Origin of the sequence: Promicromonospora sp. NPDC057138, from assembly GCF_042670845.1 — a bacterium.
Classification (GTDB): Bacteria; Actinomycetota; Actinomycetes; order Actinomycetales; family Cellulomonadaceae; genus Promicromonospora.
Genome location: NZ_JBHUUX010000003.1, coordinates 167,325 through 212,422, shown reverse-complemented (window position 1 = coordinate 212,422; position 45,098 = coordinate 167,325). Strand labels below are relative to the sequence as shown.

General features: G+C 72.0%; 41 protein-coding genes and 1 other RNA gene (1 of these 42 only partly in view). 35 read left to right on the top strand and 7 right to left on the bottom strand.

The annotated features are described in order from the left end of the window. Positions 1–140: 140 nt before the first annotated feature. Both ACFT2C_RS04025 and ACFT2C_RS04020 read right to left on the bottom strand, forming a co-directional pair. Entirely contained in the window at positions 141–1,388 is a 1,248-nt protein-coding gene (locus tag ACFT2C_RS04025) for an aminotransferase class I/II-fold pyridoxal phosphate-dependent enzyme (RefSeq protein ID WP_377205714.1), read from the bottom strand. A gap of 188 nt (positions 1,389–1,576) precedes the next feature. Beyond that, positions 1,577–2,635, bottom strand: coding sequence for a LacI family DNA-binding transcriptional regulator (locus ACFT2C_RS04020; protein WP_377205713.1), 1,059 nt, complete (start codon positions 2,633–2,635; stop codon positions 1,577–1,579). 219 nt (positions 2,636–2,854) lie between these two features. Between ACFT2C_RS04020 and ACFT2C_RS04015 the strand changes: the two genes are divergently transcribed. The 8 genes from ACFT2C_RS04015 to ACFT2C_RS03980 all read left to right on the top strand — a co-directional run bounded on the left by ACFT2C_RS04015 (position 2,855) and on the right by ACFT2C_RS03980 (position 11,186). Continuing rightward, positions 2,855–4,393 (top strand): alpha-N-arabinofuranosidase, encoded by a 1,539-nt coding sequence (locus ACFT2C_RS04015; RefSeq protein ID WP_377205712.1) that lies wholly within the window; start codon positions 2,855–2,857, stop codon positions 4,391–4,393. Then, the gene (locus ACFT2C_RS04010) at positions 4,386–6,692 is read left to right on the top strand and encodes an alpha-L-arabinofuranosidase C-terminal domain-containing protein (protein WP_377205711.1); all 2,307 of its coding nucleotides are present in this window, start codon (positions 4,386–4,388) and stop codon (positions 6,690–6,692) included. Before ACFT2C_RS04015 ends, ACFT2C_RS04010 begins: the two co-directional genes overlap by 8 nt. A 213-nt stretch (positions 6,693–6,905) precedes the next feature. Beyond that, entirely contained in the window at positions 6,906–8,363 is a 1,458-nt protein-coding gene (locus ACFT2C_RS04005) for a CpaF family protein (protein ID WP_377205720.1), read from the top strand. After that, positions 8,363–9,220 carry a type II secretion system F family protein gene (locus ACFT2C_RS04000; RefSeq protein WP_377205710.1) on the top strand — a complete coding sequence of 286 codons (858 nt, stop codon included), beginning with the start codon at positions 8,363–8,365 and terminating at the stop codon, positions 9,218–9,220. Before ACFT2C_RS04005 ends, ACFT2C_RS04000 begins: the two co-directional genes overlap by 1 nt. Next, positions 9,217–10,134, top strand: a complete 918-nt coding sequence (locus ACFT2C_RS03995) for a type II secretion system F family protein (RefSeq protein WP_377205709.1) — start codon at positions 9,217–9,219, stop codon at positions 10,132–10,134. Before ACFT2C_RS04000 ends, ACFT2C_RS03995 begins: the two co-directional genes overlap by 4 nt. A gap of 40 nt (positions 10,135–10,174) precedes the next feature. Then, positions 10,175–10,345, top strand: a complete 171-nt coding sequence (locus ACFT2C_RS03990; protein ID WP_377205708.1) for a hypothetical protein — start codon at positions 10,175–10,177, stop codon at positions 10,343–10,345. Further along, on the top strand, positions 10,342–10,722 hold the full coding sequence (locus tag ACFT2C_RS03985) for a TadE/TadG family type IV pilus assembly protein (RefSeq protein ID WP_377205707.1): 381 nt from the start codon (positions 10,342–10,344) through the stop codon (positions 10,720–10,722). Before ACFT2C_RS03990 ends, ACFT2C_RS03985 begins: the two co-directional genes overlap by 4 nt. After that, positions 10,719–11,186, top strand: a complete 468-nt coding sequence (locus ACFT2C_RS03980; protein WP_377205706.1) for a TadE family protein — start codon at positions 10,719–10,721, stop codon at positions 11,184–11,186. Before ACFT2C_RS03985 ends, ACFT2C_RS03980 begins: the two co-directional genes overlap by 4 nt. A gap of 83 nt (positions 11,187–11,269) precedes the next feature. On the opposite strand, the gene ACFT2C_RS03975 is transcribed toward ACFT2C_RS03980, so the two are convergent. Continuing rightward, positions 11,270–12,583, bottom strand: a complete 1,314-nt coding sequence (locus tag ACFT2C_RS03975) for an endo-1,4-beta-xylanase (RefSeq protein WP_377205705.1) — start codon at positions 12,581–12,583, stop codon at positions 11,270–11,272. 217 nt (positions 12,584–12,800) lie between these two features. Here ACFT2C_RS03975 and ACFT2C_RS03970 point away from each other — a divergent pair, with 217 nt between their 5' ends. The 9 genes from ACFT2C_RS03970 (at position 12,801) to ACFT2C_RS03930 (ending at position 20,283) form a co-directional block, all read left to right on the top strand. Beyond that, positions 12,801–13,295: a hypothetical protein gene (locus tag ACFT2C_RS03970; protein ID WP_377205704.1), complete on the top strand. Its 495-nt coding sequence runs from the start codon at positions 12,801–12,803 to the stop codon at positions 13,293–13,295. Positions 13,296–13,314: 19 nt separating this feature from the next. Then, entirely contained in the window at positions 13,315–13,728 is a 414-nt protein-coding gene (locus ACFT2C_RS03965; protein WP_377205703.1) for an ankyrin repeat domain-containing protein, read from the top strand. A 69-nt stretch (positions 13,729–13,797) separates the two neighbouring features. Further along, positions 13,798–14,907: a peptide chain release factor 2 gene (gene prfB, locus ACFT2C_RS03960; protein WP_377205702.1), complete on the top strand. Its 1,110-nt coding sequence runs from the start codon at positions 13,798–13,800 to the stop codon at positions 14,905–14,907. Between the two features lie 148 nt (positions 14,908–15,055). After that, on the top strand, positions 15,056–15,832 hold the full coding sequence (gene ftsE / locus ACFT2C_RS03955) for a cell division ATP-binding protein FtsE (protein ID WP_377205701.1): 777 nt from the start codon (positions 15,056–15,058) through the stop codon (positions 15,830–15,832). Between the two features lie 2 nt (positions 15,833–15,834). After that, positions 15,835–16,746: a permease-like cell division protein FtsX gene (ftsX, locus tag ACFT2C_RS03950; protein ID WP_377205700.1), complete on the top strand. Its 912-nt coding sequence runs from the start codon at positions 15,835–15,837 to the stop codon at positions 16,744–16,746. Then, on the top strand, positions 16,746–18,092 hold the full coding sequence (locus ACFT2C_RS03945; RefSeq protein ID WP_377205699.1) for a peptidoglycan DD-metalloendopeptidase family protein: 1,347 nt from the start codon (positions 16,746–16,748) through the stop codon (positions 18,090–18,092). The genes ftsX and ACFT2C_RS03945 overlap by 1 nt, the downstream gene beginning before the upstream one ends. A 90-nt stretch (positions 18,093–18,182) precedes the next feature. Continuing rightward, complete coding sequence (gene smpB, locus ACFT2C_RS03940) at positions 18,183–18,659, top strand: SsrA-binding protein SmpB (protein WP_129787004.1); 477 nt, start codon at positions 18,183–18,185, stop codon at positions 18,657–18,659. A 99-nt stretch (positions 18,660–18,758) separates the two neighbouring features. Further along, positions 18,759–19,128: a transfer-messenger RNA gene (ssrA, locus tag ACFT2C_RS03935) on the top strand. 267 nt (positions 19,129–19,395) lie between these two features. Then, positions 19,396–20,283 carry a phosphotransferase gene (locus ACFT2C_RS03930; RefSeq protein ID WP_377205698.1) on the top strand — a complete coding sequence of 296 codons (888 nt, stop codon included), beginning with the start codon at positions 19,396–19,398 and terminating at the stop codon, positions 20,281–20,283. A gap of 15 nt (positions 20,284–20,298) precedes the next feature. On the opposite strand, the gene ACFT2C_RS03925 is transcribed toward ACFT2C_RS03930, so the two are convergent. Next, positions 20,299–20,964, bottom strand: a complete 666-nt coding sequence (locus ACFT2C_RS03925; protein WP_377205697.1) for a hypothetical protein — start codon at positions 20,962–20,964, stop codon at positions 20,299–20,301. 307 nt (positions 20,965–21,271) lie between these two features. Between ACFT2C_RS03925 and ACFT2C_RS03920 the strand changes: the two genes are divergently transcribed. The 7 genes from ACFT2C_RS03920 to ACFT2C_RS03890 all read left to right on the top strand — a co-directional run bounded on the left by ACFT2C_RS03920 (position 21,272) and on the right by ACFT2C_RS03890 (position 30,954). Further along, on the top strand, positions 21,272–22,750 hold the full coding sequence (locus ACFT2C_RS03920) for an HNH endonuclease (RefSeq protein ID WP_377205719.1): 1,479 nt from the start codon (positions 21,272–21,274) through the stop codon (positions 22,748–22,750). 100 nt (positions 22,751–22,850) lie between these two features. Continuing rightward, positions 22,851–23,591, top strand: coding sequence for a phosphotransferase (locus tag ACFT2C_RS03915; protein WP_377205696.1), 741 nt, complete (start codon positions 22,851–22,853; stop codon positions 23,589–23,591). Between the two features lie 93 nt (positions 23,592–23,684). Continuing rightward, the gene (locus ACFT2C_RS03910) at positions 23,685–25,565 is read left to right on the top strand and encodes a propionyl-CoA synthetase (protein ID WP_377205695.1); all 1,881 of its coding nucleotides are present in this window, start codon (positions 23,685–23,687) and stop codon (positions 25,563–25,565) included. Between the two features lie 90 nt (positions 25,566–25,655). Continuing rightward, positions 25,656–27,269 (top strand): alpha/beta hydrolase, encoded by a 1,614-nt coding sequence (locus ACFT2C_RS03905; RefSeq protein ID WP_377205694.1) that lies wholly within the window; start codon positions 25,656–25,658, stop codon positions 27,267–27,269. 104 nt (positions 27,270–27,373) lie between these two features. Then, complete coding sequence (locus ACFT2C_RS03900) at positions 27,374–29,200, top strand: beta-N-acetylhexosaminidase (RefSeq protein WP_377205693.1); 1,827 nt, start codon at positions 27,374–27,376, stop codon at positions 29,198–29,200. Between the two features lie 91 nt (positions 29,201–29,291). Further along, positions 29,292–30,506, top strand: coding sequence for an alanine racemase (locus tag ACFT2C_RS03895; protein WP_377205692.1), 1,215 nt, complete (start codon positions 29,292–29,294; stop codon positions 30,504–30,506). A gap of 43 nt (positions 30,507–30,549) precedes the next feature. Then, the gene (locus tag ACFT2C_RS03890; RefSeq protein ID WP_377205691.1) at positions 30,550–30,954 is read left to right on the top strand and encodes a RidA family protein; all 405 of its coding nucleotides are present in this window, start codon (positions 30,550–30,552) and stop codon (positions 30,952–30,954) included. Positions 30,955–30,957: 3 nt separating this feature from the next. On the opposite strand, the gene ACFT2C_RS03885 is transcribed toward ACFT2C_RS03890, so the two are convergent. Continuing rightward, entirely contained in the window at positions 30,958–31,914 is a 957-nt protein-coding gene (locus tag ACFT2C_RS03885; protein ID WP_377205690.1) for a DUF4349 domain-containing protein, read from the bottom strand. A 308-nt stretch (positions 31,915–32,222) separates the two neighbouring features. Here ACFT2C_RS03885 and ACFT2C_RS03880 point away from each other — a divergent pair, with 308 nt between their 5' ends. The 6 genes from ACFT2C_RS03880 to nagB all read left to right on the top strand — a co-directional run bounded on the left by ACFT2C_RS03880 (position 32,223) and on the right by nagB (position 38,583). After that, positions 32,223–33,377, top strand: coding sequence for an ROK family protein (locus tag ACFT2C_RS03880; protein WP_377205689.1), 1,155 nt, complete (start codon positions 32,223–32,225; stop codon positions 33,375–33,377). 117 nt (positions 33,378–33,494) lie between these two features. Beyond that, positions 33,495–34,787 carry an extracellular solute-binding protein gene (locus ACFT2C_RS03875; protein ID WP_377205688.1) on the top strand — a complete coding sequence of 431 codons (1,293 nt, stop codon included), beginning with the start codon at positions 33,495–33,497 and terminating at the stop codon, positions 34,785–34,787. 140 nt (positions 34,788–34,927) lie between these two features. Continuing rightward, entirely contained in the window at positions 34,928–35,875 is a 948-nt protein-coding gene (locus ACFT2C_RS03870) for a carbohydrate ABC transporter permease (RefSeq protein ID WP_377205687.1), read from the top strand. Beyond that, on the top strand, positions 35,872–36,726 hold the full coding sequence (locus ACFT2C_RS03865; protein ID WP_377205686.1) for a carbohydrate ABC transporter permease: 855 nt from the start codon (positions 35,872–35,874) through the stop codon (positions 36,724–36,726). The genes ACFT2C_RS03870 and ACFT2C_RS03865 overlap by 4 nt, the downstream gene beginning before the upstream one ends. 62 nt (positions 36,727–36,788) lie before the next feature. Continuing rightward, positions 36,789–37,781, top strand: a complete 993-nt coding sequence (locus tag ACFT2C_RS03860; RefSeq protein WP_377205685.1) for an ROK family protein — start codon at positions 36,789–36,791, stop codon at positions 37,779–37,781. Positions 37,782–37,803: 22 nt separating this feature from the next. Beyond that, positions 37,804–38,583, top strand: a complete 780-nt coding sequence (nagB, locus tag ACFT2C_RS03855; RefSeq protein ID WP_377205684.1) for a glucosamine-6-phosphate deaminase — start codon at positions 37,804–37,806, stop codon at positions 38,581–38,583. A gap of 11 nt (positions 38,584–38,594) precedes the next feature. Here nagB and ACFT2C_RS03850 read toward each other — a convergent pair whose 3' ends face one another. Further along, on the bottom strand, positions 38,595–40,013 hold the full coding sequence (locus tag ACFT2C_RS03850; protein WP_377205683.1) for an AAA family ATPase: 1,419 nt from the start codon (positions 40,011–40,013) through the stop codon (positions 38,595–38,597). Positions 40,014–40,183: 170 nt separating this feature from the next. On the opposite strand from ACFT2C_RS03850, the gene ACFT2C_RS03845 reads away from it, so the two are divergent. From ACFT2C_RS03845 to ACFT2C_RS03825, 5 genes are all read left to right on the top strand, one after another. Further along, on the top strand, positions 40,184–40,486 hold the full coding sequence (locus ACFT2C_RS03845; protein ID WP_377205682.1) for a DUF3039 domain-containing protein: 303 nt from the start codon (positions 40,184–40,186) through the stop codon (positions 40,484–40,486). Continuing rightward, positions 40,483–42,288: a DEAD/DEAH box helicase gene (locus ACFT2C_RS03840; protein ID WP_377205681.1), complete on the top strand. Its 1,806-nt coding sequence runs from the start codon at positions 40,483–40,485 to the stop codon at positions 42,286–42,288. The genes ACFT2C_RS03845 and ACFT2C_RS03840 overlap by 4 nt, the downstream gene beginning before the upstream one ends. Positions 42,289–42,383: 95 nt before the next feature. Continuing rightward, complete coding sequence (locus ACFT2C_RS03835; RefSeq protein WP_377205680.1) at positions 42,384–43,832, top strand: nicotinate phosphoribosyltransferase; 1,449 nt, start codon at positions 42,384–42,386, stop codon at positions 43,830–43,832. 183 nt (positions 43,833–44,015) lie between these two features. Next, on the top strand, positions 44,016–44,324 hold the full coding sequence (gene clpS / locus ACFT2C_RS03830; RefSeq protein WP_129787088.1) for an ATP-dependent Clp protease adapter ClpS: 309 nt from the start codon (positions 44,016–44,018) through the stop codon (positions 44,322–44,324). Beyond that, positions 44,321–45,079, top strand: a complete 759-nt coding sequence (locus tag ACFT2C_RS03825; protein WP_377205679.1) for a DUF2017 family protein — start codon at positions 44,321–44,323, stop codon at positions 45,077–45,079. The genes clpS and ACFT2C_RS03825 overlap by 4 nt, the downstream gene beginning before the upstream one ends. Positions 45,080–45,083: 4 nt before the next feature. Here ACFT2C_RS03825 and ACFT2C_RS03820 read toward each other — a convergent pair whose 3' ends face one another. After that, positions 45,084–45,098, bottom strand: partial view of an MBL fold metallo-hydrolase gene (locus ACFT2C_RS03820; protein ID WP_377205678.1) — the 3' portion only. 813 nt of this gene lie beyond the right edge of the window; only the last 15 of its 828 coding nucleotides appear in the window; its start codon lies beyond the right edge, outside the window — the gene reads right to left on this strand; the stop codon is at positions 45,084–45,086.

The following is a 45,098-nucleotide window of genomic DNA, read 5'->3' as shown; positions in this document are numbered from 1 at the left end:
AGCACTTCCCGCCGCTTGGACAACGGCCAGGGATACCCAGACGGCATCACAACCCCCGATCACTCGAACGTTGCACTGACCGTATGAATCCGCCGCCCAGATCGACGCCTATCTTTCGGCTCGCCCGCCACCATCGACGGCTAACTTGCGGTTCGGTGCAGCCGGGCCAGGCGGGTCGCCGCCTCCCGCAGGACGGACTCCTGTTTGACGAAGGTGAACCGCACGTGCGAGGCGAGCGCCTTCGCCGTCGGGGAACCGGGGCGGCAGAACGCCGCCGCCGGGATCGCCACCACGCCGGCCAGCTCGGGCAGGCGCCGGCACAGCTCGACGCCGTCCCGCAGGCCGAGCGCGCCCAGCAGCCCGGAGCCGTCGGCCATCACGAAGTACGTCCCGGCCGGGCGCGTGACGGTGAAGCCTGCGGCCTCCAGCCCGGCGCACAGGAGGTCGCGGCGGTCGGCGAGGGATGCGGCCAGGGCGCGCGGGGTGTCGTCGTCGGCCAGGGCCTGCGCGATGGCGGGCTGGAACGGGGAACCCGAGGTGTACGTGAGGAACTGCTTGACCGTGCGCACGGCCGTGACCAGCTCAGCCGGCCCGTGCACCCAGCCGACCTTCCAGCCGGTGAGCGAGAACGTCTTGCCGGAGGAGGAGATCGTGAGCGTCCGCTCGGCCATGCTCGGCAGCGTCGCCATCGGGATGTGCTCGGCGCCGAACGTGAGGTGCTCGTAGACCTCGTCGGTCACGACTATCGCGTCCCGCTCCCGCGCGACGGCGGCGACGGCGGCCAGCTCGTCCCGCGTCAGCACCGTCCCGGTCGGGTTGTGCGGCGAGTTCAGGACGATCATCCGCAGGCGCGGCGAGGCGGCGGCCCGGAGCGCCTCGACGTCGAGCCGGAAGCCGTCCGGCCCCGGCAGCAGGGGAGCGGTGACGTGCGTGGCGCCCGCCATGCCGATCGCGGCGGCGTGCGAGTCGTAGAACGGCTCCAGCGTGAGCACCTCGTCGCCCGGGCGGGTCAGCGCGAGGATGGAGGCGGTCAGCGCCTCCGTGGCGCCGGTGGTCACCAGCACCTCGGCGTCGGGGTCGACGTCGAGCCCGTAGTGCCGCTTCTGGTGGTCCGCGATCGCGCGGCGCAGCTCGGGGACGCCGTCACCGGGCGCGTACTGGTTGCGGCCCTCCTCGATCGCGCGGATCGCGGCCCGCTTGACGTACTCGGGCCCGTCGACGTCGGGGAAGCCCTGGCCGAGGTTGATCGCGCCGGTGCGGACGGCCAGCGCCGACATCTCGGCGAAGATCGTGACGGCGACGCTGCCGTCGTCGGCCAGCAGACCGGCGGCGCTCGCGGTGTCCTGCCAGCGGTCGCGGCCGCGGCCAGGTGAATGGAGGGAGCTCATGGGGATGACGATAGCCATCGGCGGTCCACCCCGAGTTTACCTCCGGCATCCCGGACAACCCTCTTTACCTGCGCCTTTGTGGACAAGCCTGTGGATGTTGGGGAAAACTCCCGCCGCCGGGGAAAGTTATCCACAGGGCCCTCTGCCAAGGTGAACATTTGACTCTTCCCTCGTTGATTCCGAAACCGTCACCGCGTCGACTCCCGGATCACGAGCCGGGCGGGGATCGTCACCTCAGCAGTAGGTTCGGCCGAGGTCCGGGGCTGCCCGCTCGACTGCTCGGCCATCCGGTTCTCCAGGAACCGGAGAACGGTGCCGGCGATCTGCTCGTTTCCGGGGTCGATCGTGGTGAGCCGCGGCGTGATGAACTCGGTCTCGTCGATGTTGTCGAACCCGACGACCTGCACGTCCGCCGGCACGCGAATGCCAAGGTCCGCGAGGGCACGCAGCGCACCGATCGCGACGACGTCGGTGACGGCGACGATGCCGTCGAACGTGACTCCGGCGTCGACGAGGCTCCGGACCGCGGCGTATCCCGTCGCCATGTCCATGGGCAGTACCGCTGCGACGAGCCGCACGTCCAACGGCACGCCCAGGCGGGCGTGAGCCTTGTAGTAGCCGAGCGTGCGCAGGGTCGGCATGTCCTGCTCCGTGGTGCCATCTCTCCCGCCCAGCATGACGATGCGCCGCGATCCGCGTTCGAGCAGGTGTGCCGTGGCCGTGGCCGCGCCTTCGACGTTGTCCATCATCACGTGGTCGAACGTGCGGGGCAGCGGGCGCTCGCCCACGAGCACGACCGGCGTCTGAAAGTTGAGCTGCTCCAGGTCTGAGGGGTTGAGCCCGACGACGCTGATGATCACGCCGTCGTACATGCGCAGGCGGGCGAACGAGGCCGCCGCCAGCTCGTCGGCCCGCTTCACCCCCGAGCGCTGGACGACGAGCTGCCTGCCCGTGGGCTCCAGGGCGTTGGCGAGACGGGTGGCGAGCTGCCCGAAGTACGGACGGTCGAGCTCGGGCACCAGGAGGCCGATGGCGTCCGTGCGGCCTGCTCGCAGGTTGCGCGCGGTCGGATTCACCTGATACCCGAGCTCGGCGACCACGTCCAGCACGCGCTGGCGCGTCTGCGGTCCGACCCGGGGGAGCCCGTTGATCACCTTCGAGACGGTCGTGGTCGACACCTGTGCCGCGCGTGCCACGTCGCCGATCGTCACTGCACGCGACGCGGTCGAACTCTTCCGGGTGCTCATCTGTCCCTTCTTGCTTGACACTCGAACGGACGTGGGGAATCGTTAACCCGCCGTCGAGGCTCAGAGAACGGCTCGGTTCTGGCGAGACGCTGGAGCCGTGAGGAAACGATACATCCGCTGAGGCGAGTCATGGAGACACCGTTGTCCGTGACGTCGCGCCCGCGCGGCCGGCCACGTCCACCCGAGTCCACGCATCAACCCTGTTGGAAGGACCTTTCTATGCCCACCGAATCCGCTCGCGTCGTGATCGACCTCGACCTGCCGGGGTCAACCATCAGCCGGCACATCTACGGTCACTTCGCCGAGCATCTCGGGCGCTGCATCTACGGGGGTTTCTGGGTCGGGGAGGACTCACCGATCCCGAACGTGGGCGGCATCCGGTCCGACGTCGTCGAGGCCCTGCGGGCCCTCCAGATCCCGAACCTGCGCTGGCCCGGCGGCTGCTTCGCTGACGACTACCACTGGCGCGACGGCATCGGCCCGCGCGAGCAGCGCCCGCGGATGGTGAACTCCCACTGGGGCGACGTCGTCGAGGACAACTCCTTCGGGACCCACGAGTTCATGGCGCTGTGCGAGCTGCTCGGCGCTGACCCCTACATCAGCGGCAACGTGGGCTCGGGCTCCGTCCAGGAGATGAGCGAGTGGATCGAGTACCTCACCCGTGCGGACGACTCGCCGATGGCGGCGTTGCGCCGTCAGAACGGGCGGGACGAGCCCTGGAAGGTGCCGTTCTTCGGCATCGGCAACGAGGCGTGGGGCTGCGGCGGGAACCTGCGCGTCGAGCAGTTCGCGTCCCTGGCGCGCCAGTACTCGACGTACGTGCGCAACCACGCCGGCAACGAGGTGTACCGCATCGCCGCGGGCGCCTCCGACCGCGACTACAACTGGACCGAGGTCCTCATGAAGTCCTTCGGCCCCCTGGACGGCGCCGACGGGCCGGTCGGGCCGTTCCAGGGGATCTCGCTGCACCAGTACACGTTGACCGGCCCCTGGGACGACAAGGGCGACGCGACCAGCTTCACGGAGGACGAGTGGTACCTCGCCCTGTCCCGCGCGTCGCACATGGACGAGCTGCTCACCCGCCACGGGCAGGTCATGGACCGCTATGACCCCAACAAGCGCGTGGGCCTCGTGGTCGACGAGTGGGGCACGTGGTGGAACGTCGAGCCCGGTACCAACCCGGGATTCCTGTACCAGCAGAACACCTTGCGCGACGCCCTGGTCGCGAGCATTCACTTCGACGCGTTCCACCGGCACGCCGACCGCGTCGTCATGGCCAACATCGCTCAGACGGTGAACGTCCTGCAGGCGATGATCCTGACCGACCCGGACAGCGGTGCGCTGGTGCTCACCCCGACCTACCACGTCTTCGCGATGAACACGCCGCACCATGACGCCAGGTCCCTCGTCGCGCACGTGGTCGCACCGGACGCGGCGCGGACGGTCGAGGGGAACGAGATGCCGCTGCTGTCGGCGTCGGCGTCCACCAAGGGGACGACGGCGCACGTCTCGCTGTCCCACCTCGACGTCGCGCAGGCGCGCACGGTGGTGCTCGACCTGCGGGGCCGCGACGTCGTGGGCTTCTCGGCGCAGGTCCTGACTTCGGCAGAGCTGAACAGCCACAACACGCCCGAGCACCCCGAAGCGGTGGCGCCGCGGAAGCTGGACGCCGTCCGCACGCACCCGCGCGGCCTTGAGATCGACCTGCCCGCCCACTCCTACGTGACGGTGGCGCTGGAGCTGGGCGGCGATGACTGACCAGGTCATCGACGTCCACGTCGGGGGACCGACGTCGCGACGGGTCAGCCCCGACCTGTGGGGGCTGTTCCTGGAGGACATCAACTACTCGCTCGACGGCGGTCTGAACGCGGACCTGGTGCGCAACGGGGACTTCGAGGCCACGCCGGCCGACCATCCCGGTTGGGGGCCGCTGACCGGGTGGACCGTCGAGCCCGGGGGCGGTGCTGTTCAGGTCCGCAGCGCCGAGCCGGTCTCGTCGGCCAACGCCACGTACGTGCGCCTGGTACCAGGCGGGTCGGCCGGCGACGTCGTCCGCCTGGTCAACGGCGGGTACGACGAGGCGGGCATGCTGGTCCGCGCGGTGCCGCACCGGCTACGGCTCGCCGTCCGCGCCGGGGCCGGCGCGCGCCTGACCGCGGAGCTGCGCCACGCGGACGGTTCCGGACTCGGTGCCGGCCCGGTGGACCTGCCGCTCGACCCGGCGCCCGGGTGGACGTGGATCGAGGCGGACCTGCCGCCAGGCTCGGCCGCGCATGCGGTCCTGGTGCTGGCGGCTGCGGGCGGCGTCGTCGACGTCGACCTGGTGGAGCTGCGGCCCGTCGATCCCGCGACCGGCGAGCCTGAGCTGTTCCGCCGGGACCTGGTCGAGGCGCTGCGCGCCCTGCGGCCCGCCTTCGTGCGGTTCCCCGGGGGTTGCGTCGCCCATGGGTACGGCCTGGACAACATGTACCACTGGAAGGCCACTACGGGTCCCCGGGCGGAACGCCGGCCGATGACGAACGTGTGGGGCTACCACCAGTCGATGGCGATCGGGTACCACGAGTACTTCCTGCTGTGCGAGGAGCTCGGCGCCACGCCGCTGCCCGTCGTCGCGGCCGGGGTGTGTTGCCAGAACGTCCCGGGCGGCCCTCAGGCGATCCCGGCTGAGCGGATGCCGCAGTACGTGCAGGACGTCCTGGACCTGGTCGAGTACGCCAACGGCGACGTCACCACGCGCTGGGGAGCCGTGCGCGCCGCCAACGGGCACCCGGAGCCGTTCGGCCTGCGCTACCTGGGCATCGGCAACGAGGACGTCATCAGCGACGACTTCGTCGAGCGGTTCACCGCGCTGTGGGCCGCGGTGCGCGCCGAGTACCCCGGCCTGGCCGTCGTCGGCACGGCGGGCCCGAACCCCTTCGGCCAGGACTTCGAGGCGGGGTGGGAGCTGGCGCGCGACCTGCGGGTCCCGCTCGTGGATGAGCACGCCTACCGCTCGCCGCGGTGGTTCCTGCAGAACCTGGACCGGTACGAGCACTACGACCGGTCCGGCCCGGGCGTCTACCTGGGGGAGTGGGCGGCGCGGACGTCGACCGCGCGGTCCGCCGTCGCCGAGGCCGCCTTCATGGTGGCGGTCGAGCGCAGCTCGGACGTCGTCCGGCTGGCCTCCTACGCCCCGCTGCTCGCCCGGGTCGGTTCGACGCAGTGGACTCCGGACCTGCTGTATTTCACCTCCGACGAGGTGCGGCCGACGTTCAGCTACCACGTGCAGCGCATGCTGGCCGAGAACCGCGGCGAGACCGTGCTCGACGTGCGGGTGGATCCCGTCGCTCTGCGGTCGCAGCCTGCCCCGGCGCTCCGGCAGGTGCGGTTCCGGAGCCCGGGTTCGACCACCGAGTTCCGGGACGTGACGCTCGACGGTGTACCCCAGCCCGGGGTCGTCGTCGGACCTGAGGGCGACGCGCTGCTCGATGCTCCGGCCGGAACGCGCCACCTGGAGCTGACCGCGCAGCGGCTCGACGGCGAGGAGGGCTTCGCCGTGGAGTTCGGCGACCCGACCACAGGGACGCTCCACACCGTCCACGTCGGCGGCTGGCGCAACCGTCTGCTGGTGCTGTCGCGCACCGACGACGGCATCGACAGCGACGTGGACGGTCCGTTCTCCTTCGACGGAGTCACGACGGCGGTCCCGCTCACCGTGCGGGTCGAGGTCGACGGGGCGCGGATCCGGACCTGGGTGGACGGGCGACTTGTGCACGACCACGAGGACGACCAGCGGCCCTGGCCCGACTTCGTAGCCGGCGCCACCGGGGCCGGCTCGGCGCGGCACGTCACGGTGGTGAACGCCTCGGACGAGCACCGCCAGGTCCGTGTGCATATCGAGGGCATGATCGGGCCGATGACCGCGGCCGCCACGCTGCTCGCCGGTAGCGACCCCGAAGCGGGAGCTCCCTTCGAGTCCGCCCCCGGCGCTCCGGAGCCGGGGACCGTCCATGGGGACGGTCACCTTCCGCTCACCCTGCCCCCGTGGTCGGTGGCGACCGCCCGCGTCACGCCGTGACCTGCCCCTGGCAGGGCAAGGAGTTATCCACAGGCATTCCCGCCGCGGCGCGCGGTTCCGGACGGATGCTCCTAAAGTCGGGCTCGGCGGCGATGCGTGGCGGATCGCCATCGGGGGAGTTGCCAGTGCGAGGTCAGGGGGAGGGCTATGCCCGCTGCGGTGGAACGGACGAGCCTGGGCCAGGTGGCTGCGGTCCACGCGGGGGACGCGAGCATGGCCGTCCAGGGACGCGACGTGGCACGAGCCGACGGAATCGCCCTGCTGGAGAGTGAGGTACGTGAGCTCGTCCGGCGTCGTGGCGTGGACCCGATGGCCGAGCCGGAACGGTTCGCCGAGCTGGTGCGCGAAGCGGCGGCGGACTATGCGGACCGTGCTGCGCGCGGTCTTCTCCCCGGGGTGCCCGACATGGAGCGCGTGGTCCGGGAGGTTTCCGATGCGGTTGGCGGTTTTGGGTCACTGCAGCCCTACCTCGACGACCCGGAGATCGAGGAGGTCTGGCTCAACGCCCCGACCCACGTCTACGTCGCGCGGCGCGGCGTGCCCGAGCTGACCAGCACCGTCCTGACCGCCGAGCAGGTGCGTGACCTGGTGGAACGCATGCTCAAGACCTCGGGGAGGCGCCTCGACCTGTCGAGTCCTTTCGTCGACGCCCGCTTGCCGGGCGGCGAGCGCCTGCACGTCGTCATCCCTGACATCACGCGAGTTCACTTCGCGGTGAACATCCGCAAGCACGTCGTGCGGGCCCACTCGCTGGCGGACATGGTGCGGCTCGGGTCGCTGACCGCCCAGGCAGCCACGTTCCTGGACGCCGCGGTGCGGGCGGGGCTCAACGTGCTCGTGTCGGGGCAGACCCAGGCGGGCAAGACGACGATGCTGAATGCGCTGGCGGGTTCGATCCCGGGTTCGGAGCGGGTCATCTCGGCCGAGGAGGTCTGGGAGCTGCGCCTCCCGGTCCGCGACCACGTGGCGCTGCAGACCCGCCCGGCGAGTCTCGAGGGCACGGGGGAGGTGCCCCTGCGGCGCCTGGTCAAGGAGGCGCTGCGGATGCGCCCGGACCGGATCGTGATCGGCGAGGTCCGCGAGGCGGAGGCGTTCGACCTGCTCGTCGCCCTGAACAGCGGTATCCCCGGGATGTGCACGCTGCACGCCAACACGGCACGCGAGGCGGTGGCCAAGATGACGACGCTCCCGCTCCTCGCGGGCGAGAACGTGTCCGACCGGTTCGTGGTGCCCACCGTCGCCTCCGCAATCGACCTCGTGGTGCACCTCGGCCTGAGCCGGACGGCGGACGGCGTCGTCCGGCGGCAGGTCCGCGAGATCGTCGCCGTGACCGGCCGCGTCGAGGAGGGCCGCATCGAGACGGCGGGGATCTTCGACCGGGACGCCGACGGCGACCTGCGCCGCGGCGACGGGATGCCGCCCGGCGAGGACCGGTTCGAGCGCGCCGGGTTCGACGTGCGGGCGCTGCTCGCCGACCCCCGTGTGCTGCCGGTGGGCGCGCGTCCGGGGCAGCGCGCGAGTGACGGGTCGTGGTCAGGCGGCGGGCCCTGGGCTGCGGCTGGTCCGTGGGCCGAGGGCGAGCCGACGGCGGACGCCGGGTGGACGGCGCGCGACGGGCGTGCGGCGGAGGCCGGCCCATCGGCAGGCGCTGGACCCTGGGCGGTGCGCTGATGGGCGTGGTCGTCGGCCTCCTCCTGGGCGTCGGCGCGTTCTGCGTCTGGTGGTCGTTCTGGACCCCGACGCCGCGGCCGACGGGGCGGGTGACCTGGCAGATGCGGACCCGCGACCTGCTCACCCAGGCCGGCGCCCCCTCCGTCACGCCGGGGATGCTGGTGGGCGCCTGCGCCGCGCTCGGCGTCGTCATCCTGCTGCTGGGGCTCGTCCTGACCCGCTCGCCCGTCATCGCCGCGTGCTTCGCGGTGCTCACCGCACCCGGGCCGGTGCTGCTGGTTCGCGCGCGAGCCCGCCGTCGTCGTCGGGCGCTGCGCGAGGTGTGGCCCGAGGTGGTGGACCACCTCGCCTCCGGCGTGCGCGCCGGGCTGTCCCTGCCCGAGGCGGTGGCGCAGCTCGCCCAGCGCGGCCCGGTCGAGCTGCGCGAGCAGTTCGGCCGCTTCGCCCACGACTACCGGGCCGGCGGACGGTTCGGCGACGCCCTCGACGCCCTCAAGGAGCGCCTCGCCGACCCCGTCGCCGACCGGATCATCGAAGCCCTGCGGCTCACCCGGGAGGTCGGCGGGCAGGACCTGGGCCGGCTCCTGCGGACCCTCAGCGGATTCCTGCGGGAGGACGCCGCGACCCGCGGCGAGCTCGAGGCGCGGCAGAGCTGGACCGTCAACGGCGCCCGCGTGGCGGTCGCCGGGCCGTGGGTGGTCCTCGCGCTGCTCTCGACCCGGCCCGAGACCGCCAGCGCCTACGACTCGCCCGCCGGCGTCACCGTCCTGGTCACCGGCGGCCTGGTCGCCCTGGTCGCCTACCGGGCGATGCTGCGGATCGGGCGCCTGCCCGCCGAGCGCCGGGTGCTGCGGTGACGGGCTGGGCGGCGGGAGCCCTCGCGGGGCTCGGCGTCGCGCTCGGCATCCTGATCGTGCTGGCCCGGCTGCTGGCCCGCGCCGTCACCCTCGACGAACGGCTCGCCCCCTACCTGCGCCCGCGCGACGCCACCTCGACGCTCCTGCGCGAGGTCAGCCCCGCCTCGGCGGCGGTCCGCCTGCTCGGCCTGTACGACGTCGCCGCGCGCCTCGAACGGTTCGGCTCGCCCCGCGAGGAGATCCGGCGCCGGCTCGACCGCGCCGGGTCCGCCGAGTCGGTCGACCACTTCCGCGCCCGCCAGATCGTGTGGACCGTGGCGGGGCTCGCCGCCGGCCTCGGCCTCGCCCTCCTGCTCGCGGCGACGCGGGGCGCGGCGGCCGTCCCGCTGGTCGCGCTCGTCGTCGTCACGGGCGGCTGCGGGTACGTGGCCTGCGACCAGGCCCTCACCCTGCGCGTCCGACGTCGCGAGGAGCGGCTGCTGGCCGAGCTGCCCACCATCGCCGAGCTGCTGGCCCTCGCCGTCGCCGCGGGCGAGAGCCCGCCCGCGGCCCTCGAACGCGTCGCCTCGACGGCGCGCGGCGAGCTCGCCGCCGAGATCCGGCGCATGGTCGCCGAGGTGCGGGCCGGCGCGCCCGTGACCACTGCCCTCACGGCGCTCGCGGACCGGTCCGGCCTGCCGCCACTGTCCCGGTTCGCCGAGGGCGTGGTCGTCGCCCTGGAGCGCGGCACGCCCCTCGCGGACGTGCTGCGCGCCCAGGCCCACGACGTCCGCGAGGCCGGGCGCCGCGCGCTCCTGGAGGCGGGCGGCCGCAAGGAGATCCTGATGATGGTCCCGGTCGTGTTCCTCGTGCTCCCGGTGACGGTCATCTTCGCTGTGTTCCCCAGCCTGGCCACTCTGCGGATCGGGCTCTGACCTGACCCCACCAGCCGGGTCACCCATGAAAGGAAGCGCCATGCGCGACGACCGCGAGCTCGACCCGGAACGGGAACGGGGCGACGTGCCCGGGTGGGTCCTGGTGACCCTGATGACGGCTGGACTGGTGGTGGCGCTCTGGGCGGTCGCCGGACCCCTGCTCGAGAACGCGTTCCGGCAGGCGATCAGCAGCGTCACGGGCCAGGGGTGAGCCCTGGCCGGCCGGAGCACGGCTCCGCCGCGGTCGAGTTCCTCCTGGTGTCCGTGCTGGTCCTCGCACTCTTCCTCGGCGTGGTCCAGGTGGCGCTCGCGGTGCACGTCCGATCCCTCGCGACCGACGCCGCGGCGGATGGCGCCCGGGTCGCGGCCCGCGCCGACCGCGCCCCGGCGGACGGCGTCGCCCGCACCCGTGCCCTCCTGGCCGAAGCCCTGACCGGCGACTACGCCCGCGACGTCACGGCCGGCCGCACCCTGCTCGACGGCGCCGCGGTGACCGAGGTGACCGTGCGTACGCCGCTGCCCGTGGTCGGGCTGCTCGGGCCCGGCGGGATGCTGACCGTCCGGGGGCACGCCCTGGAGGAGCAGTGAGCGGGCCGGGCGGGGGCTCACGCGCGGACGGTCCCGCCGGCGAGCAGGGCTCCGCGATGGTCGAGTTCCTCGGCGTCGCACTGATCCTGCTGATCCCGCTCGTCTACCTCGTGGTGACGCTCGGCCGCGTGCAGGCCGGGACGTTCGCCGCCGAGGGCGCGGCCCGGGACGCCGTCCGCGCCATGGTCACCGCGGAGTCGTCGGGGGCGGGGGCCGCGCGCGCCGAGGCCGCCGTCAGGATCGCCGTCGAGGACCAGGGCTTCGCGCGCGACGCCGGGGCGCTCACCCTGGAGTGCTCGGCCTCCCCGTGCCTGACGCCGGGCGGCGCCGTCGGCGCCGTCGTGCGGATCGAGGTGCCATTGCCCCTGCTGCCCGACGCCGTGCGCGGCTGGGTGCCGCTGTCCGTCCCGGTCGAGGCCGCCCGCACCGGGACGGTCGACCGGTACACCCGGGCGCGTCCGTGAGGTGCGCCGGGAGCGGCACCACGGCGGCGGCCGAGAAGGGCTCGGACCGCCGCCGTGATGCCTGATCGTGGTAGCTCAGCCGGTCAGGTGACCGAGCAGGTCGCCGTGGGCAGGTTGGTGTTGCCGTTCTTGTAGACCGTGATGCCGAAGTTGTTGCCGGCGCCGTTCGGCGTCGCCGTCAGCGTGCCGGAGGTGCCGGAGACCGTTGCGTTCCACGAGTTCTGCAGGCTCTGCGAGCCCTGCAGCTGGATCGAGACCCGCCAGGTCGAGCTCCCGGAGACGGCGAGCGAGACGTTGAACCGGTCGCCCCATTCCTCCGCCTTGGTGACGGAGACCGTGCAGCTGCCGGGCTGCGGGTTGGTGGAGCCGGCGTTCAGCGCGTCGAGCGTGGCGGTGTAGGCGGCCTTCTTGTTGCCGTTGCCGTCGAACAGGAGCGGCGTACCGCTGGCGCGCCACGAGTCGGTGTCGCGGACGCCCCAGGTGGTCAGCCCGGTGCAGCGGGAGACGGCGAGGCACGCCTGGACGACCCTGCGGTAGTTGTCCGCCTGTGCGGTGCCGGAGCCTTCGATGTCGAGCTCGGTGATCTGGACGTCGACGCCCAGGGCCGCGAAGCTCGACAGCGTGGTCTGGTAGTTGCCGGGCACGGGGCTCTGCGAGTTGAAGTGCGACTGGAAGCCCACGCAGTCGATCGGCACGCCACGCGCCTTGAAGTCGCGGACCAGGTTGTACACGGCATGCGTCTTCGCGTGCGTCCAGTCGTCGGTGTTGTAGTCGTTGTAGCAGAGCTTGGCGTTCGGGTCGGCTGCCCGGGCGGCGCGGAACGCCGCCTCGATCCAGTCATTGCCGGTGCGCTGGAGGTTCGAGTCGCGGCGGGCGCCGGAGGAGCCGTCCTGGAACGCCTCGTTCACCACGTCCCAGGCGTAGATCTGGCCGCGATAGTGGGTCATGACCTGGGTGACGTGGTTGAGCATCGCGGACCGCAGGGCGGAGCCGCTCATGTTCTGCATCCAGCCCGGCTGCTGCGAGTGCCACGCCAGGGTGTGGCCACGGACCCGTTTGCCGTTGCCGCGCGCCCAGTTCACGATCTGGTCGCCTGCTCCGTAGCTGAACTGGTTCTGGTTCGGCTCGGTCGCGTCGATCTTCATCTCGTTCTCGGCCGTGATCATGCCGAACTCGCGGTTCGCGATGGTCGTGTAGGCCGAGTCGCTCAGCTTGAACCCCGCGATCGCTGTGCCGAAGTACCTGCCCGACTCCGCGGCGGCGGCCTGCAGCGTGCTGCCGGCGGCCTGTGCGGAGGTGGCCGCCACGCCGCCGGCCAGTACCACGGCGGTCAGCGTGGCGAGCGAGATGGCTCGCAGCCCGCGCCGGGGGCGCGGTGGGTTGAGCGTTCGGGTCATCGTTGATCCCTTCCTGCTGGACGTGCCGTCGTTGGCCCGTCGGACGTGGAAAAGGATTTCGACCTGACAAGCCGGTGTCAAGCGAATCCGCTAAACGTTTTCGAAGACTTTGGCGTCTTAAACGTTTAGGTCGCTCAGAATCGGCAACGAGGCGCGTCGGGCCGGGGTTTCACGCCCCTGGCGCGCCGGGTCTGCGCCGCCCGGACACAATGAGCGGATGAGCCTTGCCGACCCCGCCGGACGCGACTCCGGCCTGCGCGACTCCGGCCAGCGCGACTCCGGCCCGGAGTCCGGCCGGATCATGCTGCTGACCTCCGCGTTCGTCGCGTTCGCGCTGATGCTCGTCGGGGTGGTCGCCTCGGCGAGCGCCGTCCACCTGGATCGCAAGACCCTCTACGACGTCGCTGACCTCGCGGCGGCTCATGCGGCGAGCGCCATGGCACCGGACGCTTTCTACGCGGGCGCCGGCGCGCCCGCCGACGGCGCCCCGCTCACGCTGTCCGACGCGGACGTACGGGCCGCCGTCGAGCACTACGTCGCCGAGCACCCGCCCGGGCTGCCCGTGGCGGTGACCGGTGCGTCGTCGCCGGACGGACGCTCGGCCCGGGTGACGCTCGCCGCGGTGTCCCGGCCGCCGCTGCTGCGCTGGTTCACCGACGCGTTCGGCGGCGGGATCACGGTGTCGGCGTCGTCCACCGCGCGGGCGTGGTGAGCCGGGTTAGGTTGTGGCCATGAGCGAGCCCGACAAGAACAAGCAGGACCTGGACGACCAGGAACAGCAGGGCATGCGCCTCGAGCCGCAGCAGCTCTTCGACCTCGCCCGGCAGGGGGTCGACGTGCTGCTCGACCTCGTGGACGCGGGCCTGCCGGTGGACCTGGCCGACGAGGCGGGCAACACCCTGCTGATGCTGGCCGCGTACCACGGGCACGCGGACCTGACGGCGGGCCTCGCCGAGCGTGGCGCGGACGTGAACCGGCTGAACGCCAACAACCAGGCGCCCCTGGCCGGTGCGATCTTCAAGGACGAGGCCGACGTGATCCGAGTGCTCGTCGAGCACGGCGCGGACCTCGACGCCGGCACCCCGAGCGCCCGCGCGACGGCGCAGATGTTCGGCCGCGAGCTGCCGGAGCCCGGGGCTCGCTGAGCCGCCGGGGGAGCGGTCGCCGGATTTTCCGGCGTCGGGGACCGGCTTGCGCGGGTAACCTTGAGCATCGTGGCAACCAACGACTTCCCCGCAGAGATCAAGGCGCTCCGCGCCACCCTCGAGTCCATCGAGGCCGTGAGCGACCCCACCGCCCTGCAGGCGAAGATCGCCGAGCTGTCCGAGCAGGCGTCGGCTCCCAACCTGTGGGACGACCCGGAGGAAGGGCAGCGGGTCTCGTCCGCGCTGTCGGCGGCGCAGTCCGAGCTCGACCGGGTGGAGAAGCTGGCCGCCCGCATCGACGACACCGAGACGCTCGTCGAGCTGGGCATCGAGATGGACGACGCCGACTCGCTCGTCGAGGCTGAGGCCGAGGTCGTCAAGATCCGCAAGGACCTCGCGGCGCTCGAGGTGCGGACGCTTCTGAACGGCGAGTACGACTCCCGCGAGGCGGTAGTGACGATCCGCGCGGGCGCGGGCGGCGTGGACGCCGCCGACTTCGCCGAGATGCTGATGCGCATGTACCTGCGCTGGGCCGAGCGCCACGGCTATCCCACCAAGGTGGGCGACACCTCCTACGCGGAGGAGGCGGGCCTCAAGTCCGCGACGTTCGAGGTCAACGTGCCGTATGCGTTCGGGAACCTGTCCGTCGAGGCGGGCACGCACCGCCTGGTGCGCATCTCGCCGTTCGACAACCAGGGCCGCCGGCAGACGTCGTTCGCCGCGGTCGAGGTGATCCCGCTCATCGAGCAGACGGACCACATCGAGATCCCGGAGTCGGAGCTCAAGATCGACGTCTACCGCTCGTCGGGCCCCGGCGGACAGTCCGTGAACACCACGGACTCCGCGGTGCGCATGACGCACATCCCCACCGGCGTCGTCGTCGCGATGCAGAACGAGAAGTCGCAGATCCAGAACCGTGCGGCGGCCTACCGCGTGCTCCAGTCGCGGCTGCTGCTGCTCCGCAAGGCGGAGGAGGCGGCCAAGAAGAAGGAGATGGCCGGCGACATCAAGGCGAGCTGGGGCGACCAGATGCGCTCCTACGTGCTGCAGCCGTACCAGATGGTCAAGGACCTGCGCACGGAGCACGAGTCGGGCAACCCGCAGGCCGTGTTCGACGGCGCGATCGACGACTTCATCGAGGCCGGCATCCGGTGGCGCCGGGGCGGCTCGTCGAGCTGACGGTCGCGCGGGGCGCCGCCGGCCCTGAGCGAATTGATGCCTGTTGTCTCGTTTGACCGATATGGTGTCCCGCTGTTGCCGGACCGGGTGAGTCTCCTCGGCGTGTCTGCGCGACACGCCACCCGTGCACCGACCTAGTCTCGGGCTCGTGATCAGGTTCGAGAACGTGTCGAAGGTCTATGCGCGCGGCGCACGGCCTGCCCTCGACCAGGTCTCCGTGGACGTCGAGCGTGGCGAGTTCGTCTTCCTCGTGGGGGCCTCCGGCTCGGGGAAGTCGACGTTTCTGTCGCTGGTGCTGCGCGAGCAGCGGCCTACGCGCGGTCGCGTCTACGTGGCGGGCCGGGACGTCGCGAACCTCTCGGGGTGGCGGGTGCCCACGCTGCGCCGGCAGCTCGGCGTGGTGTTCCAGGACTTCCGTCTGCTGCAGAACAAGACGGTGCACGAGAACGTCGCGTTCGCGCTGCAGGTGATCGGCAAGCCGCGGCACGTCATCCGGGACACCGTGCCCGAGGTGCTGGACATGGTGGGCCTGGCGGGCAAGGGCAAGCGGATGCCGACCGAGCTGTCCGGCGGCGAGCAGCAGCGCGCCGCCATCGCGCGCGCCATCGTGAACCGGCCGCAGATCCTCCTGGCCGACGAGCCGACGGGCAACCTCGACCCCACCACCTCGCTCGGCATCATGCGCCTGCTGGACCGCATCAACCGCACCGGCACCACGGTCGTCATGGCCACGCACGACGACGAGATAGTCAACGAGATGCGGCGCCGCGTGGTCGAGCTGTCGGACGGTGTCGTCGTCCGCGACGAGGCGCGCGGCGGCTACGGCGAGCGCGAGTCGATCCTGCCCGACGTCGGCGCGTCGCCCGTGCTCGACGCCCCCGGCAGCGGTACCCGCGCCCCGGTCCAGACGGTGCGGGGGTCCTGACCGTGCGCTTCCAGTTCGTGCTGGGCGAGGTCTTCTCCGGCCTGCGCCGGAACACCACCATGGTCGTGGCCGTCGTGCTCGTGACGTTCGTGTCGCTGACGTTCGTGGGCGCGGCCGCGCTGCTGCAGGCCCAGATCGGCAAGCTCAAGGACGACTGGTACGACCTGGTCGAGGTGTCGGTGTTCCTCTGCCCGGAGGGCTCCGTGTCGCCGACGTGCGCCGGCGGCGAGGCCACCGAGCAGCAGGTCGACGCCGTGCGGCAGGTCATCGACACCGAGCTGTCCGACGAGGTCAGCAAGGTCTACTTCGAGTCGAAGCAGCAGGCGTTCGAGGCGTTCAGCGAGCGCTACCCGGACGGCTACCAGGGCACGCAGCTCACCGCCGACGACATGCAGGCGTCCCTGCGCCTCAAGCTGACCGACGCCGAGCAGTTCGCCGTCGTCAGCGACGTGCTGTCCGGGCGCGACGGCGTCGAGATCGTCGAGGACCAGCGGGCCGTCTTCGAGCCGCTGTTCCGCACGCTCAACGTCGCCACCCTGCTCGCGGCGGGGCTGGCCGGCGTCATGCTCCTGGCGGCGGTGCTGCTGATCACGACCACCATCCGGCTGAGTGCGGTCTCGCGGCGCAAGGAGACCGAGATCATGCGCCTGGTGGGCGCGTCCAACCTGTTCATCCAGCTCCCGTTCCTGCTGGAGGGCGCACTGGCGGCCGTGCTGGGCTCGTTGCTCGCCGGAGGTGGGCTCTGGCTCGCCGTCCGGTTCATGGTCAGCGACTGGCTCGAACGGTCGGTCGACTGGGTGGCCTACGTGTCGGAGGTCGACGTGCTGCGCGTCGCGCCCCTGCTCGTGATCATGGCCGTCGCGCTGGCGGCCCTCTCCTCCTTCTTCACCCTGAACCGGTACACGAGGATCTGATGACTGCCACCAGAAGCCGAAACCGCCGCGGCCCGCTCGCCGCGGTGCTCGCGATGGTCCTGCTGCTGGGCGGCGCGACCGCGGTCCACGCCGACGACCTCGACGACCGCCGGGCGGCGGCCGAGCGTCAGCAGGCGGCCAAGGAGGACGAGCGCGAGAGCCTCGAGGCCGAGCTGGAGCACACCGACACCCAGCTCGCGGACGCCGTGCTCGAGCTGAACCAGGTCGAGGGCCGCCTGCCGGTCGCGGAGGCCGAGCTCGCCGTCGCCGAGGCCGAGCTGGAGCGGGCCGAGCGCGAGGCGGCGATCCTCGCCCAGCGCCTGGCCGACGCCCAGCTCGAGGAGGCGAAGGTCAGCCAGCAGCTCGAGGACGGTTCCGGCAAGGTCGACGGCGCCCGCGACGACATCGCGCAGATGGCCCGCGAGGAGTTCCGCGGCTCGAGCGACGCCTCGACGATCGGCCTGGTGACCGGCGCACAGAGCACCGAGGAGTTCATCGACGGGTACTCGGTGTCGTCGTCGGCCGCGCGGATCCGGGCGCGCACGCTCGCCGAGCTGCAGGACGCCGAGGCGACCGCCCGCAACCTGCAGGCGCGGCTGTCCGCGATCCGCGAGGTCGTCACGGAGCTCAAGCGCCTGGCCGACGAGAACGTGCAGTCCAAGGAGCAGGCCAAGCAGGCCGCGGTGGAGCGCAAGGCCGAGATCCAGCGGCTGATCGCGCAGCAGGAGCGGCTCAAGAACCGCATCGAGCGGCGCAAGGACATCGCGCGGCAGAACATGCGGGACAACGAGGAGGAGCTCAGCTCCATCGAGTCCGACCTCAAGGGGATCATCCGCAAGCAGAAGGAGCGGGACGAGCGCCTGGCGCAGGAGCAGGCGGAGCGGGAGGCGGCCGCCGGTGGCTCCTCGGGTGGGGGCTCTTCCGGCGGCAGCAGCGCCGGGAGCCTGTCGTTCCTCAGCTACCCGACGGCGAGCCCCGTCGTCACCTCCTCGTACGGCATGCGGTTCCACCCGGTGCTGCAGTACTACCGGCTGCACGCCGGCACCGACTTCCGGGCGTATTGCGGGACGCCGATCCTGGCTGCCGCCGACGGCACCGTGCTGTACGCGCGGTACCTGGAGGGCCTGGGCAACCAGGTGCTGATCAACCACGGCTACTCGGCGGACGGCAGCAGCGTGATGACGAGCTCGAACCACCTCACGTCGTTCGCCGTCTCGCCGGGGCAGCGGGTCTCGCGGGGCCAGGTGATCGGCTACTCGGGCACCACCGGCACGTCCACGGCCTGCCATCTGCACTTCGAGCTGTACATCAACGGCTCGACGGTGGACCCGATGACCTGGCTGTAAAAGCCTGGTCCACCCAGGCCCGGCGCGTAAACTGGGGCGTCGCGCTGCCCGCACGGGGCACGCCGCACCAGCAGTCCCCGGAGGGAGACCATGGCCAAGAAGGACGATCCGCGCAAGATCGTGGCGAACAACAAGAAGGCCCGTCATGACTACGTGATCGAGGACGTCTTCGAGGCCGGGCTCGTGCTCTCGGGCACCGAGGTCAAGGCACTGCGGATGGGGCGGGCGTCGCTGACGGACGGCTACGCCAACATCGACCGCGGCGAGGCATGGCTCGAGAACGTGCACATCCCCGCGTACTTCCAGGGCACGTGGAACAACCACGCGCCCCGGCGGCGGCGCAAGCTGCTGCTGCACCGCGAGGAGATCGCTCGGCTGGAGTCGAAGTCGCGCGAGAAGGGGCACACCCTCATCCCGCTGTCGCTGTACTTCCTGGACGGCCGGGCCAAGGTCGAGATTGCGCTCGCGCGCGGCAAGAAGGAGTACGACAAGCGTCAGACCCTGCGCGAGCAGCAGGACATGCGCGAGGCGCAGCGGGCGATGCGGGCCAAGGAGATGCTCGGCTGACTGTTGCCGAAATAACGTTCCCGTCCAGGGGGTTCATCACCTAGACTGGAGAGGTTCCGCACGGGCGTAGCTCGGGCGGGGCACGTTGAAAACAACATAGGGGCTGATCGGTTTCGACGGTGGTCGTGCTTCGAGGAGAAGCGGGCCGAGGATGCAGGCTTATCTCGTAAACGATGCCTGTAAACCAATAGTTGCCGATAACTCGCGCAACGAGTTCGAACTCGCCGCCTGAGCGACTTCCAACTCCGTCGGCCTGGGAACCTGCTTCCGTCCCAGTAGCCGGCGTCATCTAGGAAGCCACTGCTCGTAGCTCTCGTCATCGGGGCTACGGGAACACTCAGATGACTGGGCCTGTCCGTGAACGTGTCTGCGCGAGCACGGGGGCCGAGAAAATCCATAGCAGACTGCGCCCGGAGAAGTCCTCGAAAACCGATACCGGACCCGGGTTCGATTCCCGGCAGCTCCACTCCGCTCGAAGCGAGGTGTGCCCTGACGGGCCACCTCGCTTCGTCGTGTTTTGTGGGGGCGGAGCCCCCACACCCCACCCTGCGATGGGCGAGGTGTGCCCGGCTGACGCCGGGCCGCCTCGCCCTCGTCATGTCTTGTGGGGGCGGAGCCCCCACACCCCGCCCCGGGGGCACGCCCCCGGACCCCTGTCGTGGCTGGGTCTGTGGTCAACGGCGGGCCTTCGTGGTGTCCGGGCACCGGTCCCCCGCAGCCGGTAATGTCCGGTCTGATGAGAGATGTCGTCGAGATCCTGGCCGAGGCCGGCATGCCCACCGCGGTGGCCGTGGCGCTGAACGGCGGGTTCTCCAACGAGACCTACCGGGTGACCGCGGGCCCGGTCGACGCTGTCCTGCGCCTCAACGGCCGGCAGAACGACGTCCTGGGCCTGAGCCGCGCGGGCGAGGCCGCCGCGATCCGAGCCGCGGCCGTCCGAGGCGTCGCCCCGCAGGTGCTCGCGTCGGGCGACGACTACCTGCTCACCGCGCTGGTTCCCGGCGCACTGGTCACTGCCGAGCAGTCCCACGAGCCGCGGTACATCCGCGAGCTGGCCCGGGTCCTCACCGAGGTGCACGCGCTCGACGGCGTCGATCGGCGGTGCGACCCGTTCTGGCTCGTGCGCACCTACCTGGACGGCGCGCGCCGCCTGGGTGTGTCGATGCCCGACCGCCTGGACGGCGTGCTGCGGAAGGTCGACGCGATCGAGGCCCGCGCCGCTGTGCGCGGCGACCGCATTGCCTACTGCCACAACGACTTCTATCGCTTCAACGTCATCGCCGACGACGGGCGGCTGACCGTCCTGGACTGGGAGCTCTCCGGCGTCGGGAACGTGTACTTCGACCTGGCGACCCCTGCATTCCACGAGGCGTACACCCCCGCGGAGGATCGCGTGCTCATCGAGGCCTACTTCGGGGAGTTCGACGACCAGCACGCGGCCGCGCTGCAGGACTTCAAGTACCTCAACATGGTCCGTGAGGTCGCGTGGGGGCTCCTGCACGCCGGTCTCGACGCCGCCCGCCCGGACGCCACGCATGTCAACCACTCGTTCGACTACGCGCAGTCGGCCACCTGGTTCCTCGGGCGGATCCTTGCAGGCCACGTCACGGCGCGTGACGACTAGGTCCGATCGGCGGGCCTACTCGACGTCGCGCAGTGCGGACTGCACAGCGACCGTGTCGGCGCCGTACGTGTCGTCGGCGTAGCGCTGGATGCTGCCGTCGTCGTAGACGACAGTCACCCAGACGTAGCCGTTCTCGATCCAGCCGGTGAGGCCGTCGAGGTCGTCGAACACGTCGTTCTGTAGCGCCTGAGCCTCGGGCTCCGGCGTGTCCGGTGCGACCGATCCGGCGTTGTCCGGATCGAGCCGGGGGTCCTCGGGGGGTGCGGGCCGCTCGGTCGGGGCCGCGGCAGCCTTGGTGAGGTGGAAGGTCTCGCCGTCCCAGGTGCCCTCCACTGCGTACTCGCCCCAGGTCGTGCCCTGCGCGGAATCGGCCTCGACGGCGTCCCAGTCCCACCCGGCGATCTCCGGGCCGCCGCACTGGGGCGGGAACGATTCGGCCACCCCGCCCAGGCAGAGCACGGGCGGGCCGTCGCCCTCCTGGAGGACGGTCGCGACGGCGGACACCTGTCCCGACGCCGACGGGGTGGGCGGCGCGGTGGCCGCCGGGTCGGCCGCCGCCGGTGCGTCGTCGGGCTCGTTCCCGTCCGACGCCGGGCCTGCCAGGCCGGCGCATGCGCTCAGGAGCAAGATGCCGGCCAGCTCGGCACCGAGGAGCCGGCGTTGTGCGCGTCGCGGGTTCATGCCCGGCATGTGTCGTCACGACGACGGCGCTTGCGCGGCTGCCGGACCGCCGTTCCGGGGGACTCGATGACTGCCCCGCCCGAAGCGCCAGTGGCAGCGAGGCGCGCTCGTCGCGCGCGGGTTCTGCTCCTGGCAGATGAGGCCGTTCTGGCGGGCGATGCGAACGTGCGTGCGATAGATTGGTGTCATGACGCGAACCGGTGAGATGCCACCCCGAACGGCCGACGGGCCCGACCCGTCCGTGCCGTTCGATGGCGTGGCTACCGACGCGGCCGGTGTTCGGGCGCTGCGTGAGCTGCTGGCGACCATGATCCTGCCAGGCGGGTCTGACACGGCGTCGTCCGTGTCGAGGCAGGTGCAGGCCGAGTGGGTGGATCTGCTGGGTGAGCTGGAGGCGGTGAAGAACACCGTGACCGCGGTGCAGGGCCGGCTTGTCGTGGCGTTGGAGGAGGCCACGAAGGCGGACGAGGCCCGGCAGAGTATTCGGGCTGAGCGGCGGGGTCGTGGTGTGCCGAGTCAGATCGGTTCCGCGATGCAGGCCAGCCCGCATGCGGGCGGGGTGTTCCTGGGCACGGCCCGAGTGTGGGTCACCGGGATGCCGCACACGTTCGATGCCCTGCGTGCGGGGGTGTTGTCGGCGTGGCGGGCGACGTTGATGGTGCGCGAGACGTCGCATCTCTCGCCCGAGCACCGTGCCCAGATCGATGAGGAGATCTGCGGGCCGGCGAACCTGGTGGCGCTGGCCCGGATGGGCACGAAGCGGTTGGTCGCGCGGGTCAGGGAGCTCGCCGCGCGGTTGGACGTCCACGCGTGTGTGAAGCGGAACGCGAAGGCGGTGTCGGAGCGGTGTGTCTCGGTGCGGCCTGCTCCGGACTTGATGGTGTATCTGACGGCGTTGGTCCCGATGCAGCAGGGGGTGCAGGCGTACGCCCTGCTGAAGGCGCACGCGGACGCCGCGAAGGCGGCGGGTGATGAGCGGGGTGCCGGGCAGATCATGGCGGACACGCTGATCGAGCGTGTTACCGGCAGGGAGCCGGGCAAGGCTGATGAGGTCCCGGTGACGATCAGTCTGCTGGTCTCGGACCAGACGCTGCTGGCCGGAGGTGACCAGCCCGCCGTGGTGCTGGAGGGTGCTCCGGCGGGGGTGGGGAGTGTCCCGGCCCCGGTGGTGCGGAGCCTGGTGGCGCACGGGCTCGACGCGGACGCGGCGTGGCTCCGCGCGGTCTATGTGGACCCGCGTGGTCGGTTGTTGGCGACGACGTCGACGTCCCGGTTCTACCCGCAGGGTCTGGCCCGGTTGCTGCATGCCCGGGGGCAGGGCATCTGTGGTTCGTCGTGGTGCGACGCCCCGATACGGCATATCGACCACATCACGCCGTATGCCGAAGGCGGTGCGACCAGCCTCGACAACGGCCAAGGACTGTGTGCTCGGTGTAATCACGCGAAGCAGGCACCGGGATGGGTGCAGCAGGTCACCGAGGTCGATGGCCGGCACGCGGTGGAGACGACCATGCCCACGGGGCACACGTCGGTGTCTGTCGCGCCCGCACCACCGGTGCCGGTTCGCGATGCCGTCCCGGGGTGGACCCCCGCCGTCGGTATGAGCGGACCAGGCAAGGGACGGATCCCACGCAGCCGGTACTCGATCGGCTGCCACACCGGCCGTGACCGGGGCGCGATCGCCTACCGGCCACCCCGGAACACCGGCCCCGGGCGCCGGCCACCCCGGCGCGCCCGCCCGGCCGACCTCTCCTGGGCTCACACGCCCGGGGCACATACCCGCTGACCCGGCGACCGCCGCGAGCCGACCCTCACGGCGGCCATAGGCATGCCCGGACATCCGTCGGGCGCCTGGCACCAGCGGCCGACCGCGAGAGACTGGGGCCGTGCAGCACCACGACGAACAGGCCCTGTCCGGAGGGTTCGTCTCGACCGTGACACGGCGGGGCGACGAGGTACACCGCTCGATGCCGGACCGCCACGAGTACGTGCACGAGCTGCTGCGGTACCTCGCGGAGCGCGGCTGGCGCGGCGCGCCCCGGCTGCTGCGGGTCGAGCCGCCCGCGACGGAGGTGCTCAGCTACCTGGACGGCCTCAGCGGAGCGGACGACGGCATGCGGCGGGCCGCGGCGGAGCCGTCCTGCCTGGCCGCGCTCGCCCGGCTGGTGCGCGAGCTGCACGACCTGACGGCCGGAACCGCCCTCGCCGGGGACTCCGAGGTGGTGTGCCATCACGACATCGACCCGCGTAACACGGTGTTCCGGCGCGGCACGAGTGGGATCGAGCCGGTCGCGTTCGTCGACTGGGACATCGCCGGCCCGGGCCGGCGGATCGAGGACGTCGCGCACCTGGTCTGGCAGTTCGTCCCGCTGGGGCCCGGAAGCGACGTCGGCAGCGCGGCGCGGGCGCTCGTGACGGTGTGCGAGGCCTACGGGCCCCTGGACCGGTCCGAGCTCGTGCCGACCGCGCTCTGGTGGCAGCGCCGGTGCGCCGACGGCATCGACGCCGGTGCCCGGGCCGGTGAGCCCGCCATGGTCCGGCTCGCCGAGCTCGGCGTGCCCGACGACGTGCGGCGCCAGGCGGCCTGGACCGCGGAGCACGCCGCGGAGCTCGGGCTGCTTCTCTGACAGCGGCCTGCCGCTCGACGGCGCCGCACGTCCGAGGCACACTGGCAGCGGCGGGGACACCGGGGTCCGCACGCCGGAGCGGAAGGGCATCACATGGCCGACTACGCGGACGTCTACCGGCGCAGTCTCACCGATCCCGAGGGATTCTGGGGCGAGCAGGCGGCCGTGATCTCCTGGTTCCGCAAGCCGACCCGTGCGCTCGACGCCGACAGCCCGCCGTTCTACCGCTGGTTCCCCGACGGCAGGCTGAACACCTGCTACAACGCGCTCGACCGGCACGTGATCGCGGGCCGCGGAGACCAGGCGGCCCTGATCTACGACAGCCCGGTCACCGGCACCTCCAGGACGATCACCTACGCCACCCTGCTCCAGGATGTCGCGGCGTTCGCCGGCGCCCTGCGCGACCTCGGCGTCGGGCAGGGCGACCGCGTGGTGATCTACATGCCGATGGTGCCCGAGGCCGTCGTCGCGATGCTGGCCTGCGCCCGGCTGGGGGCCGTGCACTCGGTGGTGTTCGGCGGGTTCGCCGCGAACGAGCTGGCCGTGCGGATCGACGACGCGCAGCCCAAGGTCGTCGTGTCGGCGTCGTGCGGCATCGAGCCGACAAGGGTGGTGGAGTACAAGCCGCTGCTGGACCGGGCCCTGGAGCTGGCCGACCACGCGCCGTCGTCGTGCGTGGTGCTGCAGCGGCCGCAGGCCGTCGCCACACTCGTCGAGGGGCGCGACCTGGACTGGGCCACTGCGCTGCATGCCGGGCGGGCGAATCCCGCGCCGTGCGCGGAGGTCGCGGCGACGGACCCCCTCTACATCCTGTACACGTCGGGCACGACGGGGAAGCCGAAGGGAATCCTGCGCGACAACGGCGGCCACGCCGTCGCCCTCGCCTGGTCCATGCGCAACATCTACGACATCGGCGCGGGCCAGGTCTGGTGGACGGCGTCCGACGTCGGCTGGGTGGTCGGCCACTCCTACATCGTCTACGGGCCGCTGATCGTGGGGGCCACGACGGTGCTGTACGAGGGCAAGCCCGTCGGCACGCCCGACGCCGGGGCGTTCTGGCGGGTCGTCGCCGAGCACGGCGTGGAGGCCCTGTTCACCGCACCGACCGCGATCCGGGCGATCAAGAAGGAGGACCCTGAGGGGATCCTCGTGGCGAGCCACGACATCACCTCCCTGCGGCACCTGTTCCTCGCGGGGGAGCGGCTCGACCCCGGCACGTACGAGTGGGCCGGGCGCATCCTCGGGGTGCCCGTCATCGACCACTGGTGGCAGACCGAGACCGGGTGGGCCGTCGTCGCCAACCTGCGCGGGCTCGATCCGATGCCGACCCGGCCCGGGTCGCCGTCGGTCCCGGTACCCGGATTCGATGTGCAGGTGCTGCTGCCCGACGGCACGGTCGCGGGGCCGGGGCAGGAGGGCAGCCTCGCGATCCGCCTGCCGCTGCCGCCCGGCACCCTGCAGACGCTGTGGCGGGACGACGAGCGGTACGTCTCGTCGTACCTCGCGGCCTACGACGGCTACTACCTCTCGGGCGACGGCGGCTACGTGGACGACGACGGGTACGTCTACGTCATGGGCCGCACCGACGACGTCATCAACGTCGCCGGGCACCGGCTGTCGACCGGGGCGATCGAGGAGGTGCTCGCGGCGCACCCCGCGGTGGCGGAGTGCGCGGTGATCGGTGCGGCCGACCCGCTCAAGGGCCAGGTCCCGCGCGGGTTCGTGGTGCTCAAGGCGGGCGCCGACCCCGCAGGGGTGGCGGCCGAGCTCGTCGCCGCGGTGCGCGACCAGATCGGGCCGGTCGCCGCATTCAAGGACGTGGAGATCGTCGCCGGGCTGCCGAAGACCCGCTCGGGCAAGATCCTGCGGCGCACCATGCGCCAGCTGGCCGACGGCGAGCACCCCGCCGTGCCGTCGACCATCGATGACCCGGCAGTGCTGACGGCGCTGGAGCCGGTGCTCCGGCGCGAATGACATCTGTCATGCATGGACCGGGCATTCCTCCGGGCGAGGTCGTGATCGGCGGCACTTACCGGCACGCCAGTCCCGCCGGAGGGTGGGTACATGAAGCGAATCCACTTCAGTTCCCCGCATCCGCTCCCGATCCGCGTGCTGCAGCTCCCCGTCCGACCGCGACGACGGCGCGGCCGAGGCGTGGCCCTGCTGGCCGTGCTGGGCCTGGCCGGCGCGCTCGCGGTGCCGGCCGCGGCCGACGTCAGGCGGGACGGCGCCGAGCCCGGTGCGGAGCCCGCCGCGAAGGTGGAGTGGGGCACCTGCCCGCCCGACGTCGCGGCCGAAGCCAGCCCCTACGTCCTGACCTGCGCGAGCGTGCCTGTGCCGCTGGACTACTCCGACCCCGACGGCGAGCAGATCGAGCTCCAGCTCTCCCGGTTGGCCAGCGACAACCCTGCCGAGCGCCGCGGGGTGCTGCTGCTCAACCCGGGCGGCCCCGGCGGCTCCGGGCTCGCGCAGTCGGCGCTCCTGGCGTCCCAGGGCCTGCCCGACAGCGTGCTGGCCGCCTACGACCTGATCGGCATGGACACCCGCGGGGTCGGTCACTCGACCCGGGTGGACTGCGGGTTCGCCGCTGACGGCGACTACTTCGGCAACGTCCCGCCGTACGCCGTCGACGACGCGGCGGTCGTCGAGCGGGCCGAGGTCGTCGAGGCCGCGGCCGAGCAGTGTGCGGCGAACGACGAGAACGGCCTGCTCCGCCAGGTGTCGACGGCGAACATGGCCCGCGACCTGGACAGCATCCGGGCGGCGCTGGGTGAGGAGAAGGCCAGCTTCCTGGGCTACTCCTACGGTTCCGCGCTGGGCGCCGCATACGCGTCGATGTTCCCCGAGACGGCCGACCGGGTGGTGCTGGACAGCATCGTCGGCGACACGCACCTGGACCAGGAGGGCCTCCGTCGGTTCGCCCAGGGGGTGGAGCAGACGTTCCCCGACTTCGCGAAGTGGGCGGCGAAGCGACACGCCGCGTACGGCCTTGGCCGGACTCCGGCGCAGGTGCGCGCCGAGTACTTCGAGACCGCCGAGCAGCTGGACGGCAACCCCGTGCAGGGCGTCGACGGCGCTCTGTTCCGCCAGCTCGTCTTCGGTGGGCTCTACAGCGAGCGGATCTACGGCCGGACGGCGCAGACCTCGCAGTCGCTGCGGGCCGGCGACGCCGCTGCCGCCCGGAGCCTGCTCGACGCGAACCTCTTCGACGGCGCCGCGCCGACCGCCGCAGCCGACGCCGAGGTGGCGCCGCTCTCCAACGCCCTGTCGGTGTTCCTCGCCACGACCTGCAACGACGTCGAATGGCCGGAGGACGTCAACGCCTACCGCAAGGCCGTGGCCGAGGACCGCGAGCGGTACCCGATGTTCGGCGCGGCCTCGGCCAACATCCTGCCCTGCGCCTACTGGCCCGAGCCGATCGAGCCGCCGGTGCAGATCGCCGACGAAGGGCCGCACAATGTGCTGATCCTGCAGAACCGTCGCGACCCGGTCACCCCGCTGGCCGGCGGCGAGCGGTTGCACGAGAAGTTCGGTGACCGGTCCCGGCTGGTGACCGTCGACGGCAGCGGCCACGGCGTCTACGCGCTCGGCGACAACCCGTGCGCCCTGAACGTCGCGACGACCTACCTGGTCGACGGCACGATGCCCGAGCGGGACGTGTCCTGCCCGGCGGCCTGACGGAGCTCCGGGGCGGGGGAGCGCGCGGCCCTCGAGGCGGCGCGCTCTCGCGCAACGGCGCCTAACATCACCGTCTCGACGGGGCGCCGCGCTAGGGTGACGCCGTGCAACACCCCGGAGAACCTGGCCTCGTCCCGGAGCCTGCGTCGACGCAGGCTCCGGGTGGCTCGGTGCTGGTCGAGGACGGCGCGAAGGTCGAGACCGACCCCGCGCTGCGTCCGGCCGCGCGCTGGTGGCGGCATGTCACGGAGGAGGCTTTCGGCCTCGACCTGGTTCCCTCGGCGACCGATCGTGGCTCCGACCCTTCGACCGGACAGTGCGTCGTCTTCGCCCTCGCTCCCGAGCTGCCGGCCGGCGGGTACCGCATCGGGGTGCGCCCGACCGGGGACCGCCCCGGGGCTGCCGGCTCGGTTCGGGTCGACGCCGCGGACCTTGCCGGCGCGCACGCCGCCGCCCAGGCCCTGCGGCAGCTCGCGGGCCCGGCCGCCTACCGGCGCAGCGGTACCCGCCCGCTCGAGCTGCCGGTCGTGCGCATCGCGGACCACCCGCGGTTCGAGTGGCGGGGCGTGCTGCTCGACGTCGCCCGCCACTTCCTGCCCAAGCACGACGTGCTGCGGTTCATCGACCTCGCCGCCGCCCACCGGCTGAACGTGCTTCAGCTCCACCTCACCGACGACCAGGGCTGGCGGGTGCAGGTCCATCGCTACCCCGAGCTGACGCGGACCGGCGCCTGGCGTCGTGAGTCCACCGCCGGCACCTGGCGCACCGGCTCGGGCGACGGCCGTCCGCACGGCGGCTTCTACACCCAGGACGACCTGCGCGAGATCGTCGCCTACGCCCGCGACCGGGGCATCATCGTGGTCCCGGAGATCGACGTTCCCGGCCACGTCGAGGCCGCCGTCGCCGCCTACCCGGAGCTCGGCACTCGCAAACAGCGCAACGGGGTGCGCACCACCTGGGGCATCAGCCAGGACGTGCTCGACCCGTCCGAGGGCTCGCTCGCGTTCTTCCGGCACGTGCTGGACGAGGTGCTCGACGTGTTCGACGGGCCCTGGATCGGCCTCGGGGGCGACGAGGTGCCGCCCACGCTCTGGCGGGAGTCGCCCTGGATCGTCGAGCGCGCCAGGGCGCTGGGCCTGCTCGGGCCGGACGGAGCCCCCGACGTCGCGCAGCTGCACGGCTGGTTCGTCGCCCGCCTCGCGGAGCACGTGTCGGACGCCGGGCGCCGCGCCGTCGTCTGGGACGAGGCGATGTCGCCGCTGCTGCCGCGCGACGCGATCGTGACGTCCTGGCGCGGCTACGCCCAGGGCGCGGCAGCGCTCGCGGCCGGGCACGACGTCGTCATGGCGCCCGAGCAGGCCGTCTACCTGGACCACCGCGCGGGCACCCACCCGCAGGAGCCGATCCCGGTCGGCTTCCTCCGCACGATCGAGGACGTCTACGCCTTCGATCCCCTCCCCGCCCCGCTGAGTGCTGGGCTTTCGCCCGTTCAAGGCCGGAAAGCGGGGCGAAAATCCAGCACTCAGCAGAGGGCGGGGCGATTGCTGGGAGCGCAGGCGCAGGTGTGGACCGAGCATCTCGACAGTGCGCGGCGTGTCGACTACGCGACCTATCCGCGGCTCGCGGCGTTCGCCGAGGTGATGTGGTCGCCGCGCGCCGACCGGGAGCCGGGCTCGGCGGCGTCGAAGGAGTTCCTGGAGCGCCTGGAGCGGTGCCACCTACCGCGCCTGGACGCGTACGGCGTCGAGTACCGCCCGCTCGCCGGGCCCCACCCGTGGCAGACCCGGCCCGGCGTCCAGGGCCACCCGCGGGACCTGGCGGCGGAGACCGCCGTCGGCGGCTGGGCGGGGATCGGCGGCTGGCGCGAGGACGGCGGCGTGGAGAACCTCCCGGAGCCGTCCCGGCCCGAACGGCCCGAGCCCGAGCAGTAGCCCGACGAGCCCCGGCCCGGCCAGCCGGCCGGTTGGCCCGCAGCTCAGATCGCGCGGCAAGATGTGGGATGTGCCGCGTATCGACGACCCCATGTTCACCTGGCCCCTGCTGACGCTCGACGAGGCGGCCCTGGACCACAACATCGCGACCGTGGCGGGCGCGTTCGCGGGCGCGGGCGTCGAGCACGCGCCGCACGTGAAGACCCACCTGTCCCGCGAGATCTGGGAGCGGCAGTCGGCGAGCGGGGTGTGGGGCGCGACCGTGGCCACGCCCGCCCAGCTCCGGACGGTGCTCGGCTGGGGCGTCCAGGGGTCAGGACGCCGCGTCTTCCTCGCGAACGAGATCGTCGACCCCCGGGACATCGCCTGGCTGCGCTCGGCGCTCGGCGCCGACACCGCGGACAGTACCGCCGCCGCTGACACTGCCGCCGACGAGGTCTGGGTGTACGTGGACTCCGCGCGGGGAGTCGACCTGCTCGCCGCGGGCTTCGCGGGCGCCGCGCCGGAGGCCGTCGCGCGCCTGGGCGTGCTCGTGGAGCTGGGGGTCCCCGGCGGCCGCACCGGGGCGCGCAGCGTGCCGGACGCCGTGGCGCTCGCCCACCGGGTGCACGACGCCGGGCTCCGGCTGGTCGGCATCGCCGGCTACGAGGGGTCGGTCGCGAGCGGCACCAGCGACGAGGAGCTGGGCGCCGTCGGCCGGTGGTGCGATGAAGTGCGCGTGGCAGGGGCCGCGATCGCGGGCCTCGTGGACGGGCCGGTGGTCCTGAGCGCCGGCGGCAGCACGTTCGCCGACGTCGTCGTGCGGCGCCTCCCCGTGCCGGTCCAGGACGCGGCGGGCGAGGACGTGCCGACCCGGGTGGTGCTGCGGTCGGGCGCGTACGTGACGCACGACCACGGCCACTACCTGCGCGTCGACCCGTGGACGCGCCTGGGCACCGAGCCGCTGCGGCCCGCGATCACGATCTGGGCAGTGGTGCTGTCCACGCCCGAGCCCGGGCTGGTGATCTGCGGCCTAGGACGCCGGGACGTGTCGTTCGACATCGACCTGCCGACGCCGCTCGTCGCGCGCACCCCCGACGCCGCCGGACGGCTGGGGGAGGCCCGCCCGCTGGCCGGCGTGCAGGTGACCGCGCTGAACGACCAGCACGGCTACCTCGCCGTCGACCCCACGGCCGAGGGCGCGCTGCGGCCCGGCGACGTCGTCGGGTTCGGGATCTCGCACCCGTGCACCACGTTCGACAAGTACCGCACCGCCCTGGTGACCCGCGGCGACGACGTCGTCGAGCAGGTCACGATCGATCTCTGACCCCGCACCTGGCCCACCGCACGACCCGAGCAAGGAGACACTGATGACCACGAAGACCGCCCTCTCGACCCCGGACGCCCCCGCGCCCGCGCACACGTTCCACCAGGGTGTTCGCAAGGGGCCGTTCGTGCAGGTCTCGGGGCAGGGCCCCATGGACCCGGCGACGAACACGTACGTGCACGCCGGTGACGTCGCCGCGCAGACGACGCGGACGCTCGAGAACGTGCGCGCGATCGTCGAGGCGAGCGGCGCGACGTTCGACGACGTCGTGATGCTGCGGGTCTACCTCACGAAGCGCGAGGACTTCGCGGCCATGAACGAGGCCTACGGCGAGTTCGTGACGAAGCACTGCCCGAGCGGCGTGCTGCCGAGCCGGACCACCGTGTTCGTCGGCCTGCCGCACGAGCAGATGCTGGTCGAGATCGACGCCCTGGCGATCACCGCCTGAGGCTCAGTCCGCAGGGGTGGGCTCCGGGGCCGCCGTGGGGGGCAGCGTGGGGTGGTTCCTGGCGAGCTGCCGGCGGATGCCGACGACCACCAGGAGCACCACGCCGGCCACCGCGAGCCACGGGATGATCGCGCCGAGCACCATCACGACGACGTTGAACGTGATCACCAGCGCGCTCCACCCCGCGGACAGCCCGCCGACGAACCCGCCCGGCCGGGCCTGGGCGGCGGGGCCGCCCTCCGCCACGATCTCGACGTTCAGCGTGGACATCGCCACCTCGTCCGAGAGCCGGTTCCGCTCGGCGACCACGGAGTCCAGCTCGGCCTGACGACTGGAGAGCTCGGCCTCGATCTGGATGAGGTCGGCGGTGCGCTCGGCGTCGGCCATGAGCTCGAGCAGCCGGCCGGTCGAGGTGCGCAGCGCCTCGATGCGGGCGTCGAGGTCCTGCGCTGTGCCGGTGACGTCCACGGTCTCGACGTGGCGGTCGCGCACCTCGCCGAGCTCGTCGAGGGCGTCCAGCGTGGCCGAGACCCGGTCGGCGGGGATGCGGAGCGTCATCGATGCGCTGCCCGGCTCGCCGTCGGTCGCGGCTCGCTCGTCGCGGGCCTCGACCCGGCCGCCGGCCTCCTCCACGAGGTCGGCGATCTGCTCGGCGGCGTCGAACGGGTCGTCCACCGCGAGCGTCGCGTTGCCGGTGGTCACGAGCTCGCGGTCCACCCCCTCCTCGGAGGTCTCGGTGATGCCGACGGCGCCCGTCGCCTCGGTGACGGAGTCCGAGGCCGTGCCCGGTTCGACGATCCCGCTGCGTCCGGCCCCGGAGTCGCCGGCGCCCGCGCCACCGCCGGAGCAGGCGGCGAGGGTGGCCACGAGGATCCCCCCGACGACCGCCGTCAGGAGGGTGCGGACGAGTCGGCGCGCAGGCGTGCCCGCGTCCCCCCTGGCTGACCGGTTGCGCTTCATGGGACGAGCGTAGGAGCCATGTCGGGCCCCAACGTGCCCCGCCTGAGAACTGTGATCCCTTTGTGAACTTGTGGGCCTGGTGACCGGTTTTTTCTTCGGTTTTGCGGGGATTTTGATCACGGTGCGGTCACGTCGTGCTCGTCACGCCAAGGTACGGCAGGCTCGGATTCGTCAGGCACGTGAAGTAATCCGCATACGTCGACAGGGCATGTTCAGCGCCAGGGGCATACGTGATCCACGTAACAGTCTTGTTACGGGTCCGATCGGGCGATGGACAAGGACTCTGTTAAGGAGGTCTACTAACAAACATGGCGACGCAGACAGAACGCAACAGCACCGGGCGAGGGCTCGGCGCACGCTTGCGAGCGACGTCCAAGGTGCTTCCCGAGCACGCCAGGGCGCACAACCGGTCCCTGGTGCTGCAGCACCTCTTCCACGAGGGGCCCACCTCCCGGGCCGACCTCGCACGAGCTACCTCGCTCACCCGTGTCACCATCTCCGACCTGGTCTCGGTGCTCATCGCCGAGGGCCTCGTGGAGGAGCTCGGCACCCGGCCGGGCCAGCGCGTCGGCAAGCCGGCGATCCTGGTGGGCCTGCGCACGGATGCGTACCAGATCGTGGCCGTCGACCTGACGGAGCACGGCCGCATGCGCGGCGCGGTCCTCAGCCTCACGGGCGAGATCGTGGTGCGCCGTCAGCTCGACATCGACGGGCGTACGGGCGACGAGCTCGTCGACCTGCTCACCCGCTTCGTCCGCCGGCTCGTGGCCGCGGCGAACCACCCGGTGATCGGCGTCGGCGTCGGCTCGCCCGGCATCATCGACCTGGACGGGCGCGTGATCGAGGCGCCCAACCGCGGCTGGTACGACGTGCCGCTCGCCGAGATCCTGGGCGAGCGCATGGGCCTGCCGGTGCACGTCGCGAACGACGCCAACACGGCGGCGCTCGGCGAGTTCACCTACGGCGGCGGCAGCTCCGGGATGCTCGTGGTCACCGTCGGCGCCGGTGTCGGCGCGGGCGTCGTGGTCGACGGCGTGCGGGTGCACGGCCAGGGCGACGCCGCGGGCGAGATCGGCCACGTCACCGTGGTCGACAACGGCGACCAGTGCGCCTGCGGCCGCGTGGGCTGCCTCGAGACCGTCCTGTCCGTGCCGGCGCTGCGGCGCGCGGTGGCGGACAAGAACAAGGAAGATTCCGACGCCGCTCTGGCGTCGGCAGGCCGGGTGCTCGGCGTGACCCTCGCCCCGGTCGTCAGCGCGCTCAACCTCTCGGAGGTGCTGCTGAGCGGTCCGCGAGACCTGCTCGACGGCCCGCTCCGCGAGGCCGCGCTGGACACCATCCGTCAGCGCACCATGCCGGCCATCACGTCGGGCCTGCAGCTACGGATGGCCGCGCTCGACGAGGACGTGGTGCTGGCGGGCGCCGCCGTCCTCGTGCTTTCCGCCCAGCTGGGGGTCTCGTGAGCACCAGTGCGCACGTGTCGGCGGCAGGCGTCTCATCGAGCTTCCGCTCGAGCTCTCACCATGCACCGCTTTTCATCAGGCACTGCGACACACAGTCGCATCCCGGGAGGAAGACACGTGAACAGAAACCGACTCGTCGGCGCTGCGGCGTCGGCGATCACCCTGACTCTCGCGCTCAGCGCGTGCGGTAACGCGGGCGGCGCCCCGACCGCCGAGGAGACCGGCCCCGGCGAGGTCCGGGTCTGGCTCGTCGGCACCGACACGCCCAAGGAAGCGCGCGACTACCTGAAGAAGACCTTCGAGGAGGAGAACCCCGGCAGCACCCTCGTCATCGAGGAGCAGGCCTGGGACGGCCTGGTCGACAAGTACACGACGGCGCTGGCCGGCTCCGACGCCCCCGACGTGGTCGAGATCGGCAACACCCAGGCCGCCGCGTTCACCTCGAACGGCTACTTCCGCGAGATCACCCCTGACGAGTTCGAGAACCTGGGCGGCTCGGACCTGCTGCCGGGCTTCGTCGAGGCCGGCGACTGGGAGGGCAAGCACTACGCCCTGCCGTACTACTCGGGCTCGCGCGTCGTCTTCTACTCCGAGCAGGTCCTGGGCGACACCAAGGTGCCGACCACGCTCGACGAGTACGTCGACACCGCCGTCGACCTGAAGACCGACGACCTGTCCGGCGTCTACTGGCCCGGCCAGGACTGGTACAACGCGCTGCCCTTCATCTGGGAGAACGGCGGCTACGTCGCGGAGCAGGCCGACGACGGCACCTGGGACGCGGGCTTCTCCTCCGAGGGCGGCCTCGCCGGACTCGAGCAGATCCAGACCATCATGACCAAGGGCAACAACGCCCCGGCCGACGCCCAGGAGACCGACCTGCAGGTGCCGTTCTGCGAGGGCAAGGTCGCCTTCCTCTCGGCGCCGAGCTGGATCCAGTGGTCCATCAACGCCCCGGAGAAGCCCAAGGAGCCTGAGGGCGTGCCGGGCTGCGCGTCCACCTATGGCAAGGACCTCCAGGGCATGGCCCTGCCGGGCAAGGACGGCGGCGCCGCGCAGGTGTTCGCCGGCGGCTCAAACATCGCCATCGCGGCGAAGTCGGCACGTCCGGACCTCGCGATGAGCGCCTACGAGATCCTGCTCAGCGACGAGTACCAGTCGATCCTCGCCGGCATCGGCCTCTTCCCGGCCAAGACGTCACTCTTCGAGAAGGTCGACCAGTCGACGTCGATCGGCAAGGCCGCCGCCGAGGCGGCCGCCAACGCCAGGCTCACCCCGGCCTCCCCGAAGTGGGCGGACGTCGAGTCCAAGAAGCTGCTGCAGACCGCCTTCACGAAGATCGCGTCCGGCGAGGACGTCAAGACCGTCGCCGAGAAGCTCGACGCGGACATCGAGGAGATCCTCAACAGCTGACCTTGGTCAGCGTCAGACATCCCGTCCCGCCCGGCGCGGCCCCAGAAAGCCCGGGCGGGACGGGACACCACTGCCCGCCTGATGCTCGCGGTCGCTCTTCCAGCGGAGGGGCTGTCGACCGCCTCCGAGGAAGACAGGACATGAGCACCACAGTTCTCGACCCACCGGCGCCACCGCGCCAAGAGATCCGGCAACCGAGCCGGAAGCCGTTCCTGCCGTGGCTCCTGCTGTCGGCCACGATGGTCATCCTCGGCGTGCTGACGGGATACCCGGTCCTCCGGCTGGTCGTCATGTCGTTCCAGGAGTACGAGCGCGCCCAGCTCATGGGCCTGCCCGCCGAGTGGGTTGGCCTCGACAACTACGCGACGGTGCTGACCGACGTCGACGGCTTCTGGCCCGTGCTGGCGCGCAGCTTCGCGCTCATGGTCGTCCTCGTGGTCGTCACCCTCGTGCTCGGCATGCTCGTGGCGCTGCTCATGATCCGCATCGGGAAGGGCATGCGGCTCCTCGTGTCCGTGGGCCTGCTGCTGGCGTGGGCCATGCCGTCGCTGGCCGCCACCACAGTGTGGGGCTGGGTCTTCGACACCCAGTACGGCGTGATCAACAACCTGCTCACGGCGATCACCGGCGACCGGTGGTTCGGCCATTCCTGGCTGCTCAACCCGTGGTCGTTCTACCTGATCCTGACCTGCATCGTCGTGTGGGGCGCCGTGCCGTTCGTCGCGTTCACGCTGTACGCGGGCCTCACGCAGATCCCCGAGGAGGTGATCGAGGCCGCGCAGCTCGATGGCGCGAGCGCCTTCCAGCGCTTCCGGCTCATCCAGGTGCCGTACGTGCGCAGCATCATCACGGTCCTTGTGATCCTGTCGATGATCTGGGACCTGAAGGTGTTCACGCAGGTGTTCGTGCTGCAGGACATCGGCGGCGACCGCGAGGTGACCAACACCATCGGCGTCTACATCTACCAGACGGGCATGGCGCAGGGACACTACGGCCTGGCGAGCGCGATCGGCGTCATCTTCGTGGTCGTCATGCTGGCCATCGCGTACCCCTATGTGCGGCGCACGCTGCGGGAGGAAGAGCTGTGATCACTGTCCGCAAGCGCCTCGCCGACACCGGGTTCGGCGTCCTGGCCCTCATCGTCTTCGCGTTCTCGGCCTTCCCGGTGTATTGGATGGTCAGCACGTCGTTCCTGCCGAACAGCCGGATCCGTGGCGAGGACCTGGCGTTCTTCCCGACGCCGGACCTGTTCACGCTGGACAACTACCGCGCCGCGATGTTCGGCCAGCAGCGGGCCCCGTTCCCGCCGGCCGTCCTGAACTCGATAGGGGTCACGTTCCTGACCCTCGTGATCGCCCTGGTCGTGGGCTTCGTCGCGGCGCTGGCCCTCACGAGGTTCCAGTTCAAGGGCCGCCGGACGTTCATCGTGCTGATCCTCGTTGTCCAGATGATCCCGGGAGAGGCGATGATCGTCTCGATGTTCCGGATCATCGACGGCTGGCAGCTGCTCAACACGATCATCGGCCTGACGCTCGTGTACACGGCCGGCGTGCTGCCGTTCACCATCTGGACGCTGCGCGGATTCGTCAACGGTGTACCCAAGGAGCTGGAGGAGGCCGCGATGATCGACGGGTGTTCCCGGACCGGCGCGTTCTGGCGGGTCACGTTCCCGTTGCTCGCCCCGGGTCTGGTCGCCACCGGCGTGTTCGCCTTCATCCAGGCGTGGAACGAGTTCGTCACGGCGCTGGTGATCATGCAACGGCCCGAGGCGATGACGCTGCCGCTCTGGCTGCGCACGTTCCTCCAGGCCACGCAGGCCACCAACTGGGGTGCGGTCATGGCGGCGTCGGTGCTCATCGCGATCCCCGCGGTGATCTTCTTCCTGATCGTGCAGGGCCGGATGACCGGTGGTCTGGTGTCCGGCGCGGTGAAGGGCTGATGGGCGGCAGGTCCACGACAGGCACGTCCAGCAGGGGCGGGCCTCGCATGCGAAAGGTTGGGATGGGAAAGGTCGGCAAGGGGATGGGGAGCGCCCGGACCGGTTCCGGGCGGGAGCCCGCGTACACGGTCGGCCTCGATATCGGCGGCACCAAGATTCTCGGCGCGCTCCTCGACCCGGAGGGCGAGGTGGTCGCCACGGTGCGCCGGTCAACGGTGCACGGCGCCGACGGGCTGATCGCGGGCGCGGCGCAGGCGGTGCGCGACGTCGTCGCGTCCGGCGGGGTCGACATAGCGCTGCTGGCGGGCGTCGGGCTGGGTATCCCCGGCATCGTCGACCACCGGTCCGGGACGGTGAAGCACGCGGTGAACCTCGGCGTGCACGACGACGAGCTCGCGCTCGCCGACCTGCTGTCCGCCGAGCTGAGCGGGGTGCCCGTGGTGGTCGAGAACGACCTCAACGTTGCCGCCGTCGGCGCGGCGCACGTGCTGGAGCGGTCGGCCGACGAGGCAGGCGCCAACGAGGACCTCGCGTTCCTCGCGCTCGGCACGGGCCTCGCGTCCGGCCTCGTGCTCGACGGGCAGCTCCGGCGCGGCGCCAGCGGCGCGGCGGGGGAGATCGGGCACATCCCCGTGGACCCGCTCGGGCCGGAGTGCCCGTGCGGGCAGCGCGGCTGCCTGGAGCGGTTCGCGTCGGGCAAGGCGCTGGAGGCGGCGTGGCCGTCGCGGCACGGCAAGCCGTCGCCGGTCGAGCTCTTCGAGGCGGCGCGCGCCGGCGACGAGGAGGCGATGGTGGTCAAGGACAGGTTCGCGTCCGCGACGGCCGCGGCCGTGCGGCTGCTGGTGCTGACCACCGACGTGCGCCACGTGGTGCTCGGCGGCGGCGTGGCCCAGCTCGGCACGGAGCTGCTGGACGCGGTGCAGGACGCGCTGCGCGAGCAGGCCAAGGTGTCGCCGTTCCTGGGTTCGCTCAAGCTGGCGGAGCGGGTCCGGCTCGCGCCGACCCACGTTCCGGTCGCGGCCGTCGGCGCCGCTGTCCTCGGGAGGAGAAACTGATGGAGCTCGGGAGGAGAAGCTGATGGAGGTCGTGATCGCGCCCCCGGGCGAGCTCGCCCGGCTGGCGGCGGACGCCGTCGAAGACCTGGTGCGGGCCCACCCCGAGGCGGTGCTGGGGCTGGCCACCGGGTCGTCGCCGCTCGCGGTGTACGACGAGCTGGCGCGCCGGCACGAGGAGGGGCTCTCGTTCGCGCGGGCCCGGGCGTTCATGCTCGACGAGTACGTGGGCCTGCCCGCGGACCACCCGGAGCGGTACCGCAACGTCATCGAGAAGGAGTTCGCGTCGCGGGTCGACCTGGCACCCGGCGCGGTGCAGGGCCCGGACGGCCTCGCCGCCGACCTCCCGGCGGCCTGCGCCGCGTACGAGGCGAGCATCGCCGACGCCGGCGGCGTCGACCTGCAGATCCTCGGCATCGGCACCGACGGGCACATCGCGTTCAACGAGCCGGGCTCGTCGCTCGCGTCCCGCACCCGGATCAAGACCCTGACGAAGCAGACCCGCGAGGACAACGCGCGGTTCTTCGGCGGCTCGATCGACGACGTGCCCCGGCACTGCCTCACCCAGGGCCTGGCCACGATCATGTCGGCGCGGCACCTGGTGCTCCTGGCGTCCGGGCGCGCCAAGGCCGAGGCGGTGCACCAGCTGGTGGAGGGCCCGATCTCGGCGATGTGGCCCGCCACCATCATGCAGCTGCACCCGCACGCGACCGTGCTGGTCGACGACGCGGCGGCGTCCCGCCTGCAGCTCGCCGACTACTACCGGCAGACCTTCGCCGACAAGCCGGACTGGCAGGGCCTCTGACCGGTCAGGCCCTAGAGGTAGTTCCCCGCCACGGGTGCGGGCTTCCACCGGCCCGACGTCGCGACGTCGGTGACCCGGTCGGTGCTCAGGCCGTCGGGGCCGTGCTCCAGGATCGAGCGCCGGGCCACCTCGCGCAGGTCCGCGCCCGTGGCGCCGTCGAGGTAGGAGGCGACCAGGCCGACGTCGACCGGGGTCTGCGGCGGCAGGAAGAGCCGCAGGATCTCGGTGCGGCCGGCGAGGTCCGGCGGCGGCACCTCGATGATCGTGTCGAAGCGGCCGGGGCGCTTGACGGCCGGGTCCAGGGCCTCGGGGTCGTTCGTGGTGGCGACGGTGAGCACGTCGTCCGAGCTGCGGGTGCCGTCCAGGGCGTCGAGGAACTCGGCGAACGACGTGTCCCCGCGCGAGCCCTTGGACGCCACGGAGTCGATCTCCTCCAGCACCACCAGGCACGGGCCCAGGCCGCGGATCTCCTCGTACAGCTCGGTCATCCAGGTGCGCAGCACCTCGGCCGTGACGAGCACGACGGTGAGCGGCCCGGCGAGCTCCGTGGCGATCACGCGCGTGAGCTTCGTCTTGCCGACGCCCGGCTTGCCGGCCAGCAGCATGCCGCGTGATGTCGTGTGGCCCAGCGCCCGCAGCGCGTCCCGGCGGGTGGTGACGCTGGAGCAGAACAGGTCGACCTCGCGCCACAGCTCGGCGGGCAGCACGACGTCGCCGCGCGCCTGCACGGTGTGCTTGACCGGCGTCAGCTCGACGGCGCCGGTCGACGCCCGCGCCGACAGGACGCCGCCGCGGTAGGGATGCTCGGTCTCCAGCGTGCGCGTCAGGTCCGCGAGGACCTGCTCGGCGAGCGCGAGGCCGCCCGGCGGGGCGAAGGCCGTGACCGTAGGCGTCCCGTACCGGTACGCCACCTCGACGGCCACGGGCGTCTCGTACGCGGACCCGGCCGGGAACAGGACGGCGGCCACGGCGGGCACGCTCACCGAGGTGCCGTTGCCCAGGTCGAGCGCGGCGCGCTGCGGGGCACCGCCCGGGCCGAACAGGGAGACTTCGTCCGGGTGCCGCTCGACCCAGAGCTGGAGGGCGTAGGCGTGCAGGCGCTGCAGGGTGCGCGACATGTCGCGCGAGACGTTGACGAGCGCGCTCTCCTTGACGTCCCACCGGCGGCTGAGCCACTCGCTCGACGAGCGCGGGTCCTTGGGGCGTTCGGGGACGGGGCGGCCGAGCATGGCGGCCACCGCGGCCACGGCGCGGCGCGCGGCCTCGTCGTGGTCGCCGAAGTCGGGCCAGACGGGATCGGGCAGGCCGCGGGGGAGCCCGTCGGCGAGGTCGGCGGAGAGCGCGGTGGACAGGGTGTCGGCGAGGCGGGCAGGGGAGACGGTGCCGTCGTCGGGCAGGGTGAGGCTCCTCTCGGGGCGCGGATGTGACATGCGACAGTTATAGCCGGGGTCACCGACACCACCGCAAGGCTTTCCGCGGCCGAAATCGTGCGGTCGTGCTCCCGGACCTGGCCCAGAACGGTCCCGGACCTGCCCCGAAACCGGTCCCGGAGCGCTTGCCGCTGGAGTGGGTGTCAGTGGTCCCGCGTAGACTCCTCGCCATGACCGAACCACTCTCGAACCCGCAGGACGACCCCCGCACGCAGGGCGGTACGAGCGTCCTCGAGCGCGAGGAGACCCGGCAGGAGACCGAGCCCGGAGACCACGAGCGCTTTGCGCACTATGTGCGCAAGGAGAAGATCATGCAGTCCGCCATGAGCGGCAAGCCCGTGATCGCGCTCTGCGGCAAGGTCTGGGTCCCGGGCCGGGATCCGGGCAAGTTCCCGGTGTGTCCCCGGTGCAAGGAGATCTATGACGGTCTCCGTGACCCGCAGGATGGCGGCGAGGGCGACTCCTCGAAGTGACGAGCCAGCCGCAGCAGCTGCCCCACACACCGTCGTCTGCGGCCGCATCGTCGCTCAGCCCTGCCTTTCCGCGCCGTGCCCCCTGGGGCACGGCGTCGAGTCTGCGCGCCTGGCAGGCGGAGGCCCTGGAGCAGTACCGCGAGGCGAGCCCGCGGGACTTCCTGGCCGTCGCCACCCCCGGCGCGGGCAAGACGACGTTCGCGCTCCGCATCGCCACCGAGCTCCTCGAGCAGGGCATCGTCCGGCGAGTCACGGTCGTGGCGCCCACCGAGCACCTGAAGACCCAGTGGGCCGACGCCGCAGCGCGCGTCGGCATCCGCATCGACCCGCAGTTCAAGAACTCGCAGGGCCGGCACGGCTCGCACTACGACGGCGTCGCCCTCACCTACGCGCAGGTGGCGGCCAAGCCGGCGCTCCACCGCGCCCGTACGGAGGCCGCGCGCACCCTCGTCATCCTGGACGAGGTGCACCACGGCGGTGACGCCCTGAGCTGGGGCGACGCCGTCCGCGAGGCCTTCGAGGTGGCCGAGCGCCGGCTGGCGCTCACCGGCACCCCGTTCCGCAGCGACACGTCAGCCATCCCGTTCGTGGAGTACGAGGCCGACGCCGAGGGCATCCGCCGCTCCAAGGCGGACTACACCTACGGCTACGGCGAGGCCCTGCGCGACCATGTGGTCCGGCCCGTCCTGTTCATGTCCTACGCGGGCGACATGCGCTGGCGCACCAAGATGGGCGACGAGGTCAGCGCCCGGCTCGGCGAGGCCATGACCAAGGACATGACGGGGCAGGCGTGGCGTACCGCGCTGGACCCGGAGGGGCAGTGGATCCCGTCGGTGCTCTCGGCCGCGGACAAGCGCCTGGCCGAGGTGCGCCGCACGGTGCCCGACGCCGGCGGCCTGGTGATCGCCACCGACCAGGACAACGCGCGCGCCTACGCCACGCACCTGCAGGAGATCACGGGCAAGCGCCCCACCGTCGTCCTGTCCGACGACGAGGGCGCCTCCGGGCGCATCGAGGAGTTCGCGCAGAGCGAGGACCGCTGGATGGTGGCGGTGCGCATGGTGTCGGAGGGCGTGGACGTGCCGCGCCTCGCCGTCGGGGTCTATGCCACGAGCGCCTCGACGCCGCTGTACTTCGCGCAGGCGATCGGCCGGTTCGTGCGAGCGCGCAAGCGCGGCGAGACGGCGTCGATCTTCCTGCCGAGCGTCGCGCCGCTGCTCAACCTGGCGAGCTCGATGGAGCAGGAGCGCGACCATGCGCTCGACCGGCCGCGTACGGCCGAGGAGCAGGGCATCGAGTACGACCCGGAGGCCGCGCTCATCGCGGAGGCCAACAAGGAGGAGAAGGCGTCGAGCGAGCTGCTGGGCTCCTTCCAGGCGCTGGAGGCCCAGGCCTCGTTCGACCGGGTCCTGTTCGACGGCGGCGAGTTCGGCACGAGCGCGGACCTCGGCTCCGCCGAGGAGCTGGACTTCCTCGGCCTGCCCGGCCTCCTGGAGCCCGACCAGGTGGCCACGCTCCTGCGGCAGCGCCAGGCGGACCACCTCAAGGCGCGCGGGGGAGCGCCGACGTCCCGCGAGGTGGAGAACGAGCGGTCCGAGCAGGAGCACCGCCGCGCGGCGGAGCTGCGCAAGGAGCTGTCCAAGCTCGTCTCCGCCTGGGCAAAGCGCAGCGGGCAGCCGCATGGCATGGTCCACACCGAGCTGCGCCGCACGTGCGGCGGGCCGGAGGTGCCGCTCGCGACGGCCGACCAGCTGGCGGCACGCGTGGCCCAGGTCCGGCGCTGGTTCGTCGGGCAGAAGTAGCAGCACAGGAGCACGAGGATCCGCATGTTGAGACAGGGGGCCGCCACGGCCCGGTTCGCGCCACCCGGGTCGGTTCTCTGGCCTACCGTGAGTGCATGACCGACGAGCTTCGGGGCATCGGCGCCCCGCTCACAGACTCGTGGCCTGCGTTCGACAACGGTGTCAACGAGCCCCGGCCGCTTCCCGCAGCACCTCTGCCGGCGGTGCGCCCGTCGGTCGCGCTCCTGACCGACCGCTATGAGCTCACCATGCTCCAGGCGGCTCTCGCGGACGGCACGGCCCACCGGCACTGCGTTTTCGAGGTGTTCACGCGGCGCCTCCCGGCCGGGCGCCGCTACGGTGTCCTGGCAGGGACGGGTCGCGTCCTGGAAGCGCTGCCACACTTCGTGTTCGAGGACGCCGAGCTGGCGTTCCTCGAGGCGAACGGCGTGGTGGACCGCAGGACTCTCGACTACCTCGCGAACTACCGCTTCACGGGGACCATCCAGGGGTACGCCGAGGGCGAGGTGTTCTTCCCCGGCTCGCCCGTGCTGCAGGTCGAGGGCACGTTCGCCGAGTCGGTGCTGCTGGAGACCCTGATCCTGTCGATCCTGAACTACGACTCCGCGGTGGCGTCGGCGGCGTCGCGCATGACGAGCGCGGCCGGCGGCCGCCCCGTGCTGGAGATGGGCTCCCGCCGGGCGAGCGAGCAGGCCGCCGTGGCGGCGGCCCGGGCAGCCGTGATCGGCGGGTTCGCCGGCACGTCCAACCTCGAGGCCGGCATGCGGTACGGGCTGGACACCATCGGTACCGCCGCGCACGCGTTCATGCTGCTGCACGACACCGAGCGGGAGGCGTTCGCCTCGCAGGTCGCCGCGCTGGGTCCCGGCACCACCCTGCTCGTCGACACGTACGACGTGAAGCGGGGCGTGGCGACCGCCGTCGACGTGGCGGGTACCGGGCTCGGCGCCGTGCGCCTGGACTCGGGTGACCTCGGCGTCCTGGCACAGGAGGTGCGCCGGCAGCTCGACGACCTCGGCGCCCGGAACACGAAGATCGTGGTCACCTCCGACCTCGACGAGTTCGCGATAGCGGCCCTGGCCGCGGCGCCGGTGGACATGTACGGCGTCGGGACGGCGCTCGTGACCGGCTCGGGCGCGCCGACCTGCGGCATGGTCTACAAGCTGGTGGCGCGCGCCGACGCGTCGGGCGTGCTGCAGCCGGTGGCCAAGGCCTCGGCGAACAAGGCGTCCCGGGGCGGGCGCAAGGCCGCCGCGCGGCGCTACGGCCGCGACGGGCACGCCGTCGAGGAGATCATGGTGACCGGCCCGGACGACGCGGTGGCCGAGTGGGCGCCGCAGAGCGACGACCTGCGGCCGCTGCTGGCCCCGATGGTCGTCGACGGCGCCGTCGACTCCCGCTGGGTGGGCCCGTACGGGGTGGCGAACGCCGCGATCAACCACGGCATGGTGCGCGCGGAGCTGCCGCGCGGCGCGCGCCGCCTGTCGGACGGCGACCCGGCGATCCCGACCGTGGACCTGCGGCTGGAGAGCCTGCTCGACTGAACATGGACCGACGTTCGGACCTGCGTCGGGACCGATCTGGGAGCCACCTGTGACCCGCTGCGGGTTGCAGGTCACAGCCCGGCGACAACTTCGCGAAAATCTTGTACAGGGGTGTCCAGCCGAGGGACGAAATCGCCTAGAGTGAGACCTGTGACTTCTTCCCCACCGCCGCTGCTCACGCCCCTGGGGTCAGCCGGGACGGCCGTCGAGGAGGACACCGATGCAGACCTCGCCTCGGGGGTCGCTGACCCGTGGGTGACGATCGTCTGGAACGACCCGGTGAACCTGATGTCGTACGTGACGTACGTGTTCGAGAGCTACTTCGGGTACCCGCGTGTCAAGGCAGAACGGCTGATGACTCAGGTGCACAAGAACGGTCGCGCAGTCGTGTCCAGTGGTGGGCGCGAGCGCATGGAGGTGGACGTACAGGCGATGCATGGGTTCGGTTTGTGGGCGACGCTGCAGGAGTCGGGCGCGCGGGGAGCCGCATGACTCCGTTCCGCGCCATGCGGCGGGGTTACGAGGCCAGGTTCGAGCCGGTGGAGCGGATCGTGCTGGCCCGGGTGGCGCGCGACGTCGCGGACATGTTGCGCGAGGAGGCGGGCCTCGACCTGTTCGACGACGGTGACGATCCGGGCCCGTCGACGCATCCCGGACCGGGCAAGGGGCAGGCGTGGGCCAACGGCCTGCTCGCCCCGGACGAGCTGACGGACGCCGACCTGGCGCGCCTGACCGGCGTGACCGGTGTGGGACGCATCCCGACCGATCCCGCGGCGCGGCGGCTCCTGCCGGACGCGAGCAAGGACGACTCGGAGATGGCCGCGGAGTTCCGCCGGCTGACGCAGAACGACGTCGCGAGAACGAAGGTGGACCGGCTCGAGGCGTTCGCCGCGGTGCTCGACCTGCCCACGGGCGACGACGCGCCGTCGCCGCTGGGCCGGCACGGGGCGCCGCCGCCGGTGCGGGTCCCGCGCGAGGACGCCGAGCGGTTCGCGGGGGCGCTCACCGACGTGCGGCTCGTGATCGCGGAGCGGCTCGGCCTGAAGACTGACGACCAGGTCATGCAGCTCACCGACGAGATCATGTGGGACCGGCAGGCCGGCCGCGAGATCCCGGTGGCGACCGACGGCCGCGCCGCCCGGCGCTTCTGGTCGGGGGTGTTCGTCGCTGCGGGCTACGCCCAGGAGACCCTGATGGACGTGATGCTCGCGGAGCTGCGCGGACGGCGCCCTCCGGGCGCCAACTGACAGCTCAGAGCTCGTAGAT

Coding starts and splice junctions, on each gene's coding strand:
- ACFT2C_RS04025 (WP_377205714.1), bottom strand. CDS start 1,388: ATGAGCTCCCTCCATTCACCTGGCCGCGGCCGCGACCGCTGGCAGGAC.
- ACFT2C_RS04020 (WP_377205713.1), bottom strand. CDS start 2,635: ATGAGCACCCGGAAGAGTTCGACCGCGTCGCGTGCAGTGACGATCGGC.
- ACFT2C_RS04015 (WP_377205712.1), top strand. CDS start 2,855: ATGCCCACCGAATCCGCTCGCGTCGTGATCGACCTCGACCTGCCGGGG.
- ACFT2C_RS04010 (WP_377205711.1), top strand. CDS start 4,386: ATGACTGACCAGGTCATCGACGTCCACGTCGGGGGACCGACGTCGCGA.
- ACFT2C_RS04005 (WP_377205720.1), top strand. CDS start 6,906: ATGGCCGTCCAGGGACGCGACGTGGCACGAGCCGACGGAATCGCCCTG.
- ACFT2C_RS04000 (WP_377205710.1), top strand. CDS start 8,363: ATGGGCGTGGTCGTCGGCCTCCTCCTGGGCGTCGGCGCGTTCTGCGTC.
- ACFT2C_RS03990 (WP_377205708.1), top strand. CDS start 10,175: ATGCGCGACGACCGCGAGCTCGACCCGGAACGGGAACGGGGCGACGTG.
- ACFT2C_RS03975 (WP_377205705.1), bottom strand. CDS start 12,583: ATGACCCGAACGCTCAACCCACCGCGCCCCCGGCGCGGGCTGCGAGCC.
- ACFT2C_RS03970 (WP_377205704.1), top strand. CDS start 12,801: ATGAGCCTTGCCGACCCCGCCGGACGCGACTCCGGCCTGCGCGACTCC.
- ACFT2C_RS03965 (WP_377205703.1), top strand. CDS start 13,315: ATGAGCGAGCCCGACAAGAACAAGCAGGACCTGGACGACCAGGAACAG.
- ACFT2C_RS03945 (WP_377205699.1), top strand. CDS start 16,746: ATGACTGCCACCAGAAGCCGAAACCGCCGCGGCCCGCTCGCCGCGGTG.
- smpB (WP_129787004.1), top strand. CDS start 18,183: ATGGCCAAGAAGGACGATCCGCGCAAGATCGTGGCGAACAACAAGAAG.
- ACFT2C_RS03930 (WP_377205698.1), top strand. CDS start 19,396: ATGAGAGATGTCGTCGAGATCCTGGCCGAGGCCGGCATGCCCACCGCG.
- ACFT2C_RS03925 (WP_377205697.1), bottom strand. CDS start 20,964: ATGAACCCGCGACGCGCACAACGCCGGCTCCTCGGTGCCGAGCTGGCC.
- ACFT2C_RS03920 (WP_377205719.1), top strand. CDS start 21,272: ATGATCCTGCCAGGCGGGTCTGACACGGCGTCGTCCGTGTCGAGGCAG.
- ACFT2C_RS03910 (WP_377205695.1), top strand. CDS start 23,685: ATGGCCGACTACGCGGACGTCTACCGGCGCAGTCTCACCGATCCCGAG.
- ACFT2C_RS03905 (WP_377205694.1), top strand. CDS start 25,656: ATGAAGCGAATCCACTTCAGTTCCCCGCATCCGCTCCCGATCCGCGTG.
- ACFT2C_RS03895 (WP_377205692.1), top strand. CDS start 29,292: ATGTTCACCTGGCCCCTGCTGACGCTCGACGAGGCGGCCCTGGACCAC.
- ACFT2C_RS03890 (WP_377205691.1), top strand. CDS start 30,550: ATGACCACGAAGACCGCCCTCTCGACCCCGGACGCCCCCGCGCCCGCG.
- ACFT2C_RS03885 (WP_377205690.1), bottom strand. CDS start 31,914: ATGAAGCGCAACCGGTCAGCCAGGGGGGACGCGGGCACGCCTGCGCGC.
- ACFT2C_RS03880 (WP_377205689.1), top strand. CDS start 32,223: ATGGCGACGCAGACAGAACGCAACAGCACCGGGCGAGGGCTCGGCGCA.
- ACFT2C_RS03870 (WP_377205687.1), top strand. CDS start 34,928: ATGAGCACCACAGTTCTCGACCCACCGGCGCCACCGCGCCAAGAGATC.
- ACFT2C_RS03860 (WP_377205685.1), top strand. CDS start 36,789: ATGGGAAAGGTCGGCAAGGGGATGGGGAGCGCCCGGACCGGTTCCGGG.
- nagB (WP_377205684.1), top strand. CDS start 37,804: ATGGAGGTCGTGATCGCGCCCCCGGGCGAGCTCGCCCGGCTGGCGGCG.
- ACFT2C_RS03850 (WP_377205683.1), bottom strand. CDS start 40,013: ATGTCACATCCGCGCCCCGAGAGGAGCCTCACCCTGCCCGACGACGGC.
- ACFT2C_RS03845 (WP_377205682.1), top strand. CDS start 40,184: ATGACCGAACCACTCTCGAACCCGCAGGACGACCCCCGCACGCAGGGC.
- ACFT2C_RS03835 (WP_377205680.1), top strand. CDS start 42,384: ATGACCGACGAGCTTCGGGGCATCGGCGCCCCGCTCACAGACTCGTGG.
- ACFT2C_RS03825 (WP_377205679.1), top strand. CDS start 44,321: ATGACTCCGTTCCGCGCCATGCGGCGGGGTTACGAGGCCAGGTTCGAG.